The 56,466-nt window shown below is 67.7% G+C and carries 49 protein-coding genes (1 of these 49 running past the window's edge); 20 read left to right on the forward strand and 29 right to left on the reverse strand.

Annotated features, from left to right (window positions below):
- Positions 1-301: 301 nt before the first annotated feature.
- From FHS28_RS05505 to mltG, 6 genes are all read right to left on the reverse strand, one after another.
- Complete coding sequence (locus FHS28_RS05505; protein WP_184294196.1) at positions 302-1,063, reverse strand: ankyrin repeat domain-containing protein; 762 nt, start codon at positions 1,061-1,063, stop codon at positions 302-304.
- Between the two features lie 215 nt (positions 1,064-1,278).
- The gene (locus FHS28_RS05510; protein WP_088448717.1) at positions 1,279-2,064 is read right to left on the reverse strand and encodes a TatD family hydrolase; all 786 of its coding nucleotides are present in this window, start codon (positions 2,062-2,064) and stop codon (positions 1,279-1,281) included.
- 229 nt (positions 2,065-2,293) lie between these two features.
- Positions 2,294-2,692 carry a PilZ domain-containing protein gene (locus FHS28_RS05515; protein WP_088448716.1) on the reverse strand — a complete coding sequence of 133 codons (399 nt, stop codon included), beginning with the start codon at positions 2,690-2,692 and terminating at the stop codon, positions 2,294-2,296.
- A gap of 188 nt (positions 2,693-2,880) precedes the next feature.
- A complete protein-coding gene (gene holB / locus FHS28_RS05520) occupies positions 2,881-3,942 on the reverse strand; it encodes a DNA polymerase III subunit delta' (protein ID WP_088448715.1) in 1,062 nt (353 codons plus the stop codon).
- Positions 3,936-4,553, reverse strand: a complete 618-nt coding sequence (gene tmk, locus FHS28_RS05525) for a dTMP kinase (protein WP_088448714.1) — start codon at positions 4,551-4,553, stop codon at positions 3,936-3,938. Before tmk ends, holB begins: the two co-directional genes overlap by 7 nt.
- Positions 4,554-4,583: 30 nt before the next feature.
- Complete coding sequence (gene mltG, locus FHS28_RS05530) at positions 4,584-5,579, reverse strand: endolytic transglycosylase MltG (RefSeq protein WP_088448713.1); 996 nt, start codon at positions 5,577-5,579, stop codon at positions 4,584-4,586.
- Between the two features lie 115 nt (positions 5,580-5,694).
- On the opposite strand from mltG, the gene ygfZ reads away from it, so the two are divergent.
- The 3 genes from ygfZ to FHS28_RS05545 are packed head-to-tail and all read left to right on the forward strand — an operon-like array spanning position 5,695 to position 8,836.
- Positions 5,695-6,762 carry a CAF17-like 4Fe-4S cluster assembly/insertion protein YgfZ gene (gene ygfZ, locus FHS28_RS05535; protein WP_246409507.1) on the forward strand — a complete coding sequence of 356 codons (1,068 nt, stop codon included), beginning with the start codon at positions 5,695-5,697 and terminating at the stop codon, positions 6,760-6,762.
- Positions 6,759-7,091 carry a DUF4936 family protein gene (locus FHS28_RS05540; protein ID WP_088448711.1) on the forward strand — a complete coding sequence of 111 codons (333 nt, stop codon included), beginning with the start codon at positions 6,759-6,761 and terminating at the stop codon, positions 7,089-7,091. Before ygfZ ends, FHS28_RS05540 begins: the two co-directional genes overlap by 4 nt.
- Positions 7,091-8,836, forward strand: a complete 1,746-nt coding sequence (locus FHS28_RS05545) for a cation:proton antiporter domain-containing protein (RefSeq protein ID WP_088448710.1) — start codon at positions 7,091-7,093, stop codon at positions 8,834-8,836. Before FHS28_RS05540 ends, FHS28_RS05545 begins: the two co-directional genes overlap by 1 nt.
- A gap of 57 nt (positions 8,837-8,893) precedes the next feature.
- On the opposite strand, the gene FHS28_RS05550 is transcribed toward FHS28_RS05545, so the two are convergent.
- Both FHS28_RS05550 and FHS28_RS05555 read right to left on the reverse strand, forming a co-directional pair.
- Positions 8,894-9,781 carry a YbgC/FadM family acyl-CoA thioesterase gene (locus FHS28_RS05550; protein WP_088448709.1) on the reverse strand — a complete coding sequence of 296 codons (888 nt, stop codon included), beginning with the start codon at positions 9,779-9,781 and terminating at the stop codon, positions 8,894-8,896.
- Positions 9,778-10,761 (reverse strand): alpha/beta hydrolase, encoded by a 984-nt coding sequence (locus FHS28_RS05555; RefSeq protein WP_088448708.1) that lies wholly within the window; start codon positions 10,759-10,761, stop codon positions 9,778-9,780. Before FHS28_RS05555 ends, FHS28_RS05550 begins: the two co-directional genes overlap by 4 nt.
- Before the next feature lie 165 nt (positions 10,762-10,926).
- On the opposite strand from FHS28_RS05555, the gene gbd reads away from it, so the two are divergent.
- Positions 10,927-12,072, forward strand: coding sequence for a 4-hydroxybutyrate dehydrogenase (gene gbd / locus FHS28_RS05560; RefSeq protein ID WP_088448707.1), 1,146 nt, complete (start codon positions 10,927-10,929; stop codon positions 12,070-12,072).
- 63 nt (positions 12,073-12,135) lie between these two features.
- On the opposite strand, the gene FHS28_RS05565 is transcribed toward gbd, so the two are convergent.
- On the reverse strand, positions 12,136-12,612 hold the full coding sequence (locus tag FHS28_RS05565; protein WP_088448706.1) for a response regulator: 477 nt from the start codon (positions 12,610-12,612) through the stop codon (positions 12,136-12,138).
- Positions 12,613-12,805: 193 nt separating this feature from the next.
- Positions 12,806-14,095: an isocitrate lyase gene (gene aceA, locus FHS28_RS05570; protein WP_088449679.1), complete on the reverse strand. Its 1,290-nt coding sequence runs from the start codon at positions 14,093-14,095 to the stop codon at positions 12,806-12,808.
- Positions 14,096-14,663: 568 nt separating this feature from the next.
- Here aceA and FHS28_RS05575 point away from each other — a divergent pair.
- Positions 14,664-14,837 (forward strand): hypothetical protein, encoded by a 174-nt coding sequence (locus FHS28_RS05575; protein ID WP_184294198.1) that lies wholly within the window; start codon positions 14,664-14,666, stop codon positions 14,835-14,837.
- A 137-nt stretch (positions 14,838-14,974) separates the two neighbouring features.
- Here the strand turns inward: FHS28_RS05575 and FHS28_RS05580 are convergent, their stop codons facing one another.
- On the reverse strand, positions 14,975-15,952 hold the full coding sequence (locus FHS28_RS05580; RefSeq protein ID WP_088448705.1) for a tripartite tricarboxylate transporter substrate binding protein BugE: 978 nt from the start codon (positions 15,950-15,952) through the stop codon (positions 14,975-14,977).
- A gap of 72 nt (positions 15,953-16,024) precedes the next feature.
- Entirely contained in the window at positions 16,025-17,149 is a 1,125-nt protein-coding gene (gene queG / locus FHS28_RS05585) for a tRNA epoxyqueuosine(34) reductase QueG (RefSeq protein WP_088448704.1), read from the reverse strand.
- A 5-nt stretch (positions 17,150-17,154) separates the two neighbouring features.
- On the opposite strand from queG, the gene tsaE reads away from it, so the two are divergent.
- Together tsaE and FHS28_RS05595 are read left to right on the forward strand one after the other, a co-directional pair.
- A complete protein-coding gene (gene tsaE / locus FHS28_RS05590) occupies positions 17,155-17,655 on the forward strand; it encodes a tRNA (adenosine(37)-N6)-threonylcarbamoyltransferase complex ATPase subunit type 1 TsaE (RefSeq protein ID WP_088448703.1) in 501 nt (166 codons plus the stop codon).
- Positions 17,652-19,103, forward strand: coding sequence for an N-acetylmuramoyl-L-alanine amidase (locus tag FHS28_RS05595; protein ID WP_088448702.1), 1,452 nt, complete (start codon positions 17,652-17,654; stop codon positions 19,101-19,103). Before tsaE ends, FHS28_RS05595 begins: the two co-directional genes overlap by 4 nt.
- A gap of 163 nt (positions 19,104-19,266) precedes the next feature.
- Here the strand turns inward: FHS28_RS05595 and FHS28_RS05600 are convergent, their stop codons facing one another.
- The 3 genes from FHS28_RS05600 to FHS28_RS05610 form a co-directional block, all read right to left on the reverse strand.
- The gene (locus tag FHS28_RS05600) at positions 19,267-19,842 is read right to left on the reverse strand and encodes a PEP-CTERM sorting domain-containing protein (RefSeq protein WP_088448701.1); all 576 of its coding nucleotides are present in this window, start codon (positions 19,840-19,842) and stop codon (positions 19,267-19,269) included.
- Positions 19,843-20,172: 330 nt separating this feature from the next.
- Positions 20,173-23,697 (reverse strand): S41 family peptidase, encoded by a 3,525-nt coding sequence (locus tag FHS28_RS05605; RefSeq protein ID WP_221193715.1) that lies wholly within the window; start codon positions 23,695-23,697, stop codon positions 20,173-20,175.
- A 163-nt stretch (positions 23,698-23,860) separates the two neighbouring features.
- On the reverse strand, positions 23,861-24,508 hold the full coding sequence (locus FHS28_RS05610; RefSeq protein WP_088448700.1) for a DedA family protein: 648 nt from the start codon (positions 24,506-24,508) through the stop codon (positions 23,861-23,863).
- An 88-nt stretch (positions 24,509-24,596) separates the two neighbouring features.
- Between FHS28_RS05610 and mutL the strand changes: the two genes are divergently transcribed.
- The 6 genes from mutL to FHS28_RS05640 are packed head-to-tail and all read left to right on the forward strand — an operon-like array spanning position 24,597 to position 34,492.
- Positions 24,597-26,777 carry a DNA mismatch repair endonuclease MutL gene (gene mutL / locus FHS28_RS05615; RefSeq protein ID WP_088448699.1) on the forward strand — a complete coding sequence of 727 codons (2,181 nt, stop codon included), beginning with the start codon at positions 24,597-24,599 and terminating at the stop codon, positions 26,775-26,777.
- A gap of 58 nt (positions 26,778-26,835) precedes the next feature.
- Positions 26,836-28,998 carry a pseudouridine synthase gene (locus FHS28_RS23845; protein ID WP_246409509.1) on the forward strand — a complete coding sequence of 721 codons (2,163 nt, stop codon included), beginning with the start codon at positions 26,836-26,838 and terminating at the stop codon, positions 28,996-28,998.
- Positions 28,995-29,942: a tRNA (adenosine(37)-N6)-dimethylallyltransferase MiaA gene (miaA, locus tag FHS28_RS05625; RefSeq protein ID WP_088448697.1), complete on the forward strand. Its 948-nt coding sequence runs from the start codon at positions 28,995-28,997 to the stop codon at positions 29,940-29,942. The genes FHS28_RS23845 and miaA overlap by 4 nt, the downstream gene beginning before the upstream one ends.
- Positions 29,942-30,607 (forward strand): ABC transporter ATP-binding protein, encoded by a 666-nt coding sequence (locus tag FHS28_RS05630; protein ID WP_184294201.1) that lies wholly within the window; start codon positions 29,942-29,944, stop codon positions 30,605-30,607. Before miaA ends, FHS28_RS05630 begins: the two co-directional genes overlap by 1 nt.
- Before the next feature lies 1 nt (position 30,608).
- A complete protein-coding gene (locus FHS28_RS05635) occupies positions 30,609-33,275 on the forward strand; it encodes an ABC transporter permease (RefSeq protein WP_088448696.1) in 2,667 nt (888 codons plus the stop codon).
- The gene (locus tag FHS28_RS05640) at positions 33,275-34,492 is read left to right on the forward strand and encodes a lipocalin-like domain-containing protein (protein WP_088448695.1); all 1,218 of its coding nucleotides are present in this window, start codon (positions 33,275-33,277) and stop codon (positions 34,490-34,492) included. The genes FHS28_RS05635 and FHS28_RS05640 overlap by 1 nt, the downstream gene beginning before the upstream one ends.
- Here the strand turns inward: FHS28_RS05640 and FHS28_RS05645 are convergent.
- Entirely contained in the window at positions 34,468-35,103 is a 636-nt protein-coding gene (locus tag FHS28_RS05645; protein WP_088448694.1) for a GGDEF domain-containing protein, read from the reverse strand. The two genes, FHS28_RS05640 and FHS28_RS05645, sit on opposite strands and share 25 nt — an antisense overlap.
- Before the next feature lie 157 nt (positions 35,104-35,260).
- On the opposite strand from FHS28_RS05645, the gene FHS28_RS05650 reads away from it, so the two are divergent.
- Positions 35,261-35,830: a GNAT family N-acetyltransferase gene (locus tag FHS28_RS05650; RefSeq protein WP_088448693.1), complete on the forward strand. Its 570-nt coding sequence runs from the start codon at positions 35,261-35,263 to the stop codon at positions 35,828-35,830.
- Positions 35,831-35,905: 75 nt separating this feature from the next.
- On the opposite strand, the gene FHS28_RS05655 is transcribed toward FHS28_RS05650, so the two are convergent.
- Positions 35,906-36,508 carry a MarC family protein gene (locus FHS28_RS05655; RefSeq protein ID WP_088448692.1) on the reverse strand — a complete coding sequence of 201 codons (603 nt, stop codon included), beginning with the start codon at positions 36,506-36,508 and terminating at the stop codon, positions 35,906-35,908.
- Positions 36,509-36,622: 114 nt separating this feature from the next.
- Between FHS28_RS05655 and FHS28_RS05660 the strand changes: the two genes are divergently transcribed.
- Complete coding sequence (locus tag FHS28_RS05660) at positions 36,623-37,096, forward strand: Lrp/AsnC family transcriptional regulator (RefSeq protein WP_088448691.1); 474 nt, start codon at positions 36,623-36,625, stop codon at positions 37,094-37,096.
- A gap of 2 nt (positions 37,097-37,098) precedes the next feature.
- On the opposite strand, the gene FHS28_RS05665 is transcribed toward FHS28_RS05660, so the two are convergent.
- The 5 genes from FHS28_RS05665 to FHS28_RS05685 form a co-directional block, all read right to left on the reverse strand.
- The gene (locus FHS28_RS05665; protein ID WP_184294203.1) at positions 37,099-40,287 is read right to left on the reverse strand and encodes a hypothetical protein; all 3,189 of its coding nucleotides are present in this window, start codon (positions 40,285-40,287) and stop codon (positions 37,099-37,101) included.
- A gap of 172 nt (positions 40,288-40,459) precedes the next feature.
- Complete coding sequence (xerD, locus tag FHS28_RS05670; protein WP_375140722.1) at positions 40,460-41,494, reverse strand: site-specific tyrosine recombinase XerD; 1,035 nt, start codon at positions 41,492-41,494, stop codon at positions 40,460-40,462.
- A 103-nt stretch (positions 41,495-41,597) separates the two neighbouring features.
- On the reverse strand, positions 41,598-42,125 hold the full coding sequence (locus tag FHS28_RS05675) for a helix-turn-helix transcriptional regulator (protein ID WP_088448688.1): 528 nt from the start codon (positions 42,123-42,125) through the stop codon (positions 41,598-41,600).
- A gap of 298 nt (positions 42,126-42,423) precedes the next feature.
- Positions 42,424-43,647, reverse strand: coding sequence for a DesA family fatty acid desaturase (locus FHS28_RS05680; protein ID WP_088448687.1), 1,224 nt, complete (start codon positions 43,645-43,647; stop codon positions 42,424-42,426).
- Between the two features lie 227 nt (positions 43,648-43,874).
- Positions 43,875-45,140: an RsmB/NOP family class I SAM-dependent RNA methyltransferase gene (locus tag FHS28_RS05685; protein ID WP_088448686.1), complete on the reverse strand. Its 1,266-nt coding sequence runs from the start codon at positions 45,138-45,140 to the stop codon at positions 43,875-43,877.
- A 50-nt stretch (positions 45,141-45,190) separates the two neighbouring features.
- Here FHS28_RS05685 and FHS28_RS05690 point away from each other — a divergent pair, with 50 nt between their 5' ends.
- Positions 45,191-45,445: a DUF1653 domain-containing protein gene (locus FHS28_RS05690; RefSeq protein ID WP_375140715.1), complete on the forward strand. Its 255-nt coding sequence runs from the start codon at positions 45,191-45,193 to the stop codon at positions 45,443-45,445.
- A gap of 9 nt (positions 45,446-45,454) precedes the next feature.
- The gene (locus FHS28_RS05695; protein WP_088448685.1) at positions 45,455-46,111 is read left to right on the forward strand and encodes a DUF1345 domain-containing protein; all 657 of its coding nucleotides are present in this window, start codon (positions 45,455-45,457) and stop codon (positions 46,109-46,111) included.
- An 8-nt stretch (positions 46,112-46,119) separates the two neighbouring features.
- On the opposite strand, the gene purN is transcribed toward FHS28_RS05695, so the two are convergent.
- Complete coding sequence (gene purN / locus FHS28_RS05700; RefSeq protein WP_088448684.1) at positions 46,120-46,758, reverse strand: phosphoribosylglycinamide formyltransferase; 639 nt, start codon at positions 46,756-46,758, stop codon at positions 46,120-46,122.
- A gap of 86 nt (positions 46,759-46,844) precedes the next feature.
- Between purN and trpS the strand changes: the two genes are divergently transcribed.
- From trpS to FHS28_RS05715, 3 genes are read left to right on the forward strand one after another with little or no spacing between them, the layout of a single operon-like run.
- The gene (gene trpS, locus FHS28_RS05705) at positions 46,845-47,912 is read left to right on the forward strand and encodes a tryptophan--tRNA ligase (RefSeq protein ID WP_088448683.1); all 1,068 of its coding nucleotides are present in this window, start codon (positions 46,845-46,847) and stop codon (positions 47,910-47,912) included.
- Between the two features lie 7 nt (positions 47,913-47,919).
- Positions 47,920-48,339 (forward strand): DUF3717 domain-containing protein, encoded by a 420-nt coding sequence (locus tag FHS28_RS05710; RefSeq protein ID WP_088448682.1) that lies wholly within the window; start codon positions 47,920-47,922, stop codon positions 48,337-48,339.
- A complete protein-coding gene (locus FHS28_RS05715) occupies positions 48,336-49,712 on the forward strand; it encodes an MATE family efflux transporter (RefSeq protein ID WP_088448681.1) in 1,377 nt (458 codons plus the stop codon). Before FHS28_RS05710 ends, FHS28_RS05715 begins: the two co-directional genes overlap by 4 nt.
- Positions 49,713-49,906: 194 nt before the next feature.
- On the opposite strand, the gene FHS28_RS24050 is transcribed toward FHS28_RS05715, so the two are convergent.
- The 6 genes from FHS28_RS24050 to FHS28_RS05745 form a co-directional block, all read right to left on the reverse strand.
- Positions 49,907-51,637, reverse strand: a complete 1,731-nt coding sequence (locus FHS28_RS24050) for a sensor histidine kinase (RefSeq protein ID WP_310736738.1) — start codon at positions 51,635-51,637, stop codon at positions 49,907-49,909.
- Entirely contained in the window at positions 51,634-52,347 is a 714-nt protein-coding gene (locus FHS28_RS05725) for a response regulator (protein ID WP_088449673.1), read from the reverse strand. Before FHS28_RS05725 ends, FHS28_RS24050 begins: the two co-directional genes overlap by 4 nt.
- Positions 52,348-52,443: 96 nt before the next feature.
- The gene (locus tag FHS28_RS05730) at positions 52,444-53,061 is read right to left on the reverse strand and encodes a Spy/CpxP family protein refolding chaperone (protein WP_184294205.1); all 618 of its coding nucleotides are present in this window, start codon (positions 53,059-53,061) and stop codon (positions 52,444-52,446) included.
- A 171-nt stretch (positions 53,062-53,232) separates the two neighbouring features.
- On the reverse strand, positions 53,233-55,314 hold the full coding sequence (locus FHS28_RS05735) for a glycosyltransferase family 39 protein (protein WP_184294208.1): 2,082 nt from the start codon (positions 55,312-55,314) through the stop codon (positions 53,233-53,235).
- Entirely contained in the window at positions 55,314-56,321 is a 1,008-nt protein-coding gene (locus FHS28_RS05740; protein ID WP_310736739.1) for a glycosyltransferase family 2 protein, read from the reverse strand. Before FHS28_RS05740 ends, FHS28_RS05735 begins: the two co-directional genes overlap by 1 nt.
- 113 nt (positions 56,322-56,434) lie before the next feature.
- Positions 56,435-56,466 carry the final stretch of a GtrA family protein gene (locus FHS28_RS05745; RefSeq protein WP_088448678.1) on the reverse strand. 478 nt of this gene lie beyond the right edge of the window, so 32 of the gene's 510 nt are visible here — the last part of the coding sequence; the start codon falls outside the window, past its right edge; the stop codon is at positions 56,435-56,437.

Genomic DNA, 56,466 nt, shown 5'->3' on the forward strand with positions numbered 1-56,466 from the left:
CACCAAAGGCGCTGTCAGACAAACTCCTAGGCGGCTGACAGCCGACCGCGCACCGGGGCAAGGCAAACGGCGATTTCCGTGCGCTTGTTGGCATCGAAGCGTCCAGCGTCCCGCTCCAGGCGCAGGAGCGACAGCGCCGGCCGCTGCACGCGCGCCGCCGCAGGCGACCCGAAGGCCTCCCGCAGCGCGATTTTTCGTGATTTTCTTGGGCGGCGTCCTTGGACCGCGCCCTCGTCGGATGACCACAGGGCCGACCCACGAGGCCGATCCGGCTGGGCAACCCGCGGAAGCGCTCGGAGCTTTACTTCGAGGGCTCCACCGGGTGGCCCTTGGCACGCACCCCCTTCGCAGCCATCTCATCCAGCTTCTTACCCCAGTCGTCCTGGCCGGCCCGACGCGCAAAGTCCGCCGCAGTCATGCCCGGGTCGTTCTTCAGCCGGACGTCCGCATTCGCCGCCAGCAGCACTTCCACGCTGCTGAGACCGCCGTATCCGGCCGCCATCATCAACGGCGTCGTGCCGTTGGGCGAACGCGCATTGATGTCGGCGCCTTGCTCAATCAACCAGCGCACCACCGCCTCATTGGGGCCGGACGCCGCATAGTGCAGCGGCGACCAGCCAGCCTCATTCACATGGGCCCCGCGCTCGGTCAGCGTCTTCACCCACGGCAGGCGGCCCTTGATCGCTGCCAGCATCAGCGGCGTCTCGCCCGCCTGGTTGATGGCGTTCACATCGGTCGCTGGCGCCTTGAGCAGCGCATTCATTGCGTTCTCCGACTCTTCCCGGATGGCGATGTGCAAGGCGGTGTTGCGTTGCGCATCCCGGGTGTTCGGGTCGGTGCCCGCCAGCAGCAGTTTCATCACTTCCCCGGCGTGGTCGAACCTGGCCGCCTCATGCAGCGGGGGGGCGGGTGGACGGGGCTGGGCGGAGGGGGACGCCGCCTTGCCCGATCCGGCGACAGGCTGGGAGGCAGGGGCCGCGTTGGACGCGGTGCCGCGCTCCCCGGAAGTCTGCGCCAGCGCCACGGAGCCGCTCAGGCCCAGCAGGATCGACACGGCGAGCATGCGGCGGAGCGCGGCGCTTCGGCCCGCGCCGGTCGGATGCTGCCGCGTTTGCGCCTCCAAAGGAAGCGTCCGCCCGGTCCACCCGGCGAAACTCTTCATCGCCCCACCGGGCCCAGCCTTCACAGCCATACCGTCACCTTTCTAGAGAGCAGCGGCCACCCTCGGGCGGGCCGTCTGCATGTTGTCCTCTCGGACTGTACGCTGGGCGAAGCCCCTCAGGCCGGCAGCGGCAGTCCGAACAGCCGCCGGGTATTGGCCGTGCAGTGAGCCGCCAGTGTCTCCACCGGCAGGCCGCGCAGGTCGGCGATCAATGCCGCCACATGCGGCACATAGGCGGGCTGGTTGGTTTTGCCACGGTAGGGCACGGGCGCCAGATAGGGGCTGTCCGTCTCGATCAGGATGCGATCCAGCGGCACCATCCGGGCCACCTCGCGCAGGTCCGCTGCGTTCTTGAAAGTGACGATGCCGGAGAACGAAATGTGGAAGTCCAGGTCCAGGGCCGCCCGCGCCACGTCCATCGATTCGGTGAAGCAGTGCAGCACGCCGCCCGGCTGGCTGGCGCCCTCTTCCCGCATCAGGCGCAGGGTGTCGTCCGCGCTGGAGCGGGTGTGAATCACCAGCGGCTTGCCGGTCTGACGGGCCGCCCGGATGTGGGTGCGAAAACGCTCCCGCTGCCATTCCATGTCTTCGACGCTACGGCCGTTGAGGCGGTAATAGTCCAGGCCGGTTTCTCCGATGGCCACCACCTTCGGATGGGCAGCTTCGGCGACCAGCTGCTCCAGCGTGGGCTCGCGCATGTCCTCGGTGTCCGGGTGGACGCCGACTGTGGCAAACAGCTCCGCATGAGCGTCCGCCAGCGCCTTGACCTCGGCGAACTCGTCCATCGTGGTGCTGATGCAGATCGCCTGCTCCACCCGCGCCTGGGCCATGGCGTCCAGCAACTGGGGCAGCTGAGCCTTGAGTTCAGGGAAATTGAGGTGGCAGTGGGAATCGATGAACATCGCGAGGGCTGAAAGCGTAGGAAAGCAGCCCTGGATTATCGAGCGCCTGAAGGGCCGCCCGCTCGCGCCCGGCACAACGACCCGCAGGCTGCAAGGTCAGCGCGGCGGGGCGCGGCGCGGCGCGGGATCGACGCAGCGGCGAGACCTTCCCGCAGTGGGGCGCCTCTCCCCGCCGCGGGGGCGCGTCGAGTCAGCCAGGCAGCGCCTGGGCTCCGACGGGCCGAGGTCTTCAGATGGTCTGGGTCGGCTTCGCGGACGAGATGGCCGTGCCCAGCACCTCTTCAATGCGCAGCTTGATGACCCGGGTTTTTTCGTCCTGCGGGAAACGCACGCCGACGCCCTGTGTCCGGCCGCCCGGCGCATTGGCGGGGGTGATCCAGGCGACCTTGCCGGCCACCGGATACCGCTGCGGATCTTCCGGCAGGCTCATCAGCAGATAGATGTCATCCCCCAGCTTGTAATCGCGGGTGGTGGGCACGAACACGCCCCCTTCCGAGAAGATCGGAATGTAAGCCGCGTACAGAGCACCCTTTTCCTTGAACACGAGCTGGATCACGCTGGGCCGGGGGGTCGCAGCGGGGGCGCCGGAGGCACCGGCAGCCGACGGGGAGTTCGGGGCTGCGCTCATGGGCTTGAGGGTAAGTTCGCTCATGTCGGAAGTCTAGCGGGCCGAGAAGGCGTTCGGGGCGCGAGCGGGTTTCTTCCTGGCCTCACCCGCCAAGCAATTGGCATCAGACCGCAACAATCGCCACAAGCGGTCACGAAACGGAACTCTCGTCACCTCCGACGGCCCTCACGGACCGTGAGAGGCGGTCCTCACCGGGCCGGGCGCATCGCCTGCTGCCCCTGGGCGACCAGGGATTCCATCAGCAGACCGGCATTGAGCGGATGGTCCGCATGGCGGGCCGCCTGCTGCAGGGTCTTGGCCCACTGGTCCAGCGCGGCGCGAACGGCCGGCAATTTGGGCAATGCGTCACGCGGGAAGTAACTGGGCCCCGCCCCATGGGCGATGCGCATCAGGTCGTGCACCAGACGCTGCAGTGCCGCAATGGCCCGCGGCACCGGCCAGTCGGTCAGCGCCTGGGCCTCTCCCCGGGCGATGCGGCGCGGCAGCTCCAGCCAGGTCTTCGCGGCGATGCCCTCTTCGCTCCACAGCAGCGCTTCCTGGGGGCGCCCGCCGGTCGCATCCAGCAGGACCTCCGGCGACGCCACGCCCTGCCCGTTCAACCAGGCCAGCGCGGCGTCCCGGGCCGGCAGGGCCATCTGCAACGGCTGGCAGCGGCTGCGGATGGTGGGCAGCAATTGCTGCGGTGCGGCGCTGGCCAGCACAAAGCGCAGCAGGCCCTGCGGTTCTTCCAGAGTCTTGAGCAGCGCATTGGCGGCGACGGTATTGAGCGCCTCGGCGGGATACACCACCACCACTTTGGCTTTGCCGCGCGCCGCACTGACCTGCGCAAAGGACAACACCTGGCGGATCGACTCGATCTTGATCTCGCGGCTGGGTTTGGTCTTGCTGGCCTTGGCTTCGGTGCCTTCGGCTTCCATCGCCCCGAAGCCAAGCGGTTCGCGCAAGGCTTCCGGCAGCACCACCTGGAAGTCCGGATGGGATCGGGACCGCAGCAGATGGCAGCTGGCGCAACGACCGCAGCCGGGTTGGTCCGCGGCGGTACGGTGTTCACACAACCAGGCCTGCGCCAGCAGCAGGGCCAGGTCAAACTGGCCAACGCCGGCGGGCCCCTGCAGCAGCAGCGCATGGCTACGTCCCTGCGTCAGCGCCTGGCGCAGCGGCGCGGCCAGCCAGGGCAGCGGCAACTGGCCGTCATGGGCCAGGGCGGTGATTTCGCCGTCTTCGCTCACCGGTGTCACGGCGGTCACCATCCCCGGTCCTCCAGGGCATGAATCACCTGGCGCCCGACACCCTCGATGCTGTCGCTGGCGTCGATGCGCACAAACCGCATCGGTGCCTCCTCCGCCCGACGGGCGTAGGCCGCGCGGACGCGGCTGAAGAAGTCCAGGTCCAGCTGTTCCAGCCGGTCCGCCTCGCGGGCCTGCGCCCGGCGCTGGGCCGCCACCTGGGGATCCACGTCGAACCAGAAGGTCACATCCGGCTCCCGGCCCTGCTGTACCCAGCCGGCCAGGGTCTTGAGCACTTGCCAGTCCATGCCGCGGCCGCCGCCCTGATAGGCGAAGCTGGCATCACTGAAGCGGTCGCACAGCACCGTCTGGCCCAGGGCCAGTGCGGGCGCGATCACCCGCTGTACATGGTCCCGCCGTGCGGCAAACACCAGCAGTGCTTCGGTCAGGCCGTCCATGTCCTGTTGCAGAAAGAGCGCCCGCAGCGATTCGGCCAGCGCGGTGCCGCCCGGCTCCCGCGTCTGCACGAGGCTGGCGCCCCGCGCCCGCAGATGCTGCGCCACCCGCTCGATGTGGGTGGACTTGCCGGCCCCGTCAATGCCTTCAAAGGTGATGAATCTGCCGGTCACCGCTATGAGTTCCGATTGGGTTCCAACGCGCTGGCCTCACTGGCCGCGCTGGTATTTGTTGACCGCGCGATTATGCGCGGCGAGGTCGTCGCTGAACTGGCTGGTGCCGTCGCCACGGGCAACGAAGTACAGCGCCTTGGACGGCGTCGGATGAAGCGTGGCCTGCAGCGAGGCGAGGCCCGGCATGGAAATCGGCGTGGGCGGCAGGCCGCCGCGCAGGTAGGTGTTGTAGGGCGAGTCGGTCTGCAGGTGGATCTTGCGCAGATTGCCGTCGAAGCGCTCCCCGAGTCCGTAGATCACGGTCGGGTCGGTCTGCAGCGGCATGCCCACCTTCAGGCGGTTGATGAAAACGGCGGCCACCAGCCCGCGGTCCGCCGCTGCGCCGGTTTCCTTCTCCACAATGGAGGCCAGCACCAGCGCCTCTTCCGGGCTGCGCAGCGGCAGGCCGTCGCTGCGGCCGGCCCAGGCGGTCTCCAGACGCTTGCTCATCAACGCATAGGCGCGCTTGAGCACGGTGATGTCGCTGACCCCGCGGCTGTAGGCGTAGGTATCCGGGAAAAAGCGACCTTCGGCCGGTACGCCGGGCGCGCCGATGGCGGTCATCAGCTCGGCTTCGCTCAGGCCGGCCGTGGTCTGCTTCAGTGCTGGCGCGGCGGCCAGGGCCGCGCGCAGCTGGCGCAGGTTCCAGCCTTCGATGATGCGCAGCTGCTCCAGCGTCTGCTCGCCGCGGACCATCTTGTCCAGCAACTCGCGCGGGGTGATGCCCTCATGGACCTCATAACTGCCCGCGCGGATCTTGCGGGCCTGTCCCGACCAGCGGAACCACTGGTAGAGCAGCCGCGGGTCGCTCTGCACACCGGCACCAACCCACGCCTGTGCGACCTGCAGCGGCGGCGTCCCCGGCTCGATGCTCAGTTCCACACTGGGACGGGCCAGCGCCAGCGGCTGCTGCAACCACCAGAAGGCAGCCCCGGCCGCCCCGCCGGCCAGCAGCACGACCACCACCACCAGACGGGCCAGGAAAGTGGCCATGCGGCCGCTTCCGGTGCCTGAGCCGGACCGGTTTCCCCGTTTTTTTGATTTGTTTGCTGCGCGTGCCAAGACCGGACACCCTCTATGAAATGCGGCGCTGATGATAATCGGCCCCATGACCCAGATTTCTCAACCCACCTCCTCCGTGTCCGCCGCCCCGGTGGCGGGCGCTGTCCGCCTGAGCGACTTCGGCGTGATGCACGCCCAGGGCGAAGAAGCGGCCAAGTTCCTGCATTCGCAGCTGACCCAGGATCTGGCGCTGCAGACCCTGCAACAGGCGCGACTGGCGGGCTTTTGCTCCGCCAAAGGCCGGCTGCTGGCGACGATGCTGGCGGTCAAGCCCGACCACCAGTCGGTGCTGATGGCGCTGCCCGCGGATGTGCTGCCGGCGACCCTCAAGCGCCTGTCGATGTTCGTGCTGCGTGCGAAATGCAAACTCAGCGACGCGAGCGGCGACTGGGCGGTCTGGGGCCTGAGCGGTGAGGTGGCCGAACAGTGGCTGGGCGAGGTGATGGGCGCCCAGCCGCCAGCGCAAACCTGGCAGGTCGGACGCTTCATGGCCGCTGCCGGGCCGGTGCAAGATGGGGCCAGCCCAGCGCAGGATGCGGGCACCCCCTCGCAGGTTGCCGCAGGCGGCGCAACGCAAGAAGCGCCGCAGGCGCTGGTCACCCGCCTGCCTGACGACGGCACCGGTCCCCGCTTCCTGCTCCTGCAGCCCTCCGCCGCGCCCGCGCCCGCGCTGCCGGCGCTGGCCCTGGAAGACTGGCAAGGCCTGGACGTGCGGGCCGGCCTGGCCTGGGTGCGAGGCGCCACGGTCGAGCAGTTTGTGCCGCAGATGGTCAACCTCGAAGTCATCGGGGGTGTGAACTTCCAGAAAGGTTGCTACCCCGGCCAGGAGGTGGTGGCCCGCAGCCAGTACCGCGGCACCATCAAGCGCCGCACCCATCCGTTCGCCCTGGACGGTGAGGTGACGCCGCAACTGGCGCAGGAGATCTTCCACAGCGAGGACCCCGGCCAGCCCGCCGGCCTGGTCGCCGCCACCGGCCGCTCCGCTGGACACCCAGTGCTGCTGGCCGAAGTGAAGCTGGCCGCCCTGGAGACCGGCAGCCTGCATCTGGGCAGCGCAGCCGGTCCCCGCCTCACCCTGCAACCCCTGCCCTACACCGTTGGAGAACCTCAATGAGCGCGGTCACCGATCACGGCCCGCCCGGCACCGCCGGGACCCCGGAAGCGAGCAGCCCCGAGCTGTACGTGTATTACCGCGTGCACATGGACCAGGCCGCCGCGGCCCGCGCCGCCTTCGAGACCACCTGCGCGGGACAGCCGGTGCGGCTGCTCCAGCGCCGCGACCATGATCCGGTCTTCCAGACCTGGATGGAAATCTATGCCCCCCCGCTGAACGACGCCATCGGCGTGGAAGCGCGGGTGGCCGCCGCCCTGGCGCCGTTTGCCCAGGGCCCCCGCCACCGCGAGGTCTTCGCCGCCCTCGCCGGACCGGTGGGTGGTGGCTGATGGAACACAACGTCACCCTGATCAGCACCCTGGCCGCCGGTTTCGGTCTGGCCCTCATCTTCGGCTTCATCGCCGAACGTCTGCGCGTTCCGGCCCTGGTCGGTTACCTGCTGGCCGGCATCGCCATCGGACCGGCCACGCCCGGTTATGTGGCGGACATCGGCATCGCCTCGCAGCTCTCCGAAATCGGCGTGATGCTGCTGATGTTCGGCGTGGGCCTGCACTTCTCTCTCAAAGACCTGATGGCCGTCAAACGCATCGCCCTGCCCGGCGCGGTGGTGCAGATGACGGTGGCCACCCTGCTGGGCATGGGCCTGGCGATGAGCTGGGGCTGGTCCTTCGGCGGGGCGCTGGTGTTCGGCCTGTCCCTCTCCTGTGCCAGCACGGTGGTGCTGCTCAAGGCACTGGAAGCGCGGGGCGCGATCGACTCCGTCAATGGCCGCATCGCCATCGGCTGGCTGGTGGTGGAAGACCTGGCCACCGTGCTGATTCTGGTGCTGCTGCCGCCGCTGGCGCCGATGTTGAGCGGCGGCGCGGCCGTCGGCGAAACGGCCGGTCAGGCGCCGCTGTGGCAGACCCTGGCTGAAACGCTGGCGCAGATCGCCGCCTTCGTGGCGCTGATGCTGGTGGTGGGCCGGCGCCTGTTGCCGTGGATGCTCTGGCAGGTGGCCCGTACCGGCTCCCGCGAACTCTTCACCCTGATGGTCATCGCGGTCGCGATTGGCATCGCCTACGGGGCCTCGGAACTGTTCCACGTGTCCTTCGCCCTCGGCGCGTTCTTCGCCGGCATGGTGATGCGGGAATCCGAATACAGCCACCGGGCGGCGGAGGAATCGCTGCCGCTGCGGGATTCGTTCTCGGTGCTGTTCTTCGTGTCCGTCGGCATGCTGGTGGATCCGATGACGGTGGTGCAGCAACCCTGGCATGTGCTGGGCACGGTGCTGGTGATCATCCTGGGCAAGGCCCTGGCCGCGACGGCGCTGGTGCTGTTGTTCCGCTACCCGCTGAACACCGCCATGACGGTGTCGGCGAGCCTGGCGCAGATCGGCGAGTTCAGCTTCATCCTCGCGGGCCTGGGTCTGCAGCTGGGCCTCATGCCCAAGGACGGCATGAATCTGGTGCTGGCCGGCGCGATGATCTCGATCGCCCTGAATCCGGTGATGTTCGCCGCGGTGGGTCCGGTGCAGCGATGGGTGCTGGCCCGCTCGGCCTTCGCCCGCAAGCTGGAGCAGCGGGACGACCCCTATGCCGAGCTGCCGATGACCACCGAACGCGCCTTCCTCGAAGGCCAGGTGGTGCTGGTGGGTTACGGCCGGGTCGGACGCCGCATTGCGCAGGCATTGGATGAGCGCCACATTCCCATCGTGGTGGCGGAGCAGAACCGCGAAACGGTGGAGGCGCTGCGCAAGCAGGGCCGCGCCGCGGTGAGTGGCGATGCGAGCGACCCGATGGTGCTGATCCAGGCCCACATTGCCAATGCGGCGATGCTGGTGGTGGCGCTGCCTGACTCGATGAAGGCCCGTCAGATGGCGGAGATTGCGCGGCAGCTCAATCCCGGCATCGAGATCGTCCTGCGCACCCATGGCGAGGAAGAGTCCGCCCTGCTGCGCAAGGAGCAACTGGGCACGGTCTTTTATGGGGAAGAGGAACTGGCGCGCGGCATGAGCCGGCATGTCCTGCAGCGCTTCAATGCGCCGCTGGACCACCCCGGGGACAACGCGGCGGTGCCGGCGGCGGGGCACTGAGCGCCGGGGCGGCGTGACACCCGCCCCGGCGGGCAGCGGATCCGCCGCCTCGCCCGCTCACAGGGCCCGCACCATCTCCACGTGCTGGATGCTGGCCTCTTCAAACACCGGACCGCGCCGCTGGAATCCGGCCCGCGTGTAGAAGCCTTCTGCGCTCAACTGGGCATGCAGCAGCACCTCCCGGTAGCCACGCTCCCGACCGGCCTGCATCAGCGCATCCAGCACCTGGCGGCCGACCCGGCTGCCGCGCATCGGCGACAGCACCGCCATGCGACCGATCTTGGCCACCCCCGGCACATGCTCCAGCAGCCGGCCGGTGGCCAGCGGGCGGCCCAGCCGGTTGTAGGCGACCGCATGGGTGCAGCTTTCGTCGGCCGCGTCCCACTCCATGTCGGCGGGGATGCGCTGCTCCTCCACAAACACAGCCTGACGGATGCGGTGCGCATCCGCGCCGAGTGTGGCCCAGTCGCCCACCTTGGCCACCGTCATCAGCTCATGTCGCTCAAAGCTCAGCAGCAGATCGCGCAGCGGCTGCGGCACCGGCTGCGGCTCACGGCTGCTGGCCTCGGCGAACACATAAACGATTTCGCCATGCACCAGGCATTCGTCGCCGCGAAAGACGGCGCAGGCCATGGTGAGCGAGGTGGTGCCGACCCGCTCGGTCCGCACGCCGATATCCAGCAGTTCGTCATACAGCGCCGCATCCAGATATTCCACGGTCGACTTGCGTACGAACAGGTCGCCCCCCAGCGTTTGCATCGTCTGGGCATACGGCAGCGCCAACGCACGCCAGTAGCCGCCGACGGCGGTGTCGAAGTAGGTCAGGTAGTGGCCGTTGAAGACGATCTGCTGCGCATCGACTTCAGACCAACGCACCCGCAAACGCTCCATGAAGCGGAAGCGCGCGCGGGTGGGCACCGAGGCGGTGGACGGGGCTTGGGTCATGGCGAGGCGGTCTCTGGGTGGGGTCCGGTCACGGCGCCGGGTACGGTCTCGGGCAGGTGGAAAGCGCGCTGAAGCGCCTGCGCGCAGGCATCCAAGGCCACTTCGGCTTCCGGAATGCTGCGGCCCATCTTGATGAAATCATGCGTCACGCCACGATACAACTCCAGCTGCACCGCATTGCCGTGGGCGCGCAACAGATCGGCATACGCCACGCCTTCGTCGATCAGCGGATCGGCTTCCGCCAGGATGAAGCAGGCCGGGGCCAGCCCTTCATGGTCTTCCGCATTCAGCGGGGCAAAGCGCCAGTCGTCGCGCTGGGCATCCGGCAGGTATTGATTGAAGAACCAGGCGATGGTGTCCGCTTCCAGCAGGTGGCCCTGGGCGAACTTGCGGTGGCTGTCGGTGTCCGCATGGGCGGTGGCGCCGGGGGTGATCAGCAGCTGCAACGTCAGCGGGTGGCCCAGCTCGCTCTGAATGTCCCGGGCATGCAGCGCGGTGACGGCAGCGAGCGTGCCGCCGGCACTGTCACCGCCCACCGCGATGCGGGCCGGGTCCAGGCCCAGCGACGGTGCCGCCTGCATCAGCCAGCGCAGCGCCGCCCAGCAGTCGTCCACCGCGGCGGGGAACGGGTGCTCGGGCGCCAGCCGGTAATCCAGCGCCAGCACCGCGGCCCCGCTGCGCAGCGCCAGCTGGCGGCAGAGGCTGTCGTGGGTTTCCAGGTTGCCGATGACAAAGCCACCGCCGTGGAAGTACAGCAGCACCGGCAAGGTGCCCGCCTCGCGTGCGGTGGGTGCATACAGGCGCGCCGCCATCTCGCCGGCCGGGCCGGGAATGCGCAGATTGTCGATGCGGGTCAGCGGGGCGCGCGGCAGATCGAGGATTTCCGCGCCCATCAAATAGGCAATGCGGGCCTGCTTGGGCGTGAGGCTGTGGAAAGCCGGGCGATTGGCGCGGTGAATGCGCTCCAGCACCGCGGCCATCCGCGGTGTCAACAAGGTGCTACTCAACAGGAACTCCAGGGCTTACTCTCGGTGAGGTTTCAGCCAACTTCAGGGGGCCCGGGCGGGCATGGACGCATTGTCCCAGATCGCCTCGCGCCTGCCCCATCGATCCGAACAGCCCTTCACCGTCCTCGGAGACAAGACATGGCCCTGATCCAGTATCTGACGCATGTGCACATGGAGGCCGGCGCCCGCCGGCTGCTCGGCGCGGAATGCACCCGGGTGGGCATCCGGCGCCCGCTGGTGGTCACCGATGCCGGGGTGCGCGCCGCCGGGGTGCTGGACCAGGCGCTGGAGCACGGACCGCAGCCGGCACCGCCAGTGTTCGACCGCACGCCGCCCAATCCGACGGAAGCGGCCGTCCGCGAAGCCGCGGCCCTCTACCGGGAGCACCAGTGCGACGGACTGATCGCCATTGGCGGCGGCTCCAGCATCGACCTGGCCAAAGGCGTGGCCATTGCCGCCACCCATGAAGGGCCGCTGACCCGTTACGCCACCATTGAAGGTGGCGCGGGGCAGATCACCGCTCGGGCTGCGCCGTTGATTGCGGTGCCCACGACCGCCGGCACCGGGTCGGAGGTGGCCCGGGGTGCCATCCTCATCGTGGACGACGGCCGCAAGCTGGGTTTTCACAACTGGGAGCTGCTGCCGAAGTCCGCCATCTGTGATCCGGAGCTGACCCGGCGGCTGCCGCCCGGCCTCACCGCCGCGACCGGCATGGATGCCATCGCCCACTGCATGGAGACCTTCATGTCCGCCGCCTTCAATCCGGCAGCGGACGGCATCGCGCTCGAAGGTCTGCGACGGGGCTGGCGCCAGGTGGAGCGTGCCACCCGCCACGGCGACGACATGGACGCCCGGCTGGACCTGATGGCAGCCAGCACGCTGGGCGCCCTGGCCTTCCAGAAAGGCCTGGGCTGCGTGCATTCACTCAGCCATGCGCTGGGCGGGCTAATGCCAACGCTGCATCACGGCACGCTCAATGCGGTGTTCCTGCCGGCGGTGATCCGATTCAACGCTGAGCATGAGAGCCTGCGCCGCGAGGACAAGATCGCCCGCATGGCCCATGCCATGGGCCTGCAGGAAGGCGTGACGGCGGACGAACTGGCGGCCGCCGTGCAGGCGATGACGGCGCGGCTCGGTCTGCCCACCCGCCTGGCGGAGATGGGAGTGACGGCCGATCTGTATGACCCGGTCATCGCGCGCGCGGAGCGGGACCACTGCCACAAAACCAATCCGCGCGAAGCCAGTACCAGCGACTATCGACGGATGCTCGAGGCGTCGATGTGATGCAGCCTCAATAACGCAGACTCTATAACGCAGGCTCTATAACGCAGACTCTATAACGCCGCCTCAGTGACGCGGCGTCCGTTCCGGCGGATCCAGATACGGACTGCGCGCAGGCCGGATGGCCGGCACATCGGTGCCCGCCGCAAAATTGCCGGGCCGCGCGCTGAGCAGCACCGCCAGCAGATCGGTGACCTTCAGCGGTTTGTAGAGCAATCGGCTGAAGCCGGCGGCGTCCGCCTTCTCCTGGGTGATCTCCGGTCCGCCCGCCGTCAGGCACACATACATGCAGTGGCGCCCCGCCTCGGCGTCGATCACCTTGGCCTCGGACACCACTTCCAGGCCGTTCATGTCCGGCATGTCGAAATCCACAAACACCAGTTCCGGCTTGAAGAGCTTCGCGAGCCGGAGTCCCACCCGGCCACTGTAGGCCACGGCCGTGGCGCATCCATAGCAGCGAAACAGCTCGCTGAGGGTGCGGGCGCCTTCGGGATCGTCATCGATGAACAGAACCCGCAAGGCGGAGGGGGACACATCGGTCATTCGTACAAGCTCCGAAATTCAACAGCGACGGACGCTCTTTATGTCCGTTAGCCCACGTAAAAGGCAATTGGCGTGCCTGATCATTGCGGAAGTTGCAAGGCCGTGCGGTAACCCAATGAAAAAGGGCCGCGCCCTTGTGGAGCGCGGCCCGGGGGTTCGGGCTGGATTCGGAGCGGAGGGCCCGAGACCGTCTTCAACCGTGCTTGGCGTCGAAGAATTGCTCGTCTTCGGTCGACCCCTTGAGGGCGGCCGTCGAAGCCTGCGCTTCGATGGTGGTGGTGACCGCATCGAAGTAACCGGTGCCGACTTCGCGCTGGTGCTTCACCGCGGTGAAGCCCTTCTCCGCCGCGGCGAATTCGGCCTCCTGCAACTCCACGAAGGCGCTCATGTTGTTGCGGGCGTATCCATAGGCCAGGTTGAACATCGAGTAGTTCAGGCTGTGGAAGCCGGCCAGGGTGATGAACTGGAACTTGTAGCCCATCGCACCGAGTTCACGCTGGAACTTGGCAATGGTGGCGTCGTCCAGGTTCTTCTTCCAGTTGAAGGACGGCGAGCAGTTGTAAGCCAGCAGCTTGCCGGGGAACTTGGCGTGAATGGCTTCGGCGAAGGCCTTGGCAAAGGCCAGGTCCGGCTTGCCGGTTTCGCACCAGATCATGTCGGCATAGGGGGCATAGGCCAGGCCGCGGCTGATGGCCTGCTCCAGACCGTTGCGGGTGCGGAAGAAGCCTTCCACCGTGCGTTCGCCGGTGCAGAAGGGCTTGTCGTTGTCATCGACGTCGGTGGTGACGAGGTCACCGGCTTCCGCATCGGTGCGGGCCAGCAGCACGGTCGGTACGCCCATGGTGTCGGCCGCCAGTCGGGCGGCGACCAGCTTGGCCACCGCCTCACGGGTGGGAACCAGAACCTTGCCGCCCATGTGGCCGCACTTCTTGGCGGCGGCGAGCTGGTCTTCGAAGTGCACGCCCGCGGCGCCGGCTTCGATCATCGCCTTCATCAGCTCAAAGGCATTGAGCACACCGCCGAAGCCGGCTTCCGCATCGGCCACGATGGGGGCGAAGAAGTCGATGTCGCTCTTGCCTTCGCTCCACTGGATTTCATCCGCACGCTTGAAGGTGCTGTTGATGCGGCGCACCACCTTGGGCACCGAGTCCACCGAATACAGCGACTGGTCGGGATACATCTCGCCGTTGCTGTTGGCGTCCCCGGCCACCTGCCAGCCGGACAGGTAGATGGCCTTCAGGCCGGCCTTGACCTGCTGCATCGCCTGGTTGCCGGTCAGGGCGCCCAGGGCGTTGATGAAGGGCTCGTTGTTCACCAGGTTCCAGAGCTTTTCCGCACCGCGCTTGGCCAGGGTGTGTTCGATCGGCAGGGAGCCGCGCAGCCGAACCACGTCCGCAGCCGTGTAGCCCCGCTGAATGCCCTTCCACCGGGGGTTCTCCGCCCATTCCTTTTCAAGGGCTGCAATCTGCTGGTCGCGGGTCATGGTGCTCATGGAAATCTCCTGATCTTGAGAGTTGAAATCGGGCTGAAAACTGCATTGCCTTGGACTCAAGATTAGGCGGCGACCTGCGCCTTGTGGACCCTTATGTCTTATATAAGACTCAAAATCTTCTCCTTTGAAATCAATAACTTGCAACTTGCAAACCGTATGATGAAACGCGCTTCTCCATGATGAGAAATTTTGCGGCGGTGCAGCACGCCCGCTTTTTACATAACGGCGTCATCGTTTCACCATCTGAAAATCACCCGCTTTGAGCCGTTGGCGACGGGGTGATCAACCCACCCCTTTGCAGGTCGCGCCCCTGCATTGATGCGATTGGGGCCTTCATTTCAGCAAGAACGTGAGGCAGCGGAACGATGAGCCGCGGCCACTATGGCCATGCATGTCACGAGTTTCCTTGCCGGCATGTCGCCAGCACCTCTCCGGTCGGTGGGTCCCACCCGTGCAGTGTTTCGCGCGCCCTGCGCATCGGGACGACCGGCCAAACGGCATGTGGACCGGTGCGGCGGCGCAATCGCCGGCTTTTCATTCCCTCTATTGGAGAATTCTCATGATTCCAGCACTCATCGGCGGTCTCGCCCAAAGCGTCATCCCGCAAGTCGCCGGCGGCGCCATTCAACAAATCGCCGGTGGCCTGACCGGCGGCCAGCCGGGCATCGGTGGCGGTCTGGCCTCCGGCCTGCTCGGCAATGTAATTGGTGGCCTGACCGGCCGTCCGTTCTGATCGCCTGATCAGCAACGACAAGGGCGCCGCTTCCCTCGGGAGGCGGCGCCCTTTTTCATGATCGATTCAGATGCGATCCCGGTGCGATCCAGGGGCCGGTCTTCAGCCCGATCGAGCGAGACCGGCGATGCCCGGCATCACTCCAGCTTCAGCTTCTGCGTTTCCACGACCTTCTTGTAGACGTCGTATTCCGCCTTGATCTGCGCCGAGAACTGTTCCGGCGTGTTGGCCACGATGATCGAGCCGGTCTCTTCGATGCGCTTCTTCACGTCCGGCATCTGCACCGTCTTGCTGACGGCGTCATGCACCTTGGTCACGACTTCCTTGGGCAGGTTCTTCGGCCCATAGATGCCGTAGAAGGCCATGCGGTTCACCGGCTCCAGGCCCACTTCCTTGAAGGTGGGCACATTCGGCAGCACCGCCAGGCGCTGCGGCGCGGCCACGGCGATGGCGATCAGGCGGCCGTCCTTGATGAAGGGCAGTGCCGATGGCAGGTTGTCGAAGATCATCGGCACCTGACCGGCCACGGTGTCGTTCAGGGCCGGACCTGCACCGCGGTAGGGGATGTGGGTCACAAACACACCGGCCAGGCTCTTGTACAGCTCCATCTGCAGGTGGCCAATGCCGCCAGTGCCGGAGCTGGAATAGCTGTACTTGCCGGGGTTCTTCTTCAGCTCCGCCACAAAGCCCTTGTAGTCCTTGGCCGGGAAGGACGGATGCACCGCAATCACATTGGGCGTGGCCGCAATGTTGATGATGGGGGTGAAGTCTTCCAGCGGCTTGTAGGGCACCTTCGGATTGATGGCCGGATTGGCCGCGGTGGTGGACACCGTGGCCACGCCCAGCGAATAACCGTCCGGTGCCGACTTGGCTGTGTCGTTGGCGCCGATGATGCCGCCGCCGCCCGCCTTGTTTTCCACGATCATCGTCTGACCCAGCGGGCCGTTGATGTTCTGGGCCACCACGCGGGCAATGATGTCGGTTGTGCCGCCGGGTGCAAACGGCACCACCAGCTTGACCGGCTTGTTGGGATAGGTCTGGGCCAGAGCCAGTGCGCTGCACAGGCTCAGGCCGCCCAGGAGCAGCCCGTGTTGGAACAACTTGCGACGGTTCATGGTCTCCTCATCGGGGAAGCAATATCAGTCCCGGAGCTTAAGGAGTCATGCGCCCCCTCCGCGCTAGCGGAATTACGTATGGTCGCAAGTTTGACGAAGCGCCCATTCAATGTGTTCCGCGAGCAACGGCGAAGCTCTCTGTTGGCCAGCACACAAAGCGGCGCGGATCGACGCACGCAGCTCGGCATCCAGCGACTGGCGCAGCGCATTGCCCATCGCCACCGCCAGGTTCCGCTGCCAACGCGCGTGGCCGATGCGTCGAATGGCCGAGCCTTCGGTGCGCTTGAGGAAGGTGGCTTCGTCCCAGGCCCACAGCTGCAGCAGCGAGGCATGGCCCAGCGGCTCGCGCCAGTCGAAGTCAGGCAAGGCCTGGCGCCGCGCAAACTTGTTCCAGGGACAGACGAGCTGGCAGTCGTCGCAGCCGTAGATGCGATTGCCCATGGCGGGCCGCAGTTCCTCCGGAATCGGCCCGTCCTGCTCGATGGTCAGGTAGCTGATGCAGCGCCGGGCATCCAGGCGGTATGGCGCGACGATCGCCTGCGTCGGGCAGGCGTCCAGGCAGGCGCGGCACTGGCCGCAGTGGGCGGTGACCGGCTCGCTCGGCGGCAGCGGCAGATCCAGATAGATCTCCCCGAGGAAGAACATCGACCCGGCCTCCCGGTGCAGGGTTAGGGTGTGCTTGCCCCGCCAGCCGATGCCCGAGCGGCTGGCCAGTTCCACCTCCAGCACCGGTGCCGAGTCGGTGAACACCCGGTGCCCCAGCGGCCCCACGGCCGTCTGGATGCGGTCGGCCAGCTGCTGCAGGCGCTGGCGCAGCACCTTGTGATAGTCCCGCCCCCGGGCATAGAGCGAGACCTGGGCGCGGGCCGGATCGGCCAGGGCCGCATGCTCCTTTTGCTGCCAGTCGGCGTCCAGATGGGCCGGTAGGTAGTCCATGCGTGCGGTCAGCACACACAGCGTGCCGGGCACCAGCTCGGCCGGCCGCGCGCGCTTCATGCCGTGGGCCTGCATGTAATGCATCTGGCCATGAAAGCCGGCATCGAGCCAGGCTTGCAGGCCCGCTTCCGCATCGGTGAGATCGACGTGGGCCACGCCAATCTGTGAGAATCCGAGCTCAAGCGCCCAGGTGCGGATCTGACCCGTCAACGCATGCAGCGTGTCGGGCGTTCGGTCGGGAGCGTTCAGCAAGGATTCCATAGGTTTTGAGCATTTTAGAAACCCGCCAATTCCGTTGGCCTGATGAGGCCGCCTGCGAGCGTTTTGCGCAGGCGCTGGCCCGGTGTCCGCAAATCTCGGACCTCAGTATCGAACTCGAGGGCGGCCTCGGGGCCGGCAAGACCAGCCTGGTGCGGCATCTGCTGCGCGCGCTGGGCGTGACCGGTCGCATCAAGAGCCCCAGTTATGCGGTGGTGGAGGACTATCAGCCCCCTGCCCTGCAAGGCCTGCCCGCCCATCACTTCGACTTCTACCGCTTCAACGACCCGCGCGAGTGGGAAGACGCCGGCTTTCGCGACCTCTTTGCCGCGCCGGGGCTGAAGCTGAGCGAATGGCCCCAGAAAGCGGCCGGCATGCTGCCGCCGCCCGACCTTCACCTGACCCTGGACGTGGCGGACGACGACCGCCGCGATGTCCTCGCCCAGGCTCACACGCCCCGCGGCGTGGCGCTGCTGGCGGAACTGACCCAATACCTCGATCAAGCATGACTGGAGACTCCCGGACCTCTGCCCCGCGCCGCCGCGCGCTCCGCCAGATGGGTGCGCTGGTGCTCAGCGTGCCGGTATGGCCGGCCACCCTGCCCTCGGTGGCGCAGGCGGCGGGCTCGTCGGCGTCCATCATTGCGGTGCGCGTCTGGCCGGCAGAAGACTACACCCGCGTCACGCTGGAATCCGACCGTGCCCTGGCCGCCAAGAGCTTTCTGGCCAACCATCCGGACCGGCTGGTGATCGACATCGACGGCCTGGAACTCAGCCCCGACCTGCGGGAACTGCTGGGCAAGGTCCGGCCGGACGATCCCTACATCGCGGCGGTGCGCGTCGGCCAGAACCAGCCGCGGGTGGTGCGCATCGTGTTCGACCTGAAGCAGCCGATTGCCCCCCAGGTGTTCACCATCGAGCCGGTGGCCGCCTACAAGAACCGGCTGGTGCTGGATCTGTATCCGTTGCAGGAGCGTGATCCGCTGCTGGATCTGGTCCGCGAGAAGGAAGCGGCGGAACAGGCTGCCGCCCAGTCGGTGCAGGATGCGCTGGGGGAGCTGATCGACAAGATCGGTCGCCCGCAGCCGGCCGCCTCTGAAGCGGAACGCGCCGTGGCGCAGGCCCGCCCCCAGGCCCGTCCTGCGCCGCGCCCCGCCGGCCCCACCCCACCACCGCCACCCGCACCCACCCCGCCACCGCCCCTCAAGGACGTGGCGCCGGAGATGAGCCAGGCCAAGCTGGACCGGCTGATCGTGATTGCGATCGACCCCGGTCATGGCGGTGAAGATCCGGGCGCCATCGGCCCCAGCGGGCTCAGGGAAAAGGATGTGGTGCTGGCCATCGGTCTGAAGCTGCGCGAGCGGCTCAACAGCAATCCCAAGATCCGCGTCATGATGACCCGCGACGCCGACTTCTTCGTGCCCCTGGGCGAGCGGGTGCGCAAGGCCCGCCGGGTGCAGGCCGACCTCTTTGTCTCGATCCATGCCGACGCCTTCATCACTCCCAAGGCCCGCGGCGCTTCCGTGTTTGCCCTGTCCTCCGGTGGTGCCAGTTCCACGGCCGCGCGCTGGATGGCCGACAAGGAAAACGCCGCCGATATCGTGGGCGGCGTCAACACCAAGGGTGTGAAGGACGACGGCGTGCTGCGCGCCATGCTGGACATGAGCACCACCGCGCAGATCAAGGACAGCATGAAGCTGGGCGGCGAAGTGCTGGGTCAGATCGGCAAGGTGGGCAAGCTGCACAAGGGCAGCGTGGAACAGGCGGGATTTGCGGTGCTCAAGGCGCCGGACGTGCCCTCCATCCTGGTGGAGACGGCCTTCATCTCCAACCCCGAGGAAGAGTCCAAGCTACGCGACCCGGACTATCAGGATGAACTGGTCAAGGCGCTGGCGACCGGGATTGCCCGCTACTTTGCGAAGAATCCCCCGCTGGCGGCGCGGCATCGGGCGCTTTGACGGGAATGGATGTTGCTTGAAAAAAAGGCCGGAGCACTCGAGGTGCACCGGCCTTTGATCTTCTGACCCTTTCCCTCTCCGCAAGACGTCCGCGAAGGGTGCTGCGGGCTTCCTGCGGATAGCGGGTCTCTGGTGTCAGATTTTGGGTATCAGGCTAGAGCTATCAAGCCTGCTGACGACGGCGACGCAGCAACGCCACGCCCACCATGCCCAGACCGGCCAGCGCCAGGGTGCCGGGTTCCGGCACGCTGTTGGCAGCGGCAGCCGAGAAGTTCAGATTGTCGATCGCCACCGCACCGCTCTGGATGATCTCGAAGCGGGCGATGTTGGAGGTGGAATTCACGCTCAGGCTGAACCAGCTGGTGCCGCTGCCCGAAGCCGAGGCCAGCAGATGGTTGGCGCTGTCGTAGACATTCAGCGTGGCGCGATCGAAATCATTGCCTTCATCACCCACCAGCATCGACAGGCTGTTCACCGCCACGCTGAAGTAGCCGGTGATGTTGTCCCAGCCCGACGAGCCCAGCGAGTAGTTACCCGCAGCCGACTTGCTGCCGGAGTGGTCGTAGACCCAGTACGAGGTGTTGGCACTGAAGGTCAGACCCTTGCTGGCGTAGCGGTCGTAGGTCGGCGTGACATTGCGCAGGTCTTCGAAGTTCACGGTCGCGGCGGCGGCCGGCGTCACAACGGCCACCAGCCCGGCGGCGGCCATTGCCAGGGAGGCGATCAGGCGATTCAGCATGAGGTGCTCTTATAAGAAATGTCCAAACGCACTCCAAGTAGCGAAATGTGTGCCAACGCACTAAGTCATTGATTCCCTTATCCCTAAGGATAGGGATGCCGTGTCACTGTAAAAAGCTTCGACAGCGGCTTGAAACTGTTCGTGAACTGCGTCACGGATGGTGAGATCGGGCTGTCGGAAAATTTGACAGTGTTGCGGCGCTAAAGAAAAACACCCCGCCTCCGGATCGGGTCCGGAGCACGGGGTGTTCATGAAACGCAAGCGTCGGGCTTGCTCAGCGGCGCAGCGGCCGATCCACTCTGCGGCTAAGCCCTTCAGCGCTTCTGAAGCTCAACCGCCGACCTTCGTCGGCATCGCCGGCGGTTCGGTCCGCTGGATCGGCTTCCAGGTCTTGAGCCGCTCCATCACATTGGCCACGGCCGCTTCCAGTTGCACGTCGCGACCTTCATTCACGGCCACCGGGTCGAGGTTGACATCGATATCCGGCGCCACGCCTTCGTTCTCGATGCGCCATTCCCCTTCCGGCGTGAAGAAGCGGAAGAACGGCACCACCAGCGAGCCACCGTCGATCAACGGCGGATTGGCCGCGATGCCGATCAGCCCGCCCCAGGTCCGCTTGCCGATCAGCGGACCGAGGCCGGTACGGCGGAAGGCATACGGCATGAAGTCGCCGCCCGACCCTGCGTCCTGGTCGATCAGCATCGCCTTGGGCCCATAGATCGCGCCGCCCGGGGTGTCGTAGACCAGCGCGTCGCGGTCCTTCCAGCTGCCCAGGTAGGCGCGGCCCAGCACCTCGGTCACGTAGTTGGCGGCCTGGCCGCCGCCGTTGCGACGGTCATCCATCACCAGGCCCTGCTTGTCCACCTGCGCGAAGAACATGCGGTTGAACAGCTGGAAGCCTTGGGTCGCCGTGTCCGGCATGTAGACGTAGGCCAGCTTGCCACCGCTCAGGCGGTCCACTTCCTGGCGGTTGTGCTCCACCCAGTCCCACTGGCGCAGCGCCACTTCGCTCGCGATCGGCTCCACCTGCACCTGACGGGCGCCCAGCCCCTTGGCGTCGCTGGCGATCGTCAGCTGCACCGGTTTGCCGACGGTGTTTTCCAGTTGCTGGAAGAGGTTGTGCTGGGCATCCACCGGGCGGCCGTTGACCGCCAGCAGGTAGTCCCCCGCCTTGACGTTGAGGCCCGGGGCCGCCAGCGGCGCCTTCAGGAACGGATTCCAGCGATCGCCCTGGAAGATCTTGCTGATGCGGTAGTGGCCGCCGTCAAAGCTGAAGTCCGCGCCCAGCAGGCCAATGGCCACCTTGGGTTCGGTCAGCACGTCGCCGCCGCCAACACGGTTGTGGCCGACCTGCAGCTCGCCGATCATCTCCACCATCAGCTCGTTCAGGTCTTCACGACGCTGCACATGGGCCAGCAGCGGCAGATAACGCTGATAGATGCCCTTCCAGTCCACGCCATGCAGCTTGGGGTCGTAGAAGAATTCCTTCTCCATCCACCAGGTCTCGTCAAAGATCTGGCGCCATTCGGCGCGCGGGTCGATGCGCACCTTCAGGCCAGAGACATCCACCGGCTTGGCGTCGATCTTCTCCCGCGCATCGGCCACCTCCAGCCGGCCATTGCCCAGGTCGAAGAGGATTTTCTTGCCGTCGGCACTCAGGGAATAGTCCTGCACGCCCGGCTTGATGGACTTGGCCTTTTTCTCTTCGAAGTCGAAACGGAACAGCGAGCCGCGCTCGTTGCCATCGCCGGATGGCGGCTCGATGCTGGTGCCGGGCTGTTCACGCTCGATGTAGAACAGGGCGCCATCGGCGGCGACGTCCAGATGGTCGTACCGCGCCTGGGCCACCGGCAGACCGACGATGCGGTTCTGCAGGCCGGCGAAGTCGATGCGCACCGGCTTGGCCTTGCCGTCCTTCTTGTCGCCCTTCTTGTCGTCCTTCTTGTCGGACTTGGCGTCAGCTTTGGCATCCACCTGGCCGTCAGCCTTCTTGTCCGACTTGCTGTCGGACTTGTCGCCCTTGTCCTCATCGTCGCCGTCCCCGGCGCCGCCCTTGCCGGCCTTGCCGTCTTCATCACCCGCCTTGGGCAGCAGCGGCGACGAGCCGTCCGACCGCAGCACCGCCGCGAACAGCCCCATGCGCAGCGAACGCTCCTGGGTGGACATGTCCAGGCCCACCTGCGCCGGTCCCGAGTTCACCGATGCGGCGAAGAACAGCACGTCCCCCTTGCTGGAGAACACCGGCTGCTCGGCATGGCTCATGCCGTCGGTCAGCGTGTGCTGCTGGCCGGTCTGGAAATCGTGCACCTTGATCTGGCTGAAGTGATTGCGGCCGGTCACCGTGTAGGCGAGCCAGCGGCCATCGGGCGAGAAGCTGGCGTCGTAGTTCTGGCGGCGTGGGCTGCTGTCGATCTTCAACAGTTGACCCGACTGCACGCCGGACAGCGGCAGCTGATAGAGGTTGAGATGGTTGTCCTGCAGCAGCAGGCGGCTGCCGTCGGGCGACCAGTCCAGCAAGCGGAAATAACCGGTCTCCGGCAGCAGAATCTTGCGCGGCGTTTTGCCCACGGCCTGGTCGCCGAGCTGGTCGCGCAGCACCACCTGATGGCGCATGCCGGGCTCGTCGGACACATAGGCCACCTGCTGGCCGTCCGGGCTCCACAGGGCGTCCTTTTCGCGGACGCCGGACGTCTGGGTGAGGTTGCGCACCACACCGTCCTTCACCGGCACCGAAAACACCTCGCCCCGCGCGCTCACCAGCACCCGCTTGCCGGTGGCCGACAGCGCCACGCTGGTGATGGTGCGGGCGGCATCCTTCCACTGCACCCGCGCCTGGGCGCTGGGTTCGTTCAGGCTGACGTTCAGCGTCACCGGCTCGCCACCCGCGAGGCTGATTTCCTTGAGGCGGCCGCCCACCTCATAGACGATGCGGCCATCGCGGCCGTCCGCCGTCTTGACGTCCCAGCTGGTTTCCTTCGTCAACTGGCGCAGGGATTTGCTGCGGGTGTTGTAGGCGAAGAGGTTGGCGGCACCGTCATTGCGATCGGAGATGAAGACGACTTCATCGCCCATCCAGATCGGGTTCCAGTCGGTGGCATTGACGTGGGGAATCTCTTCCCAGGTCTTGCCCTTGGGGTCGATGATCCAGATCGGCGGCGTGGTGCCGCCGCGGCTCTGACGCCAGCCGCTGGCGCCGTTGTTGGCCTGGCGGTAGGGTCGGTAGGCCAGCAGACGACCGTCCGGGCTCCAGCTGCCCTCGTAGGCCACGGCCTTCATCACCTGCTGCTCGAAGCCGCCGCCCACCGGCACTTCGTAGAGCTGGTTGCTGCGGTTGTTCAGCACCTGGCGTGGCGACGCGAACAGCACCCGCTGGCTGTCCGGGCTCCAGCCGGTGACCTGGTCGCTGCTGCCGTGCCAGGTCAGGCGGCGGGGCTGGCCGCCGGCGGTGGGCACCACATACACGTCGGTATTGCCGTCATAGGCGGCCGAGAAGGCGAGCCACTGGCCGTCCGGCGAGAATTTCGGAGTGAATTCCGACGTCACCCGCGGCACCAGCTGGCGCGGCTGGCTGCCGTCGCGGTTGGCGAGCCACAGCGCCCCGCCATACACAAAGGCCAGATGCCGGGCCGACACCGCCGGCTGACGCAGCAGCAGGCTGACGGCGGCGCCGGAGGCGGTCACCGGGGACACCGCCGCCGTAGCCGATGCCGATGAGGGAGGCGTGCCAGCGGTGGCGGAGGCCGCCGCGGACGAACCGGACTGCGACATCGCAGGCGATACGGCCAGGCCGGCGGCCAGGCTGACGGCGACGTTCAGGGCCAGGGCGATGGCCTGGCTCAGGGAACTCAGTTGCATGGGGCTGGGTACGGTGAAGTACGGTTGAAACCAGCGCCGCAGAATAGCGGGCTGGCGGGACCGTGCCGAAGCTCACCCCCATCGAACTGGCGCGTCCGGACTCGGGAGATACCCGAAGACGGGCCTGTCCCGCGGCCTCGTCTGGACCGGCCCGTCCGCCTCGTCAGGCCTGGGCCGGCTTGCGCGACGCCTTCCAGCCGCCGTACAGGGCAATCAGGCCTGGGATCAGGATCATGGCCCAGATGATCTTGCTCAGATGGGTCTGCACAAAGGGAATGTTCCCGAACAGATAGCCCGCCAGCGTCAGGCCCACCACCCACAGCATCGCGCCGCCCACGTTGTAGGCGGTGAAACGGCTGCGGCTCATCGCCGCCACCCCGGCCACGAACGGGGCGAAGGTGCGGATGAACGGCATGAACCGGGCCAGCACGATGGTGATGCCACCATGGCGCTCATAAAACTCATGCGCGGCGTCGAAGGCGCGCTTGTTGAAGAAGCGGGACTGCTCCCACTGGAACACCTTGGGGCCGAGCGTGCGTCCGATGGTGTAGTTGCACTGGTCCCCCAGGATGGCCGCCACCAGCAGGACGCCCATGGCCAGCGGCAGGTTCATCACGCCGGCGCCGCACAGCGCCCCGACGACGAACAGCAGCGAGTCACCCGGCAAAAACGGCATGACCACCACGCCGGTTTCCACGAAGACGATGAGGAACAGCAGCGCATACACCCAGGCTCCATAGTTCGTGACGAACTCGGCCAGATGCGCGTCCACGTGCAGGACAAAATCGAGGAGGAATTGCAGGACATCCATGGCGGCGCATTATGGCGGTGTCCCGCCCCCTCCCCAGTCGGTTCCGCCTGCCCCCGGATTCGGGGGCCTCTTCTACAATGGCCCCCCTATGGATGCCTCTTTTGCCCCCCCGGCGACCGTCTCGCCGGGCGGCGCCCCCACTGCCCCGCCGCGTCGCTCGATTTGCGAACTCCCCGATGAACTCATCAGCCAGATCGCGGCTGGCGAGGTCGTGGAGCGCCCGGCGTCCGTCGTGCGGGAACTGGTGGACAACGCGCTGGACGCCGGCGCCGGCCAGATCCAGCTGAAGCTGCTGGCGGGCGGTGTGCGCAGCCTGGTGGTGGAGGACGACGGCTGCGGCATTCCAGATTCCGAGCTGCCGCTGGCCATCAAGCGCCATGCCACCAGCAAGATTCGCAGCCTGGATGAGCTGGAGGCGGTGGCAACCATGGGCTTTCGCGGCGAAGCGCTGGCGGCGGTGTCGTCGGTGGCGGAGCTGGCGCTGGTCTCCCGGTTCGACGGCGCGCCGCACGCCTGGCGCCTGGACGCCCGCAGCGGCGAACTGAGCCCGGCCGCCCGGTCGCGCGGCACCAGCGTGGAAGTGCGAGAACTGTTTTTCAATACACCGGCACGCCGCAAGTTCCTGAAATCCGAAGGCACCGAGCTGGGCCACTGCCTGGAAGCGCTGCGCCGCCATGCGCTGGCGCGGCCGGACGTCGGTTTCACCGTCTGGCATGAAGGCAAGCTGGTGGACCAGTGGCGCGCGTCGTCGCTGGCCCAGCGGGTCGCGGAGGTGCTCAATGAGGACTTCGTCAGCCAGAGCCGCGAGGTGATGGCCGAGGTCGGTCCGCTGCGCATCCATGGTCGGGTGGGCCTGCCGGAAGCGGCGCGCAGCCGGGCCGACATGCAGTATGTGTATGTCAATGGCCGCTACGTGCGGGACAAACTGATCGCGCACGCCATCCGCTCGGCCTTCGACGATGTGCTGCATGGACAGCGCCAACCCAGCTATGTGCTGTTCATCGACATCACGCCGGAACTGGTGGATGTGAATGTGCACCCGACCAAGATCGAGGTGCGCTTTCGCGATGGCCGGGAAATTCACCAGCAGGTGCGACGCGCGGTGGTGGCGGCGCTGGCGCTGAGCCGCACCAGCGATGGGGTCACGGATGATCTGGCGCCGATGCGCCCGGGCTCCGTCCCGAAGACCTGGAGCGGCACCCATGCGTGGGAGCGGCCGATGTCGCAGGAGGCGGCCGCTGGGGGCGTCGATGGCGTCGACGGCGCGATAAATGGCGCCGGAACTCCAGGCCTGGGTGGCACGGGTTCCGGCATTGGTGGCGGTGCCTATGGCGGTGGCGGCGCTGAGTTGGGTGTCGGCGAATCGGCCGGCGTGTATGCACGGGGCGCTGACGGGCGGTCTGAGGGCGGGGACAGGTCTGGCGTCTACCGCACGGCCCCCGGTGCTGCGGGCGGCTGGTCAGACAGTCGCGGCGCAAGTGGCGGTGGCGGTGGTGCAGCCTGGCGCGCGCCCATCCCGACCCGTGCCCAGACGGCGCTGGCGCTCGAACAGGCGGAAGCCCTCTACGCCCCATCGACCCACGCACTGCCGACGACAACGTCGTCCTTCCGATCCGGTTCCGCGACGGGTGCGGGAGCCGGTGCGGCCCATCCGGCCACGCCCCTGCCCGCCACCCAGGCCGGCGAGTGGCCGCTGGGTCGGGCCATTGCACAGATCCAGGGCATCTACATCCTGGCCGAAAACGCTCAGGGTCTGGTCATCGTGGACATGCACGCCGCCCACGAGCGGGTGGTCTACGAGCGGCTCAAGGCCTCGCTGGGTCAGGCCCGGATCGAATCCCAGCCGCTGCTGATCCCGGTCACCTTCTCCGCCACACCGCAGGAAATCGCGACCGCCGAAGCCCAGGCCGAGACCCTGCAGCGGCTGGGCCTGGACATCTCGCCGCTGTCGGCCCGGATGCTGGCGGTGCGCGAGCGCCCCGCCCTGCTGGCCGGTGGCGATGTGGTCGAACTGGCGCGCGGCGTGCTGGCGGAACTGGCGCAGTTCGATGCCAGCCACGCCATCGAGCGGGCCCAGCACGAAATCCTGGCCACCATGGCCTGCCACGGCGCGGTGCGCGCCAACCGGCAACTCAATCTCGACGAAATGAATGCCCTGCTGCGCGACATGGAACGCACCGAACGTGCGGACCAGTGCAATCATGGTCGTCCCACCTGGCGCCAGCTCACCGTGCGTGACCTGGACGGCCTGTTTCTGCGCGGACGCTGACGAGCGCGTCCCGCGCCCGCACGCTGCCCCTTTCCACTCCCTCTGACGTAGTACCGACATGGCCACGATCAAACTCAACAAGAACAAACCGGCCAGCGACCAGCCGTCCAGCACCGGCGGTCCGCGCCGCACGCCCGTGCGCGGCACCGGCGTCGGCAAACCCCGTCCGACCCTGGCCCAGGCCCAGGCGGAACGGGCCGAACGTCAGGCGGCGTATGAGCAGCGGCGATCGGAAGAATCGCAGGACCCGCGTCGGTCCGGCGGGCGCCCGGAGGGGCGTTCCGAAGGACGTCCGGAGGGGCGCTCCGGCGGTCGGCCGGAAGGTCGTGGTCCGGGTCGCAGTGGCGATGCGCGCGGCGGACGTCCGGACGACCGGTATGGCCGCGCGCCGCAAGGCCAGGGTGGCCCCCGTGGTGGATCCGGCAGTGGATCCGGAGGCGGATTCGGCGGTGGCTCGGGCGGCGGTTCTGCCGGCCGTTCCGGCGGTGGGTTCGGCGGTGGCCAGGGCCAATCGCGCGGGGGTGACCGAGGTGGCGACCGCAGCAGTTTCCGCGGACCCGCAGAAGGTCGTGGACCCGGCTTTGGAGGCCCGCGCGATGGCGGTCCGCGTGAAGGCGGCCCGCGTCGCGAAGGTGGTTTTGGCGACCGCCGCGAAGGCGGTTTTGGTGAGCGTCGCGAGGCCCCTGTCCGTCGCGAGATGGGCGGCCTGCACAACGAGCGCGAAGACCGCGGCAGCCGCTATTCGCAGGAGAGCCGTCCGCAGCGTGAAGACCGGTACGCCCGGGAAGATCGCGGCGATACGCGTGGCAGCGGAGCTTATGGGGATCGTGGTCCCAACCGGGGCGGGGATCGCGGTGGGGATCGCGGAGGCCAGTGGGGCGGCTATGGCGGCGGATTCCACGGCAATGACCGGGGCGCTGACCGTGGTGGGTTCCGTGGCGGTCCTCGTAGTGATGATCGCGGTGGCTTCGGCGGCAACCGAGGCGGTTTTGGCGGCAACGACCGTGGTGGTTCCGGCGGCGGAGACCGAGGCGGTTACGGTGCCGATCGAGGGGGCGACCGCGGCGGCTTCGGTGGCCCGCGCGCCGGCTACGGCAACGACCGTGGCAGCTTCGGTGGTGGCGATCGCGGCCCGTCGCGCGGCAATGACCGGGGTCCATCGGGCCCAGATCGCGGCCCGCGCGGCGGCTACGGCAACGACCGCGGCTTCCAGGGCGGCGGCGATCGAGAGTCCCGCTACGGCGGTGCACCCGGCGGCGTCCGCAGCGATGACCGCTCGGGCGGCCGCTCCGTCGATGGCCGCTTCGATGAGCGCGGCGACCGCCCGCAGAGCGACGCCACACAACGCTACCCCGCCGACCGTCCCCGCACCGACCGTCCCCTCTCCCGCCGCTTCTTCGAAGAAGACGGCGAGACCCCGCGCTCCCGCCAGCCGGCGCCGCAGCGCCAGGCCGACCCCTCCGAGGGCGAGCGCCTGTCCAAGCGCATGAGCGAACTGGGGCTGGCCTCACGCCGGGAAGCCGATGAGTGGATCGATGCCGGCTGGGTGACGGTCGACGGCAAACTCGCCGAGCTGGGCCAGCGCGTCGGCCCCGACGCCAAGATCGAGATCGACCCTGCCGCCCGCGAACAGCAGGCGCAGCGGGTCACCATCCTGCTGCACAAGCCGATCGGCTACGTCTCCGGCCAGGCCGAAGATGGTTATGAGCCGGCCGCGGTGCTGGTCAAGGCCGACACCCACTGGTCGGAAGATCCGGCGAGCATCACCTGGGCCCCGGGCCACGGCCGCCACCTCGCGCCAGCCGGCCGCCTGGACATCGACTCCACCGGCCTGCTGGTGCTGACCCAGGATGGCCGCATCGCCCGCCACCTGATCGGCGAGGAGTCGAATGTGGAGAAGGAATACCTGGTCCGCGTCGCCATGGAGCACGGCCCGGAGAACATTCCCGCCCAGCACCAGCTGGACCCGTCGGCCCTGGGTCTGCTCAACCACGGCCTGGAACTGGATGGCGTGGAGCTCAAGCCGGCCAAGGTCAGCTGGGCCAATGAAGACCAGCTGCGCTTTGTGCTGCGGGAAGGTCGCAAGCGCCAGATCCGCCGGATGTGCGAGCTGGTCGGCCTGAAGGTGCTGGGCCTCAAGCGCGTGCGCATCGGCCGCATCCCCCTGGGCCAGCTGCCGGCCGGCCAGTGGCGTTACCTGGCCCCGTGGGAGCGCTTTTGAGCGTGCGGCCCCTGTGCCTGGCGGGTCCGACGGGCTGCGGCAAGACGGCCGCCGCTCTGGCGCTCGCGCGTCGTGAGAAGGTCGAGATCATCAGCGTGGACTCGGCCCTGGTCTACCGGGGCATGGACATCGGCACCGCCAAACCCAGCGCCGCAGAACTGGCCGAGGTGCCGCACCACCTGATCGACCTCCTCGAGCCGACGCAGGCCTACTCCGCCGCGCAGTTCGTGCGGGACACCCTGGCCCTGGTGCCGCAGATCCAGGCCCGCGGCGCCCGTCCGCTGCTGGTGGGCGGCACGATGCTGTATTTCAAGGCGCTGTTTGACGGCCTGTCGGAGCTTCCGCAGGCCGACGCCGCCCTGCGCGCCGACCTGGATGCCCGCGCCGACCGTGAGGGCTGGCCGGCCCTGCATGCGTGGCTCGCCACCCTGGACCCAGCCACCGCCGCGCGGCTCGCGCCGATGGACAGCCAGCGCATCCAGCGGGCGCTCGAAGTCTGCCTGCTGACGGGTGAGCCGATGTCCGCGCTCTACCAGCGTCAGCGCAGCGCGGGGGTGGACTGGCCGCTGATCTCGCTGGAGCCGGGCGACCAGGCCCGCGCCTGGCTGCATCAGCGGCTGGGCGAGCGCTTTGCCCAGATGATCCGCGACGGGCTGGTGGATGAAGTCCGGAGCCTTCGCGCCCGCGGCGACCTGACCCCAGACCTGCCCTCCATGCGCTGCGTCGGCTACCGGCAGGCCTGGGAACTGCTGGATGAGGCCCAGGCGCTGGGCCGGCCAGAGCCAGATCTTGCCGCCTTGCAGGAGCGCGGCACCGCCGCCACCCGCCAACTGGCCAAACGCCAGATCACCTGGCTGCGCAGCATGCCGGCCCGCCGGGTCGTGCAGGCGGAGCAGCCGGACGCCCTGACTGCTGTGATGACCCTGATCGAGGATTTGCGCTGATGCCCGATGTGCCCCCGCTGCTGATCGCTTCCGGTCTGACCAAACGCTTCGGCGGTCAGACGCTGTTTGAACAGCTGGACCTGCAGTTGCAACGCGGCGAGCTGCTGGCGCTGCTGGGGGAATCGGGCAGTGGCAAGTCCACGCTGCTCAACGGCCTGGCGGCGCTGGAGCCGCTGGACGAAGGGCGGGTGCTGCTGGACGGGCAGGACCTGCTGCGCCTGGACGAAGCCGGTCAGGCGGCTCTGCGCCGGGAGCGGCTCGGTTTTGTATTCCAGGCGTTCCATGTGCTGCCGCATCTGACGGTGCGGGACAACATCGGGCTGCCGCTGCTGCTGCAGGGTCGGCCGGATGCGGCCCGCGTCGATGAGATGCTGGCCGCCGTCGGGCTCTCCGACAAAGCCCGTCAGCTGCCGCGTGAGCTGTCCGGCGGCCAGCTGCAGCGGGTGGCGATTGCCCGGGCGCTGGTGCACCGGCCCTCGCTGGTGCTGGCAGATGAACCGACCGGCAATCTGGATCCGCGCCATGCGGACCAGGTGATGCAGCTGCTGCGCCAGCAACTGCAGCAGCAAGGCGCGGCCTGCCTGCTGGTGACCCACTCCGCCCATGCCGCCGCCCTGGCCGACCGCCGGCTGCGGTTGGAGGGTGGCCAACTGGTGGACGCCTGACATGCGGTCGCTTCGGCAGGCCTGGGCCTGGTGGTGGCAACTCTCGTGGCCGGCCCTGCGTCTGCAGTGGGGACGGCAACTGGCCGCGCTGCTGACGATCGCACTCGGGCTGGCGCTGGCCGGTGCGGTGCATTGGATCAACGGATCGGCGCTGGCGCAGTTTGAGCAGGCCGCTCGGCAGAGCAGCGCGCAGGCCGATCTGGAACTGCAGGCCATGCCGGGCGCGCCCGGCTTGACCGATGCGGTGTATGGCGAGCTGGCGCAGCGGCCGGACATCGCTGCGCTTGCGCCGCGACTTCAAGGCAGCGTGCAGGTGCGGGCGGCCGACGGTCGCTGGGTGCGACTGCGGCTGCTGGGCCTGGACCTGCTGCAGATGGGCGCCTTTCATACGCAGTGGCTGCCGCGCGGCGACAGCCAGCGGCTGACGGACGCATTGGGTGGCCCGGCGGTGCTGGTCAGTGACGCCGCCCTGCGGCAGTTGCATGGGTCGGGGGCGCAGGGGCCCGCATCGACGGCGGCAATCTCATCGGCTGCCACGACGAGCGGAACAGCATCGACAGCACTCACAGCCGCCTCCGGCGCCCCAGCTGCCGCAGCGGAGACCGGCGCGCCAGCGCTCGCCGCGCTGCAGATGGACCTTCCGGGCGGACAGGTTCCGGTGACCGTGGCCGGCACCGTGCCCGACGCCAATCAATCGGTCCTGATCATGGACATCGCGTGGGCGCAGGCCCTGCTGCAACGCCCCGGTGAACTGGACGCCATCCTGCTGCGCATGGTGCCGGGCCAGGCCGTCCCCACGGCCTGGCCCGAAGGCATCCGCGCGGTGGCGCCGCAGGATCAGGCTCGGCAGCAGGCCGACGACGCCCGCAGACTCACCCAGGCTTACCGCCTCAATCTCGGTGTGCTGTCGCTGATGGCCCTGTTCGTCGGCGCATTCATGGTGTTTGCAGTGCACAGCCTGTCGGTGGCGCAACGGCTGCCGCAGCTGGCGCTGCTTGGCGTGCTGGGCATGAGTGCCCGCCAACGGCTCGGCCTGCTGCTTGGCGAAGCGCTGCTGCTGGGGCTGGCCGGGGCGGTGCTGGGCCTGCTGCTGGCGCTGGGGCTGGCGGAACTGGGATTGCGGCAGCTTGGCGGCGACCTGGGCAGCGGCATGATGGGCCTGTCCGGCGCGCGACCGGTGCTGCAGACGTCGACCGCTTCCATCCTTGGCCTGCTGCTGCTGGGCCCGGTGGTGAGCCTGGGCGCGGCCGCCCTGCCCCTGGCCCGGCTGCGCCGGCTGCCCGCCGCGCAGGTGCTCAAGGGTCTGGGCAGCGGCGCACCGGATCAACGCTGGTGGTTGCTGGGTCCCGCGCTGCTGCTGGCCTCGCTGCCGCTGGCGGCCCTGCCCCCGGTGGAGGACCTCCCGCTGGGCGCCTATGGCGCGATGGTGACCCTGCTGCTGGGCGCGCTGGGCAGCGTGCCGTGGTTGCTGCGGGTGATCACCGGCCTGATGCGCCGTCGCGCCGCGCACTCGGCCTTGCCGCTGCTGGCGGTGGAACGCGCCCGTGATCAAGCGGGGGAAGCCGGCCGGCTGATTGCAGGCGTTTTGGTGGCGCTCGCGCTGGCGGTGGCGATGCTGGTGATGATCGCCAGCTTCCGGCTCTCGCTCGACCAATGGCTGATGCAGATGCTGCCGGCCGACCTCTATTTGCGCCAGACCGCCCGCGACACCTCGGAGCAGGCCCGCCCCCTGGATCCGGCGATGGCCGAGAAGGCGGCGGCACTGGCGGGCGTGACGCGGGTCGAAGCGCAGCGCACTCGTGAGATCGGACTGCGCCTGGCCGATGGACGGCAGGACCGCGCCACGCTGCTGGCCCGGCCGCTGGACCACAGCCTGCCGCTGCAGGGCGACACCGTCGCCGCCCCTGCCGATGCATTGGGGGTCTACATCAACGAAGCGATGCGCGATGCGCTCGGCCTGCAACCGGGCGCGCGCTTCCTGCTGCGGGTCAGCGGCCGCGACCTGCCGGCTGCGGTGAAGGGCATCTGGCGGGACTACAGCCGTCAGTCATCGGCCGTGCTGGTGGAACGGGCGGACTGGCAACGGGTCAGCGGAGACGCAACCCTGACGGAACTCGCGCTGTGGTTGTCGCCGCAGGCCGACCTTCAGGCGGTGCAGGCGAGTCTGCGGCAGCTGGCGTCTTCCCCGGAATCGGTGGAAATGGCGTCCGCCGGTGAATTGCGGCGGTTCTCGCTGGCGATGTTTGACCGCAGCTTCGCCATCACCTACTGGTTGCAGGCGGTCGGGCTCGGGCTGGGGCTGTTTGGCGTGGCGGCGAGCCTGTCCGCGCAGTTGCTGGCCCGCCGACGTGAATTCGGATTGCTGATGCACCTGGGCCTGACCCGCGCGATGTTGCGCCGGCTGGTGCTGGGGGAGACGCTGATCCAGGGACTCGCCGGCGCCTTGATGGGACTGCTGGTGGGCCTGGCGATCAGCGCGGTGCTGGTGTTCAAGCTCAATCCGCAAAGCTTCCACTGGAGCATGGACTGGCAGGTCCCCTGGGACCGGGTCGCCGAACTGCTGCTGGCCAGCCTGGTGGCCACCGGCATCACTGCGGCGGTGGCCGCAGCGAGGGCCCTCGGTTCGCGTCAAGGTGAAGCGCTGCGCGCGGTGCGGGAGGATTGGTGATGATCGGACGACGTCCGCTGCTGTTGGGGCTGGGTGCGCGTGGGCTGGCGCTGGGCGTGGTCGGGTCGACGCTGGCCGATCGGGTGAGCGCGGCCGCCGCCCCCGCACCGGCCGCCGCCGCGTCCGGTCCGGGGGACGTCCCCGTCCTGTCGCGGGCACCGCTGAAATTCCCACGCGACCACGGCTCGCATCCGGAGACGCGGGTGGAGTGGTGGTATGTCACCGGGGTGTTGCGGCCATCGACCGGAACGCCGGCCCTGCCCTCACGCACGTCCTTGACCGAGGCCCCCGCCTATGGCTTCCAGCTGACCTTCTTCCGGGTGCGCCGCGAGCTGGAGCGTCCGCTGGACAGCCGCTTCGCACCGAGCCAGATCATGCTGGCGCATGTGGCGGTGACGGATCTGGTGCGCCATCGCATCCACCACGACCAACATCTGCTGCGTCAGGGATTCGCCAACGCCGCCGCTGACGAGACCGACACCCGCGTCCGCCTGGGCGACTGGACGCTGAACCGGCGCGCCGGGCCGCAAGGCCTGAGCCGGTACCAACTGGCCTTCCGCAGCCAGCCGGCGAACGTGGCCCTGTCGCTGACCCTCGACGCCCCGCTGCCGCCGCTGTTGCAGGGCCGGGAAGGCTGGTCACAGAAGGGGCCGCAGCCGCAGCAGGCCAGCCGCTACGTCAGCGAGCCACAGCTGTCGGGCCAAGGCCAACTGGCGGTGGATGGTCAGCCGCCGCAGAACGTCCAGGCCCAATGCTGGCTGGATCATGAGTGGAGCCACGCCTATCTGGGCAGCGGCACCGACGACAACGACAGCCGGGCCGTCGGCTGGGACTGGCTGGGCCTGAACATGCTGGACGGCTCGGCGATGATGCTGTTCCAGATGCGGCGCCGCAACGGCAGCACGCTCTGGACCGGCGGCACCTGGCGGGACGCCACGGGCGGTCAGCAGGACCTGGAAGGCCGTCTGCAGTTCGAGCCGCTGGCCTTCTGGAGCAGCCCGACCAGCCTGAGCCGATATCCGGTGCGATGGCGGGTCCGCACGCCCAAGGGCGCCTGGACCATTGAAGCGATGTTCGATGCGCAGGAAGTGGATGCCCGTCGCACCACCGGCTTTCTCTACTGGGAGGGCGTGGTGCGGGTGCTGGACGAAGCCGGCGCGCTGCGCGGCTGGGGTTATTTGGAGATGACCGGTTATGCCGGCCGGGTGCCGCTGTAGCGGTTGCGGCCGGACGGCGTGACGGCGTACGCCCGTACACAATTGCATCCGGCCCCCCGCGCCATGGCCAGCGCCTGCCGCGCCTGCTGCAGCAACTGGTCGGCGCCTTGCTGCGGTTCCCGTTGCCAGTCCTGCCAGTGGGCCAGCCCCAGACTGGCACTCAGCGGCAGGGCTTGCCCGGACCAGCGGTAGTCGAGCATGGACACCCGGTGTCGCAGGCGGTCCGCTGCATCGAGGGCGCCCAGCGGGTCGGTGCACGGCAGATACGCCGCCCAGACGCCGCGCGGCAGCCTCATCAGCCAGTCCCCACCGCGCAACTGTTGCTGCACCAGTTGGCCGAGCCGCTCATCCAGCGCGGTGACGCAGTCGCTGCCGAATTGATGCTGCAGACGCAGCCAGGGGTCAAGTTCCAGCAACACCAGCGCGCCGTCGTGGCCGTGGCGCTGGGCGCGAGCGGCTTCGCGCCGGAGCGCCGCCATCAGCTGCGCTTCCTCGGGCTGCGCGCTGGCCGACGCCTCCTGCCGGACGTCGCTGCCACGTGCCTGCCAGTGACGGCGCAGCCGGCTCCACCAGGCCTTGGGGCCTTTGCCTTTGATCAACGCTTGAGACATGCCGTTGCCCGCCTTGCCGTTGGAATCTCAATTGCAGCACAGGAGCAAGCCACGCGCCGCCCCCTTTCCGAGGGAGCATAGGCCTGTTCCCGCCGAAGGTGAACACCCCGGATGTCACCAGCTGTCAGACCGGTGCAGCCCGGCGTAGAGTCGGGGCATGACGCAATTGCTCACCCCCCGACTGCACCTGGTGCCCTTCCAGGATGATCACCTGCACGGGCTCAACGCCATGAACAGCGACCTTGAGGTCATGCGGTATCTGGGCGGCGAGGCTGAATCGCTGGCAAACACCCAGGCCGCGATCGACCGGGTGAAATTGCGATGGCAACAGTGGGGCTATTCCTGGTGGAGTTTCTTCGAACGAAGCACCGGGGAGCTGGTGGGCGCTGGCTGCATTCAGCGCCTGAATCCTGAACAGACGGAGCCGCTGGAGATCGGCTGGCGTTTGCGACGGGACCGCTGGGGGCAAGGCCTGGCATCGGAAGCGGCGCGCCGCATGGCGCGTTTTGCCTTCGACCAGCTGATGACGCCGGCCCTCGTCGCCGTCTGCGCCAAGGACAACCTGGATTCGGCGCAGGTGATGCAGCGGCTGGGCATGCGCTACCGCGGCATTGAGCCCTGGCATGGCGAAGACGCCGTCTACTACGACCTCAGCGCCGAAGACTGGGCCCGCTCGCCGGCCCGGGCCAAGGCCATGGATGAAGTGGTGCCGGAAGAGATCGCCTGAAGTGTGGCGTCAGGCGCGGCCGGACGGTGAGCTGGAGCGCGCTCCGGACTTCAGGCCCGACCGCCGCCTGAACGTTCAGAAGCCGCCAACGAAGTAGCGCTTCAGGCCGGCCAGGATCATTTCAACAGCAATGGCAGTCAGCACCAGGCCCATCAGCTTTTCCAGGGCGGAGACCACCGAGTCGCCCAGCAGCTTGCGGATGCGGTCCGCCAGGATCAGTGCCAGGAACGACAGGACCATGGCGGTGAACAGCGCGCCGATCCATTCCATGATGCGGTCCGGCTGGCGGGACGCCAGAAGCAGCACCGTCGCCATGGCGGAGGGGCCGGCCAGCAGCGGCACGGCCAGTGGGAAGATCAGCGGTTCGCGGCCCGTGTCGGCACCGTAGGCGCTGTCGCCCGCGTGGCTGAAGATCATGCGGATGGCGATGATGATCAGAATCACGCCGCCGGCCACTTCCAGCGAACGCTCGGAGAGGTGCATCAGGCGCAGGAAGCTGTCGCCCAGGAACATGAACACCAGCAGCACGCCGAACGCGATGCTCACTTCACGCAGGGCCACCTTGATGCGGCGTTCCTTGGGCACGCCCCGCATGATGGGAATGAAGATGGGCAGGCTGCCCAGCGGGTCCAGCACCAGCAGCAACAGAATGAGGGCGGAGAGAAAACTGTGATCCATGGGCCGGATTGTCCCTGATGGCTGCGCGGTCGGCATTCGCAGATCGCATCAAGCGAAACGTTCCTGCGTCAGTTTCCCTAAAATCGCTCGAAAGTTTGAGCGGACCCTCCCCCCATGAACGAGAAGACCGGCCTGGACGCCATCGACCGAAAGATCCTGGACATCCTCCAGCGCGACGGACGGATCTCCAACGTGGATCTGGCCAGCCAGGTGCACCTGTCCGCGCCGCAGTGTTTTCGGCGGGTGCGGGCGCTGGAGGAACGCGGCGTGCTGCGCGGCTACCGGGCCGACGTGGCCCCTCAGTCGCTGGGATTGGAGGTGGTGGCGTATGTCAGCCTGAACATCACCGCGCAGGCCTTCGCCCGGGTGCGGGAGATTGAGTCGCTGATCCGCGACTTCCCGGAGATCCTGGAATGCCACACGGTGTCCGGGGACTGCGACTATCTGCTCAAGGTGGCGGCGAGCAACCTCAAGGGCCTGTCCACCTTCCTGACGGACCGGCTGATGCAGCTGGAGGGCGTGGCGGATGTGAGGTCGATGATCTGCCTGGAGGAAATCAAGCCACCGGCGGGGTATCCGGTGGATTGAGATCAGCCGCCGGTGGCGGCGGTGGCAGCGGTCATGGCCCTGGGCGTGATGCCCTCGGCGCCCACCCGCTTCATGGCGCGAATCAGGAGGTCGTGCATCTGACCCGTTTCCACAATGAACTCGCCGGCGCTCGGTCCCAGGTTCGTCAGCACACGCGGACGCCGCAACGCCTCGGCCGAGTTGTGTAGCTCGCGCCAGATGTCGTTCTGGTCGTCCTTGATGCGAGCGAAGATCCGTTTCTGGGCTGCCGGGCTCAGGACGCCGATGCTGGCCTGAAGGGCATCCGCCATCTCGGCCTCCAGATAGGCCATGCGCTCCTGACGATATTCCTTCGGAGGAAGCGCGGGATCTGAAGCGACAAAACCTTCGCTCATGCGCCGCACGCCCGCCATCAGACGGGTCAATACCTCGTCTCGCAGGGTGAGCGGCTCAGCCGGCTTGGTGCGTCCCACGAGGGCGCGCTTGACGTTCTGCCAGGTGGTGGGCGGTGGCTCGGCCAGGCGCTCCATCACATGGGCCAGACCGATCGCCAGCGACGCGGGGTCTGCGACCTCTCTGTCAATGTGATGGCTGTAGGACCGCAGCACCTGGGCGCCTTGCGCGGAGGACGGATCAACCCGTGCGGTTTCCATGGCCACGACTTCCGCATAGGTCGGCGGGAACTCTGTGGGGAGGTCGTCGTAGTCCGGCGCGGGGGGGGAGGCGGCGTCAGCGTCAACGTCACCAGCTTCGTTCCTATTCTGAAGGGCGGCGTCGGTCTTGGCGGTGTCGGATCCCGCCGAGTGGCCGGAGGGCGGACCGAAGCCCATTTTCTCCCGTTCCTCAGGCAGCAGCTCAGCCACCAGGCTTTCGAATTCGGCCTCTTCGGCGGCGGTCAGCGGCAGATTCAGACGTCCCCGCGGTGGCTTGTCTCCAGTCAGCAGCTGATCGGCCAGACGGTCGAGGTCGTCGGTGGCCTCGCGGGAGCCGGTAGGCGCCATGCCAAGCTCTTCCAGCGTGGGCACGCTGGGAATATCGGCGGAATTCGGTTCGATCAGCACTTCACGACGCGCGGGCTGGGGAGAACGGGGCGCCAACGGGGACCGCGGCATGCGCGGGGAATTGGTTGACTCCGCCGGCCGGGACGGCTGGACGGACCTCGGCGTCCGGGGGGACGGAGGGGTCTGCCTGGAACCGGGCGACTGCGAAGCCGGCGGTGCCCCCCCTGCCTTGGGTGGCAACGCCGGTGCCTCTTCGGAAGTCGCACGGACGCCACCGTGGCCGCGTGCCGCTGACATGTCTTGAGAGGTGCGGGTGCCGTTGTCCTGTTTCGGCACCACAGGCGGCGGAACCGGACGCAGCGGTGACGGCGGCCGGGACTTCGAGGCACTCGGCGGGGGCGGCGGTGCCGTTGGTGCTGCCGTGCGAGCGGGGGGTGGCGGCGGTGCGGCGGGCGCCGGTCGACGGGGTTGCTGCTGCGGCAGCGGCTGGTGCGGTTGCTGCGGGGACTGGTGCGGCTGCGGCAGCGGCTGATTCGGCTGGTGCAATGACAGTGGCGCGGAGGCGCTGCCCTGACGCGGCGGCAGCGGCGGCGGCGTGGATGCGCCAGCGCGCTCCTGCGTCGATGCGCCCGGCGCCGCACGGCTGGCGTCAGGCGGAAGCGGGGCAAAGGTGGACAGGAAGGGCTTGACAGCGCCGTCTCTCGTCGCGGCGGCAGTGGAGGCGTTGGAAAGGGATGCGGACACCGAAGCATCCGACGTAGCCGTTCCCGACCCTGAAGCTGACGGGTATGACTCGTGTGGCGCATGCGGCGCATGTGGCGCATGTGGCGCATGTGGCGCATGTGGCGGGTGAGTCGAGTGCGGTGCAGGGGGCGCAGGCGCGTGCGCCACGTCCAGAGCGGGATGGCCGCCGGTCTGCTGCTCCTTCGGCAGCAGACTGGACCCGCGGGCCGGTGGCGGCGGCGGTTGGCGTCGCGCCAGCGGCTGGCCGCTCACACCCTCGTTGGCGGCGGCCTGTTTCGTTGCATCGGCGGCATGGCCGGTCGTGGTGTGCTTGCCTGCACGGTCGGCTGAGTGATCCGTTGACTGCAGTGAACGCGGTGGCCGTGGAGGTGCGCCATCCGCCGGCATCCGGCCATCGGGCGCGTGCGCCACATCGGGCGCATTCAACATCCAGGGCGAAAGCGTGTCCGACGCCTGTCTCATCAACAGGTCCAGGGCCGCGGTGACCGCCGACTCGTTGCCAGAGGCGAAGTCGGTGCCCATCAGTCCCCTGCCCTGCTGCGTCACGGCGTAGCGGTGCTGCTCATAGCTGTGCCGCTCCAGCGCGGCTTCGGCCATGCGCTGCGCCTGATCGAGGGATGCGGGGGTGCGACCGTCGAGCATCTCCATCGTCATGCGATGGCGCTGGACCGCGTTGAACAGCACCAGGGCAGAGCCCGCGTCGCGTCCGCCGCTCGGGCAGGCGAGCGCAATGCCGCCCGCCGGTCGCGCTGAGGGATCGCCCGGCCGCCCGGCCGACCCTTCGGCCCAGCCTTCCGCCTGGGCCTGGGCTTGATGCCGACGCGCGGCTTCGTCCAGCGCTGACATCTGCGCCAGCATGTCGGAAGGCGGGGCGGTCAGGTCCAGGTGATGCAGCCGGACCATGTGGGTCGCCGACAGTCCGTGCGTGTTCTGCAGGTCGAAGCACAGGCAGTCTTCGCCGTCATGCTGTTCCACCCACGCGGCGCCTTCGATGCCGCCGGACTTGAACTGCAGGGGACCGCCATTGGCCAGCAGGTGCGCCAGCCCATGATGCAGCAGGGGCGGATGGCCGCTGACCAGCGCCAGATCGGTGCGCCCCTCCTGATGCAGGGAGGAGAGGAAGCGCAGCGTTTGCGCCGGGTCGTCAGCCGGCGAATCCTGACGCGGCAGCGCCATCAGCTGCGGCGCTGGCAGCGAGGGCGCTGCGCTGGGGAAGCGGAAGCCGCCCACCGCGAGGTCATCCGGTGTCAGCGGGGGAAGGCCATAGGAGGGATGGAGCTGAACCGCAGGGCCGCTGCCAGCGCGATGGGGAACTGCTCCAAAAGACGGGCCGTGAAACTGCCCATGGGCCTGCCGGACGGGCCATCCGGCAGGCGACGAGGCCGTGCCCTCCCCGGAGCCCGGGAAGCCGGAGACGAGGCCGCCGGGTGTGGCGGGCGAGGCCAGGAAGTGAGGGATGGAATACATGACACGGCTCGAGTGACGACACCCCTTGGTGTCCCCCTTCCCGCGCCGGGTTCCTTCTCCCCCAGCGGCCCGAGGGCCCGCCACCAGCGATGTCTCCTGCGCCACAGCCAGCGCCCGCCGCCCGGCAGTGTCGCTCCGGCCGCAAGGCCCTCACCGCCGCCGCCGGCGGTCTTTATCCACGCGGATGATGCGTCGCGTGCAGAACCTTCAGCCGCTCGCGGGCCACGTGGGTATAGATCTGGGTGGTGGACAGATCCGCATGACCCAGCAGCAGCTGGACCGCCCGCAGGTCCGCCCCGTGATTGAGCAGGTGGGTGGCAAACGCATGGCGCAAGGTGTGCGGCGACAGCGGACTGGTGATGCCCGCCACCACCGCATACTTCTTCACCAGACGCCAGAAGGTTTCGCGTGCCATGCCGGTGCCGAACTTGGTGAGGAAGAGGTCGTCGGTCGACTGCACTCTCAGCAATTCCGGCCGGGCCTCCCGCAAGTAGCGCAGCAGCCAGACGTGGGCCTCTTCGCCAAACGGCACCAGCCGCTCCTTGTTGCCCTTCCCCGTCACCCGCAGGACCGCCTCGCGCAGTCCGACATGCACGCTTTTGAGGGTGACCAGCTCGGTCACGCGAAGCCCGCTGGCATACATCAGCTCCAGCATGGCCCGGTCCCGCAGCCCTTGCGCGGTGCCCACATCCGGCGCCGACAGCAGGGCTTCCACCTGCTCCTGGGACAAGGTTCTCGGCACCCGCAGGGGCGCGCGTGCGGCGGTCAGCTTCAAGGTGGGATCCACCTGCATGCGGTTCTCCCGCAAGGCCCAGCGGAAATAACGCTTGAAGACGGACAGGCGGCGGTTGGCCGAACTGGTCTTGCTTTGATCGTGCCGCGCATGGGCGTAGCCCATCAGGTCCAGCTCCCGGGTCTGATCCAGCGAGCGATGCTCCGACGCCAGCCAGTCGGCCAGCAACTGAAGATCGCGCCGGTACGCCAGTTGCGAGTTCTTGGACAGGCCCTCTTCGATCCACAGGCCGTCCACGAACGCATCGATCCCTTGCTGGCTGGCGTGGCGCGCCTGCCGTTGTTCGGGGGTCCAGTCGGACGCAGCGACCGGGGCCGGCGTGGCAGTGGTCGCGGCGGTGGCACCGGTGGCACCGGTGGCGACCGGGGCGGTTGCAGGGGCGGCTGAAGGAGCGGATGTCTTCAAGGGGGAGATCGGCACAGGCTGAGGGGACCCCGAACGCCAGGGTCGCGCGACCTGGATGATGCCACCGACCCATGGCCACCGGGCGGACAGCCGCGCCCTGACTCACCCTGACTCAGAAGATGAGCGCCTTGAAGCGGGCCTCGCCACACAGGTCCAGGTGTTGCTGCTCCTTGATGAGATTGACCTGCATGGCGGAGCGGGACATGCCCACCACCGACGGGTTGAGCAGATACCCGCCGCGCGCGGCCATCCAGCTCAGCACCTGCGACAGATGCCAGACCGACGAGGCATTGCCCTCATGCACAGGCGGCGGAAAGCTGGCGATATGCGTCAGCATCAGCTTGCGCATGTTCTGCCGCGTCACGCCCACGAGCTCCGCCACATCGGTCAGGCCCACCAGATCAGGCCCAGCTTCAATCAGACGGGCCGTGGGCAGCGACTGGCGAATGTCCCGCAAGGCCCCGATCAGGGCTTCATCGGCCGACGCGGCCGTTCGGTGAAAGGCCAGCGAGAGGCGGCCCGGCGGGCTGTGCCGGATCAGGGCGTCTCCGCAGCCCGTGTCCATCAACCGATCCACAAGCTCGCGTTGGTGACCGTCCTCCCTCGACAGTTGATATTTCAGCGTGAAAGCAAACTCCACATCGACTCCTCGATAGATGGCTCCCGGGGCCAGCGTCGGTCCGTGGTCGGCCCTGGGTCGAAGCGTCGGATTTTTGGCTGTGGACGACATTTGTTCCACGGCATGTGCAGGTGTGAGTGAGCCCAACCATGCCTTGTGCAAGTCATGCACTCCGCGTGACGCGACGGGCCCGCATGCATGGCTGGGGTGGGCGCGTGCAGCGGGCGCCGCGACAAAAGAAAAAGGGCACCTCACAGAGGTGCCCTTGGCGGCGGTGGCGCGGAGCCCGCAGGCTCAGCGCAGCGCTAAAAAGCGGCGGTCAGACCCGAACGGTACGCAGGCTCAGCGCGAAGGCGCGCAGTTCTGCAATGCCGCTTTCCTCGGCCTTGCGGCACCAGGCTTGCAGGTCATTCACCAGCTGCTCCGCCGACACATTGGTACGGGTCCAGAGCTGACGCAGTTCTTCGCGCATGGTGACCAGCTTGTCCAGCACCGGGCTGGCGGCGCGGGCACCATCGATCTGCGCCTGGTAGGCGGTCGGGATCTTCTCGGCGTCGCGATGCAGCCAACGGGTGGCCAGCTTGAACTGATGGAACTTCACGCTGTGCTGTTCGCCGGCCGCCTTCATCTTGCGGACCTCTTCCTTGCAGGCGCCGCGCAGTTCACGGGCATAACGCGCCATGACTTCGTAGCGGTTGGCAATGATGGCTTCCAGCGTGTCCTTGTCGGCCACGGCCTTCAGTTCACCCGTGCGCATCTGCGGGGCGGTCTTGCGGACCTTGGCCCAGCCGATCATCTCCATGGCGCGGATGTAGCCCCAGCCGATGTCGAATTCGAACGGCTTGACCGAGAACTTGGCCGACGTCGGGTAGGTGTGGTGATTGTTGTGCAGCTCTTCGCCACCGATGATCAGGCCCCAGGGCGAGACGTTGGTGGAAGCATCGGTCGCTTCGAAGTTGCGATAGCCCCAGTAGTGGCCGATGCCGTTGATGACACCTGCGGCCCAGAACGGAATCCACGCCATCTGGATGGCCCAGATGGACACGCCGATGATGCCGAACAGCGCCACGTTGACGATCATCATGGAGGCCACGCCCAGCACCGAGTGACGGCTGTAGACGTTGCGCTCCATCCAGTCGTCCGGCACGCCGTGGCTGAACTTCTTGATGGTTTCTTCGTTCTTGGCTTCCGAGCGGTACAGCTCGGCGCCCCGGGTCATGACCGTCTTGATGCCGCGGGTGACCGGGCTGTGCGGGTCTTCTTCGGTTTCGCACTTGGCGTGGTGCTTGCGGTGGATGGCCACCCACTCGCGAGTGACCATGCCCGTGGTCATCCAGAGCCAGAAGCGGAAGAAGTGCGACGGGATGGGTCCCAGATCCAGCGCGCGGTGAGCCTGCGCACGGTGCAGGAAGATCGTCACGGCCGCGATGGTGATATGGGTCACCACCAGCGTGTAAGCGAGGATCTGCCACCAGCTCGCGCCCAGCAGGCCATAGGCCAGCAAGTTCACGACGGCGTCATGCACATTCATCAATACGTTCATTCGGTCCTAACCCTGCTCATCAAGAGCTAGTTGTACACGGGAGCCCCCATTGTAGGCGAGGCTCCCTAGATTCGGTCTTTGATCAAACCCAATAAACGCCGGTCTTTGTTGACTTCGGTAGGCGTACACGGGAATTGACGCTCGATCACCGCTGAAATCGCCGAAAAATACCGGCAGCGGCGGTCGGCCGGAGCGTCCGGGCCGTCCGCCGCCCGGGTGCCCTGCGCTTATTTGCGGGTCCACACCGCGGCAAAAAACCCGTCGCTGTGGTGCTTGTGGGGCCACAGGCGAAGGAATCCGTTCTCGCACAGCGTGGCCGCCTGCTCCTCGGGCACCTGCGCGTGGGCCAGGATCTCCTGGGCCGGCTGGAGGACGAAATCGGGATGCGCTTCGGAAAAGGCGTTGGCAACCGCTTCGTTTTCCTCATCCAGCAGACTGCAGGTGGCGTACACCAGACGGCCGCCCGACTTGAGCATGCGCGCGGCGCTGTTCAGGATGGACAGCTGCTTGGCCTGCAGTTCCTGCAGCCCTTGCGGCGTCTGACGCCACTTCAGGTCGGGGTTGCGGCGCAGGGTGCCCAGGCCCGAGCACGGGGCGTCCACCAGCACGCGGTCCACCTTGCCCGCCAGGCGCTTGACCCGGTCGTCCCGCTCGGTGGTCAGCTGAACGGGATACACATTCGAGAGGCCGCTGCGCGCCAGCCGCGGCTTGAGCTTGTCCAGGCGGTGGCCCGACACGTCAAAGGCATAGAGCCGACCGGTATTGCGCATCGAGGCGCCCAGGGCCAGGGTCTTGCCGCCGGCGCCAGCGCAGAAATCCACCACCATTTCGCCACGCTTGGCTTCAGTCAGCAGGGACAGCAGCTGGCTCCCTTCGTCCTGCACTTCCACCTGGCCGCTGGTGAAGACGTCCAGCTTCTGCAGGGCGGGCTTGCCCTCCAGCCGCAGGCCCCAGGGGGAATACGGCGTCGGCGAGGACTTGAACCCCTGGGCCTCCAGGGCTGCCTGCACCTCTTCGCGCTTGGCCTTGAGCAGGTTCACCCGCAGGTCCAGCGGGGCCCCTTCGTTCAGGGCGCCGGCCAGTTGCCAGAACTGCTCGTCCCCCAGGCGCTGGTGCAGCGGCTCGGCCAGCCATTCCGGCAGGTTGTGGCGCAGACGTTCGGGCAATTGGCTGCGGTCCACCGCCCGAACCTGCTGCAGCCAGTGCTGCTCCTGCTCGTTCAGGGCGCCGCGCAGGAAGGCTTCATTGCCCTCCCAGCCGAGGATCGCCAGGCGCCGGGCCATCGGTCCGCGGCCGGATTGGGCCAGATGCTGGAAGACCAGGCGGTTGCGCAGCACCGAATAGGCGGTCTCGGCCAGCGTATGACGCTCGCGCTGACCCAGCGCCTTGTGCTGGCGGAAAAAGGAGGAAACCAGGGAGTCCGCCGGGGCGTCGAACAGCATCAGGCTGTCGACAAGTTCGGCGCAGAGTTCGAGGAGGGCATTAGGATGCATCCGCAAATTATCTCAGGCCTGCCGCCTGCCCTTCACTCCGCCACATCCAAATGCCCCTCGCCATGCACGACGACAACGACCTGGCCCCGCTGCCCGACACCCCGCGCGGCCGTTACCGCCACAACAAGGGTCAGGAATATCAGGTGCATGGCGTCGTGCGCCACAGCGAGACCCTGGAGGCGCTGGTGCTCTACACCCCGCTGTACAACAGCACCGGGCTGTGGGTGCGGCCGCACGCGATGTTCTTCGGCACGCTGGAGGTGGAGGGGCGGACGGTGCCGCGCTTTGTGCGCATCGGCGACTGATCCGCGTCCATGCCGCTGCTGCATCAGCTCCGCCAGCGTCCCCGGCTGCTCATCGGCGCGGCGCTGGGCGCCCTGCTCGCCGCCGCCCTGCCCTGGGCGGAGGACATGCCCCGCTCCACCCAGCTGCTGATCGGCTGGAGCTGCGGCGTCTGGGTGTATCTGGTGCTGGTGCTGCGGATGATGCTGCGGACACCGGCGCAGGAGGTGCAGCATCAGGCCCGGGCGATTGCCGAGGGCATGCCAACGGTTCTGGGACTGGCCATGATCGGAGCGCTGGTCAGTCTGGCCGCGCTGGCCTTGGAACTGGCGCAGGTGCGCCAGGCCGGTGTGGCCCACGGCTGGCCCCATCTGGTGGTGGCCGTGGGCACGGTCACCAGCTCCTGGCTGCTGCTGCCGGTCGAATTTGCCCTGGCCTATGCCAGCCTCTTCCACAGCGGGCCCAAAGCGCCGCACGGGCTGGAGTTCCCGGGCGATGAGGAACAGCCGGACTACACCGACTTCCTCTACTTCTCGGTGACCCTGGCGGCCACCTCCCAGACGTCCGATGTGATGGTCAGTGCCCGTCCGCTGCGCCGGCTGGTGCTGGTGCAGGCGGTGCTGTCCTTTGTGTTCAACACGGTGGTGCTGGCGCTGACCATCAACCTGCTGGCAAGCCTGCTCAGCTGAACGCCTGCTCAGCTGAACAGCTGCGATGCGCCGTCCCGGTGGCGCACCGCCGCGCCGTCGATCTGCAAGGCGCCTTCGACAAACCAGCGCACGGCGCTCGGATACATGCGGTGCTCCTGCTTCAGCACACGGGCGCTGAGCGTCGCCTCATCATCGCCGTCCAGCACCGGCACCACTGCCTGGGCCACGATGGGGCCATGGTCCAGCTCGGCCGTCACGAAATGCACCGTCGCCCCCGCCACCCGGCAGCCGGACTCGATGGCCCGTTGATGGGTATGCAGCCCGGTGAAGGCCGGCAGCAACGACGGATGGATGTTGAGCATGCGGCCGGCATAGTGGCCGGTGAAGCCGGACGTCAGGATGCGCATGAATCCGGCCAGCACCACCAGGTCCGGCGAGAAGCTGTCGACGACACGCTGCAGTTCCGCATCAAAAGCGGCCCGCGCTTCGTCCCCGCGGCCGAAGGTCTTGTGATCGATCACCGCGGTGGCGATGCCGTGGGACTGGGCGAACGCCAGCCCGCCAGCGTCCGGTCGATTGCTGATCACCGCGGCAATGCGGGCGGGCCACTGCTGGGCGGCGCAGGCCTGGACGATGGCCTCCATGTTGGAGCCACGGCCGGAGATCAGGATCACGATGTTCTTCATGGGGCGGCAGTGTAGCGGCGGACCAGGGACAATCCGCCCCCCGGCCGCACGCCCGCACGGGGCTGCCTACAATCCGCCCCCTGCCCATGAACACCACCACGCCCCCCTCCACGCCCCAGGATCCCGCCGTCGCCCAGCCCGCTGGCACGGTGCCCGGCACCGTCACGCCCGGCGCCCGCCCGCGGGTGCTGTCCGGCATGCGACCCACCGGTGCCCTGCACCTGGGCCACTATCACGGCGCGCTCAAGAGCTGGGTGCAGCTCCAGTCCACCCACGACTGCTTTTTCTTCGTGGCGGACTGGCATGCCTTGACCACCCACTACGAGCATCGCGAGGGCCTGGAACAAAGCGTCTATGACATGGTCGTGGACTGGCTGGCCGCCGGCGTGGATCCTGAAAAAGCCACCCTGTTCATCCAGAGCCGCATGCCGGAGCATGCCGAGCTGTTCACCCTGCTGGCCATGAGCACGCCGTCGAGCTGGCTGGAGCGCATGCCCAGCTACAAGGACGCGGTGGCGGAGAACCGTGAACTGGCCACTTTCGGCTTCCTCGGCTACCCGCTGCTGCAGGCTGCGGACATCCTCATCTACAAGGCCGCCTTTGTCCCGGTGGGGGAAGACCAGGCGCCGCATGTGGAAGTCACCCGCGAGGTGGCGCGCCGGTTCAATCACCTGTATGCCCCGCTCCTGCCCGAACCGCAGGCGCTGCTGAGCGACACCGCCCGGCTGCCCGGCCTGGATGGCCGCAAGATGAGCAAAACCTACGGCAATGCCATCGCCATGCGGGACGCGCCGGAGGTGGTGGAACAGAAAATCCGCCAGATGCCGACCGATCCGCAGCGGGTTCGGCGGCACGATGCCGGCGAGCCGATGCGCTGCCCGGTGTGGCCGCTGCACCAGGTCTATACCGATGAAGCCACCCGCCAGTGGGCCGCGGACGGCTGCCGCAGCGCGGGCATCGGCTGCCTGGACTGCAAGCAGCCGCTGATCGATGCCATCCAGCGGGAACAGGCGCCGTGGCGGGCCCGGGCAGAAGAATTGCTGGCAGATCCGAAGAAAGTGCACTGGATCGTGGAAGTGGGCACCGAACGCGCGCGGGCCGTGGCTCGCAAGACGCTTCGCGAAGTACGTTCAGCGATCGGATTGGCGTACTGAATTCCTCATGGCTGGCCTTCACATCACCGATATCGAATCTGCCATCAACTGGTGGCGCGCCCGCGACCCGGGCGACGGCATCCGTCTCGGCCCGGAGCTTCGCGCCCTGGCCGAGGTGTATGCGTTGATGGTGTATCACCACGAGACCCTGTGCGATGAAGACAGCATGCCGCCGGACGCCCTGAGCGCCTGGATGGCCTGGTACGACAGCACCCCCGACGCGCCCTGCATCGCCATCTGCTCCACCAGCCAGGGGGACGAGCTCTGCAAGGGCTGCGGCCGCACCTTCGACGAAGTCCAGAACTGGCCGGTGCTGACACCCGGCGAGAAGCGCGCCACCTGGCGCCGCATCACGCTGGAAGGCACGGCCTGGCGCTTCAACCGTTATGCGGAGCGGGCTCTGGAAGTGCCGAAGGAGCGTCCTTGAGTCCACGCCTTCAGAGCCTGCGGCAAATCGTGCCGCTGGCCTGGCCCGTCTTCATCGGCCAGCTGGCCGTGCTGGCCTACTCCACCATCGACACGCTGCTGGTGGCGCGCCACTCCTCGCTCGATCTGGCCGCGCTGGCCGTGGGCTCGGCGGTCTACACCTCGGTGTTTGTGGGACTGATGGGGGTGGTCCTGGCGATCTCGCCAGTAGCCGGCCAGCTCTTTGGGGCCAAACGCATGACCGAAGCCGGCGACAGCCTGCATCAGGCGGCGTGGCTGGCCTTGATGCTGGCGGTGGTCGGCGAACTGGTGCTGTGGTTTCCGCAACCCTTCCTGGCCATCTCGCATGCGAGCCCGGAGATCGCCGCCAAGGTGACCGCGTACCTGCGGACGCTGGGCATCGCTCTGCCCGCCGCCCTGCTCTTCACCGCATATCGAGGCTTCAATACCGCCGTCTCCCGGCCGAAGGCGGTGATGGCGCTGCAGATCGGCGGCTTGCTGCTGAAATTCCCGGCCAGCGCGCTGCTCATCGGAGGCTTCAGCCTGGGCCCGATCTCCGTGCCGGCGCTGGGCGCCGTCGGCTGTGCGGTGGCCACGTCCGTCGTCATGTGGAGTCAGCTGCTGGTCGCCGTCGTGGTGCTGCGGCGGGACACGTTTTACAGCGGCTTCGGCTTCTCACGCGGTGGCCTGCATCGCCCGCGACGCGACACCTTGTGGCGCTTGCTGAAACTGGGGGTGCCGATGGGCGCATCCGTGCTGATCGAGGTGACCGGCTTCACCTTCATGGCGATCTTCATCGCCCGCATCGGCAGCACCGCAGTGGCGGGCCACCAGCTGGCCGCCAATCTGGTGGCGATGATGTTCATGTTGCCGCTGGCGCTGGCCAATGCGAGCAGCACGGTGGTGGCACAGGCGCTCGGCGCGCGGGACGCTGCAGGCGCCCGGCGCCTGGGATGGCACGGCCTGGAACTGGCGGTGGGCATTGCGTTTGTGCTCGGGGCGGTGATCTTCACCCTGCGGGAGCAGGTGCTGGGGCTCTACACCCGGGATGCCGCCATCATCGCCGCCGCACTGCCGCTGCTGGGCTGGGTATGGATCTTCCATGTGGCCGATGCCGGTCAGACCGTCTCCGCCTTTGTGCTGCGGGCGCACCACATTGCCACCGCCCCGATGGTCATCTACGCGCTGGCGATCTGGGGACTGGGGCTGGGTGGCGGCTACTGGCTGGCGTTTGGTGACCATGCCGTGCCGCTGCCGGGATTCATGCAGGGCGCGATGGGATTCTGGAGCGCCGCGTCGGCCGGGCTGGTCGCCGCGGCCACCGGCTTGAGCGCACTGCTGGCCTGGGTGCATCGGACGCAGCTGAAAGGCTGACGGCAGTCCTGGAGACGCAACGGCCTAAAAGCAGAGTGACGGGCGCGAGACGCCAGACGCCAGACGCCAGACGCCAGACGCCAGACGCCAGACGCCAAAGCCAAAGCCAAAGCCAAAGCCATTGGCCGAAGGGCTGACAGGCACTGAAACGCCGGAGCGCTCGACGGGGCTCTCACGGCCCCACCACTGCGCGTTCAGGCCGCTTCGTTCGGCACCAGCGGCAGGCGGATCGCGAAACAGCTGCCGCCGCCCTCCCGCCCTTCGCAGCGCACCGTGCCGCTGTGGGCCACGGCGATCTGCTTGACCAGGTTCAAGCCCAAGCCGACGCCACCCGACACTTCCGCATGCCCAGGCATCCGGTAGAAGGCTTCGAAGATCCGCTCCCGCTGGGACTCCGGCACGCCAGGCCCCCGATCGCAGACCTGCACCTCGACGTGCTGTGCCCCGGCCCGGCGCAACTTCACCTCAACCTGCGGCCCGCCATAACGCCGAGCGTTTTCCAGCAGGTTGCGCAGGGCGCGGCGCAGCAGTCGGTCATCCCCGCGCAGTTGCAACTGCTCCAGGCCCGATTCGGCCTCCACCTCGGCACCCGTCCGCGCGGCTTCTTCGGCCGCGATGCCGAGCAGGTCCACCGGCTCGATGCGCAGGCTCTGCGCGCCGCCTTCCAGCCGGCTGGCAAGCAGCACCTCTTCCACCAGCGCGTCGAGTTCTGCGATGTTGGTATTGATCTCCTGCTGGAGACGGAAGCGCTGCGGCGGCGAGGCCTCATCGAGCATCGCAAATGCCATCTTGAGGCGCGCGAGTGGCGAACGCAGCTCATGACTGGCATTGGCCAGCAGACTCTTGTGGGAGCTGACCAGTGTCTGAATTTTTTCGGCCGCGCGGTTGAAGCTGCCCGCCAGCGCCGCAATTTCATCCTTGCCGTGATCATGGACCCGCTGCGACAGATCGCCGCCGCCAAACTGCTCCATGCCGGACTTGAGGATTTCCAGGCGGCGCGTCAGCCGGCGAACCACCGGGTAAGCGCCCCCGGCGACCGCCAGAAACAGCACCACCAGCAAGCTCGCCAAGGCTTCGCCGCTGGGACGAGGGATCCAGCCCGGGAACCAGGACCCGGCATTCTCGGCCCGACGTTCCTGCTCCAGGCGCTCCATCATGCGCTGGCGGGTGGCTTCCACTTCGGCCAAGGCGTCGCGGCGATTGCGCGCGCCGGTTCGGGGTGCGGAGGCGGCGTCCGCCGTGGCGCCCGCGGTGTTTGTCGCAGCGCCGTCGGACTGGGCACCCGCGGCGGATCCCGCGCTGCTGACTGCAGGGAGGCCAGAGCTGTCACGGGCGACGTCGTTGCGGACCTCCCGCCCGTCCCGAGCCTCGCGTGGGTCACGTGGGTCGCGTCCATCACGACCGTCGCGTTCACGTCCATCGCGCCCATCAGGTCCATTGCGCGCATCACGTCCATCGCGATCCGCCCCCGCCTGCGCCGCACTCGGCCGCTGCTCCGGTTGGAACGGTCCAGGGCCGGGCAGCGGACCCGAGGTGCCGGGCGGCCGGGCGATTCTCAGAAACAGCAGGTGCCGGCCGTCGTCCAGGGGGATGCGCTGAATGCGTGAACCCGGCAGGTCTTCCCGCCGCTCGAACAGCGGCGACGCGCCAACCCGGCGGCCCCGGGCATCTTCCAGCGCCAGGGCCATGCGCAGCCGCTGGCCCCAGTCCTCGATGGCCTCGGCCTGCTCATGGGTGGGCGCGCTCGCGGGCGGCAAGGCGCGCTGCACCAGCACCGCCATGGCCACCAGCCGCTCGGAGGCGGCTTGTTCAAAGGTGCCGCGCTCCTGCTCGATCCGACCCTGGAAGAGCCAGGCCGAGCCCAGCGCGAAAGCGAGCAACACCACCACCACGGTGATGTAGATCCGCAGGTAAAGGGATTTCACTCCAGGCCTTCGGCGTCCTGCTTGCGTGCGAAGACATAACCGGCCCCACGGACGGTCAGCACCCGGCGCGGATTCTTGGCGTCATCCTCGATGACCGAGCGGATGCGCGAGATGTGCACATCGATCGACCGGTCAAAGGCTTCCAGCGGATGGCCCTTGAGCGCATCCATGATCTGGTCGCGGGACAGGACCCGGCCCGGGCTTTGCGCCAGCACCACCAGCAGGTCGAACTGATGGCTGGTGAGGTCGCAGACATTGCCGTCCAGGCGCACCTGGCGCGCGGCCAGGTCAATTTCCAGGCGACCGAAGCGCAGCACCTCGTCCCCCAGCGCCTGCGGCTCGGTGCGGCGCAGCAGCGCCTTCACACGGGCCTGCAGCTCGCGCGGTTCAAAGGGTTTGGCCAGGTAGTCGTCGGCGCCCAGTTCGAGGCCGAGGATGCGGTCCATCGGCTCGCCGCGTGCGGAGAGCATCAGCACCGGCAGACGGCGCCAGCGCTTGTCGCTGCGCAGCTGGCGGCAGAACTCGAGACCGTCGCCGTCCGGCAGCATCAGGTCCAGGACGAGAAGTTCGTACTGGCCCGCTTCCAGTTCGGACCGGCCCTGTGCCAGGGAACCGGCAAAGCTGACATCGAAGCCGGCGCTGCTCAGGTAGTCGCCCAGCATTGCCGTCAGACGCGCGTCGTCGTCGATCAACAGCAGTCGTGGATTCATGGGGCGTTGCGCCGCAGCCGCCTGGCGAGCCGCTTGCTCGGCCTGCAGTCGGGCTGCGGAATCATCAAAAGTCTGAAGCATAGCCGACTCCTTCACTCATTGACCCTGGGGCGGGGGCGGTGCATCCGGGGCGTTGCCGCCACGCGGACCGCCCTTGCCACCGTGCTGGCGCATGTGCTTCATCCGCTCTTCCATGCGCGCCTTGTGCTTCTTCATCAGCTCGCCGAGTTTGGCCCGCTGCTCGGCCGTCAGGACCTTGGCGGCATCGACCATCGCCTGCGTCATGCGCTTGGAGGCGGCGTCATGCTGAGCACTCATCTGCTGACGGAGCTGCTCCACGGCAGCCGCGTCCACCTGCGGCGCGCTCAGCAGCGCGGCCATCTGGTCATGCCACTGGCGGCCCTGGTCGTGCTGGGCCTTGAGGTCCTTGTGGGCCGCGTCGAAGATGTCGCGAATCTGCTTTTGCTGGGCGTCGGATGCGCCCACATCCTTCAGCAGACGGCCGCCGAGGAACATCGGGCCGCCTTCTCCAGGCATGCCGGGCATGCCGGGGCCGCCGGGCATGCGGGGACCGTGACCCATCGGGCCCTGGGGACCGGAGGCGGCTGCGGCCGGCGCATCCGGACGGGACTGGGCCTGAACGCCCAGGGCGGCGACGCCCAACACCGCGGCGACGCTCAGCACTTGAAGGGGACGGGAGAAACGTTTGAACATGAATGACATCTCCTGTTGGGATGACGTCATCGTCGGCGGCGCAGGTAAGGTGGCCATGGGGCCGCCGTAAAGAAAGGTGAAAACAGTCGAAGACTCTTGACGGTGGCTCCGGTCGGAGGCTTGGGCGGACAAACGGGTCGTGAATCGTGTCAGTCCGGACACAACCCGGGATCACGGAGTCGTCTGATTCGTCTGGTTCGTCTGGTTCGTCTGGTTCGTCTGGTTTGCCGGGTTCGCCGGGCTTGTCTGATTCGTCTGATTTGTCTCGTTCGCCGGGTTCGTTAGGCTCGTCGGGATCGGCGGGATTGCCCGGCGCACGTACACCCGCAGCGCCGTTTCATCGGCGCGATGCTGGCCGTCAATGCGGAGGGTCTGCCGCAGTTCGAAACAGCAGTCGGCGTCCAGCAGCCGGTCCAGCGCCTGCATCGACGGCTGGTCGCCCAGGTAGCCGGACTGGGCCACCACCACCGACACCCGTTCGCGAACCAGCAGACGCCGGATGTCGTCGTCATTCAGGCCGCGATCCTGGATGCCCAGCTGACGCATGATGGTCATGTCCACCAGCAGTTTGTCGGCGCGACGCACCGCAAGATCCGGGCGTTGCCCCCAGGCGCGCAGCGCGAAGATGAAGTTGCCATCCCGATGGGCGGAGATCATCACGCGGGAATTGGGTGCCGCCCATTGCGCAGCCAGCAGCGCCGCATCGCGATGGCCTGCCACGCGAGGCACGTCGGCCCATCGCTGGGTCGTCCACGCTTCCGCCCCCATGCCGGCGGCCATGAGCATCGCCAGCACCCTGGGCCACATCCGTCCCAATGCGCCGAGCCGTACCGCGGTCGGCTGACTCGCGATGGCCAGCAGTGCCGCGAGCATGGCGAAGGGCAGCACCGGCAGTGCAAAGCGGGGCTCCTTGTTGGAGACCAGACTGAAGAACAGCCACGCCAGCAGCGCCGTGGAGAGTGCCATCCAGAGTGCCAGCCTCCTCGCCCCTGGCCCCGCCATGGGGAGCAATTCGTTCCGGCCAGCGCTCCGCTGCATGGGGCGTTCAGCATGCTGCTCATTGAGCTGCCCATTGAACTGTTCATTGCGCTGTTCATTGCGCTGTTCATTGCGCTGCTGGTCGGGCTGCTTGTTGGGCTGCTTGTTGGGCTGCTTGTTGGTCTGCTCAAGGAGACGCTCATTGGGCCGCCCCAGGGGCCGATGAACGGGCCGGCGAAGCGTCCCTTGCGCGGGCTGTTGAAGGCTCTGTTCAATGGCCTGATCGGCGGGCAGTTCCACAGGATCGTCCGCGCCCCGACCCCTCGCCGCCCGAGCGCCTTGCTCGATCAGCAACAACAGGCCGAGCAGCAGCACTGCCGTGCCCACGAAGCCCAGTTGATCCGGCATCCGCGCCGCATACCAGCCCCAGTTGGCCCATGACCAGCGATCCGGCATGTCCGGCATCTTCCCCGCCAGACTGCCCATCACCTTGGCAAAGTACAGCGCCGCCGCCACCGAGGGCAGCGACAGCAATCCGTACAGTGCGGTCGCGCCGAGCCGCAATCGCCAGCGCTGCGCGCGCGCCACCGGATGCAGCCCCACGGCCGCCAGCCACAACGGCCAGACGAACAGGGTCTGGACCCGCGTCAGCATGGCGCATCCCAGCAGCAGCGCGGCCAGCCACAACCAGCGGTCCCGCGGCCAGGCCAGCCACTTCACCAGCGCCCAGACGCCCCAGAGCAGCAGCGCCACGGCGGGCACGTCCAATTGCACCTGTCGACCCCACAGCGCCATTTCCGGCACCACCACCAGCATGGCACCCGCCGCGCAAGCGCCCAGACGTCCCAGTACCGGACGTGTCCAGGCATAGCCCGCCATGGCGCACAGCGCCGCAAACCCTGACACCACGGCCTGGCAGGTGGCGTGACTGACGCCGAAGACACCGAGAAACGGGGCCGTCACCAGATACAGGAATGGCGGGTAAAAGCCGATGTTGATGCCGGGGTACTGGTCGTAATAGGCCTTCGCAAAACGAATGGGGTCCTTCCAGCCGCCTTGCGCGAAGACGTCATGAACGAACACGCTGTTCATTGCATGCCGGGAGGCGTCGAACCACCAGAAATCTCCGGCGACGGGACTGCTGAAAAAATACGCCACGCCGACGCACAGACCCAGGCAATAAGCCGGCCATTGCCGCTGGAATGCGAGCAGCACACCGAGCCCGTCAGGCACGCCGTGGCGGCTCTGCAGTGAGGCTGCCGCAGGCGACTGCATCACGGCGCTCTCCACAGGCCGCAGATGCTTTCCACCTGATAACGCGGCCGCTGTTTGCCCGACTCGAAGACCTTCGCCAGGTACTCGCCAATCACGCCCAGCCCGAGCAGCTGGATGCCCCCGAGGAAATACATCGGGATGACGGTCGACGCCCAGCCGGGCAAGGCGTCCTGGGTGAACACCCGCAAGGCGAGCGCCCACAGCGCCATGCTCAGGCTGACCAGCGACACGAGAACCCCAGCACCGGTGATCAACCGCAGCGGATACGGCGTGAAGGAGCTGATGCCTTGCCAGGCCAGTGACAGCATCTTGGTCAGCGGATATTTGGATTCCCCGGCAAACCGCTCGGCGCGATCGAATTCCACGGTGGCACTGCGATACCCCAGCAGCGGCACCAGGCCGCGCAGGAACAGATGCGGCTCCCGGTATCCGCGCAGCGCTTCCAGCGGACGCCGCCCCATCAGGCGATAGTCCGCATGGTTGAACACCAGCTTGACGCCCATGGCGGCCAGTACTTTGTAGTAGCCCTCGGCGGTGAAGCGCTTGAAGAAGGTGTCGGTGTCACGACGGCGGCGCACCGCATAGACCACTTCATGTCCGGCCCGGAAAGCGCGCACCATGTCGGCAATGATGTCGAGGTCGTCCTGCAGGTCAGCGTCCAGGCTGATCAGTGCATCGCCATGGATGCTCATCAGCCCGCACAGCAATGCATTTTGATGCCCGCGATTGCGGCTGAGCTTGATGCCGCAGAAGCGCGGCGAGTGGGCCGACAGTGATTCGATCAGCGCCCAGGTGCGGTCCCGGCTGCCGTCATCGACAAAGTAGATGGAGCTGGCCGGCGAGATGAGCTGCTCCGACTCCAGCGATTCCAGCAGTCGTTCCAGCCGACGGGCGGTTTCGGGCAACACCTCTTCTTCGTTGTAGCAAGGCAGTACGAAGTTGATGACCGGCAATCGCTCCCGAAAGTCCGGCGCGCCCAAGAAGTGTTGTCGTTCGATGAGTTCCACGATCCGCCCCCTGCGCAGTGAGGCCGCTCGATGAAGCGTCCTCTGCGAAGGCAGACTCTAGCGGGCGCTTGCCGCCCTTCCGTGACGGAGATGCCCTTCGAATTGGGGGGACGTCACCCTGGGGATTGCCCGGAGTCCGCCCCAT

It is taken from the genome of Roseateles terrae (genome assembly GCF_014192155.1).
Taxonomy (GTDB): Bacteria; Pseudomonadota; Gammaproteobacteria; order Burkholderiales; family Burkholderiaceae_C; genus Roseateles; species Roseateles terrae.

Coding starts and splice junctions, on each gene's coding strand:
- FHS28_RS05505 (WP_184294196.1), bottom strand. CDS start 1,063: ATGCTCGCCGTGTCGATCCTGCTGGGCCTGAGCGGCTCCGTGGCGCTG.
- FHS28_RS05510 (WP_088448717.1), bottom strand. CDS start 2,064: ATGTTCATCGATTCCCACTGCCACCTCAATTTCCCTGAACTCAAGGCT.
- FHS28_RS05515 (WP_088448716.1), bottom strand. CDS start 2,692: ATGAGCGCAGCCCCGAACTCCCCGTCGGCTGCCGGTGCCTCCGGCGCC.
- holB (WP_088448715.1), bottom strand. CDS start 3,942: ATGGTGACCGCCGTGACACCGGTGAGCGAAGACGGCGAAATCACCGCC.
- mltG (WP_088448713.1), bottom strand. CDS start 5,579: ATGGCCACTTTCCTGGCCCGTCTGGTGGTGGTGGTCGTGCTGCTGGCC.
- ygfZ (WP_246409507.1), top strand. CDS start 5,695: ATGACCCAGATTTCTCAACCCACCTCCTCCGTGTCCGCCGCCCCGGTG.
- FHS28_RS05540 (WP_088448711.1), top strand. CDS start 6,759: ATGAGCGCGGTCACCGATCACGGCCCGCCCGGCACCGCCGGGACCCCG.
- FHS28_RS05545 (WP_088448710.1), top strand. CDS start 7,091: ATGGAACACAACGTCACCCTGATCAGCACCCTGGCCGCCGGTTTCGGT.
- FHS28_RS05550 (WP_088448709.1), bottom strand. CDS start 9,781: ATGACCCAAGCCCCGTCCACCGCCTCGGTGCCCACCCGCGCGCGCTTC.
- FHS28_RS05555 (WP_088448708.1), bottom strand. CDS start 10,761: ATGGCCGCGGTGCTGGAGCGCATTCACCGCGCCAATCGCCCGGCTTTC.
- gbd (WP_088448707.1), top strand. CDS start 10,927: ATGGCCCTGATCCAGTATCTGACGCATGTGCACATGGAGGCCGGCGCC.
- FHS28_RS05565 (WP_088448706.1), bottom strand. CDS start 12,612: ATGACCGATGTGTCCCCCTCCGCCTTGCGGGTTCTGTTCATCGATGAC.
- aceA (WP_088449679.1), bottom strand. CDS start 14,095: ATGACCCGCGACCAGCAGATTGCAGCCCTTGAAAAGGAATGGGCGGAG.
- FHS28_RS05575 (WP_184294198.1), top strand. CDS start 14,664: ATGATTCCAGCACTCATCGGCGGTCTCGCCCAAAGCGTCATCCCGCAA.
- FHS28_RS05580 (WP_088448705.1), bottom strand. CDS start 15,952: ATGAACCGTCGCAAGTTGTTCCAACACGGGCTGCTCCTGGGCGGCCTG.
- queG (WP_088448704.1), bottom strand. CDS start 17,149: ATGGAATCCTTGCTGAACGCTCCCGACCGAACGCCCGACACGCTGCAT.
- FHS28_RS05595 (WP_088448702.1), top strand. CDS start 17,652: ATGACTGGAGACTCCCGGACCTCTGCCCCGCGCCGCCGCGCGCTCCGC.
- FHS28_RS05600 (WP_088448701.1), bottom strand. CDS start 19,842: ATGCTGAATCGCCTGATCGCCTCCCTGGCAATGGCCGCCGCCGGGCTG.
- FHS28_RS05605 (WP_221193715.1), bottom strand. CDS start 23,697: ATGCAACTGAGTTCCCTGAGCCAGGCCATCGCCCTGGCCCTGAACGTC.
- FHS28_RS05610 (WP_088448700.1), bottom strand. CDS start 24,508: ATGGATGTCCTGCAATTCCTCCTCGATTTTGTCCTGCACGTGGACGCG.
- mutL (WP_088448699.1), top strand. CDS start 24,597: ATGGATGCCTCTTTTGCCCCCCCGGCGACCGTCTCGCCGGGCGGCGCC.
- FHS28_RS23845 (WP_246409509.1), top strand. CDS start 26,836: ATGGCCACGATCAAACTCAACAAGAACAAACCGGCCAGCGACCAGCCG.
- FHS28_RS05630 (WP_184294201.1), top strand. CDS start 29,942: ATGCCCGATGTGCCCCCGCTGCTGATCGCTTCCGGTCTGACCAAACGC.
- FHS28_RS05635 (WP_088448696.1), top strand. CDS start 30,609: ATGCGGTCGCTTCGGCAGGCCTGGGCCTGGTGGTGGCAACTCTCGTGG.
- FHS28_RS05640 (WP_088448695.1), top strand. CDS start 33,275: ATGATCGGACGACGTCCGCTGCTGTTGGGGCTGGGTGCGCGTGGGCTG.
- FHS28_RS05645 (WP_088448694.1), bottom strand. CDS start 35,103: ATGTCTCAAGCGTTGATCAAAGGCAAAGGCCCCAAGGCCTGGTGGAGC.
- FHS28_RS05650 (WP_088448693.1), top strand. CDS start 35,261: ATGACGCAATTGCTCACCCCCCGACTGCACCTGGTGCCCTTCCAGGAT.
- FHS28_RS05655 (WP_088448692.1), bottom strand. CDS start 36,508: ATGGATCACAGTTTTCTCTCCGCCCTCATTCTGTTGCTGCTGGTGCTG.
- FHS28_RS05660 (WP_088448691.1), top strand. CDS start 36,623: ATGAACGAGAAGACCGGCCTGGACGCCATCGACCGAAAGATCCTGGAC.
- FHS28_RS05665 (WP_184294203.1), bottom strand. CDS start 40,287: ATGTATTCCATCCCTCACTTCCTGGCCTCGCCCGCCACACCCGGCGGC.
- FHS28_RS05680 (WP_088448687.1), bottom strand. CDS start 43,647: ATGAACGTATTGATGAATGTGCATGACGCCGTCGTGAACTTGCTGGCC.
- FHS28_RS05685 (WP_088448686.1), bottom strand. CDS start 45,140: ATGCATCCTAATGCCCTCCTCGAACTCTGCGCCGAACTTGTCGACAGC.
- FHS28_RS05690 (WP_375140715.1), top strand. CDS start 45,191: ATGCCCCTCGCCATGCACGACGACAACGACCTGGCCCCGCTGCCCGAC.
- FHS28_RS05695 (WP_088448685.1), top strand. CDS start 45,455: ATGCCGCTGCTGCATCAGCTCCGCCAGCGTCCCCGGCTGCTCATCGGC.
- purN (WP_088448684.1), bottom strand. CDS start 46,758: ATGAAGAACATCGTGATCCTGATCTCCGGCCGTGGCTCCAACATGGAG.
- trpS (WP_088448683.1), top strand. CDS start 46,845: ATGAACACCACCACGCCCCCCTCCACGCCCCAGGATCCCGCCGTCGCC.
- FHS28_RS05710 (WP_088448682.1), top strand. CDS start 47,920: ATGGCTGGCCTTCACATCACCGATATCGAATCTGCCATCAACTGGTGG.
- FHS28_RS05725 (WP_088449673.1), bottom strand. CDS start 52,347: ATGAATCCACGACTGCTGTTGATCGACGACGACGCGCGTCTGACGGCA.
- FHS28_RS05730 (WP_184294205.1), bottom strand. CDS start 53,061: ATGTTCAAACGTTTCTCCCGTCCCCTTCAAGTGCTGAGCGTCGCCGCG.
- FHS28_RS05735 (WP_184294208.1), bottom strand. CDS start 55,314: ATGCAGTCGCCTGCGGCAGCCTCACTGCAGAGCCGCCACGGCGTGCCT.